General features: G+C 69.3%; 46 protein-coding genes and 15 pseudogenes (2 of these 61 running past the window's edge). 30 read left to right on the top strand and 31 right to left on the bottom strand.

Annotated features, from left to right (window positions below; all coding sequences use genetic code 11):
• On the top strand, positions 1–3 hold the end of the coding sequence (locus IE242_RS22780) for a phosphotransferase (RefSeq protein ID WP_229859302.1). Its footprint begins 816 nt before the window's first position; the window shows 3 of its 819 coding nt (coding positions 817–819); the start codon falls outside the window, past its left edge; its stop codon occupies positions 1–3.
• Positions 1–476: the 3' portion of an NUDIX domain-containing protein gene (locus IE242_RS22775; protein WP_229859300.1), read on the top strand. 1 nt of this gene lie to the left of the window's left edge; the window shows 476 of its 477 coding nt (coding positions 2–477); its start codon straddles the left edge of the window (only 2 of its three bases are visible, at positions 1–2); its stop codon occupies positions 474–476. The genes IE242_RS22780 and IE242_RS22775 overlap by 4 nt, the downstream gene beginning before the upstream one ends.
• A 202-nt stretch (positions 477–678) precedes the next feature.
• Positions 679–1,254 (top strand): class I SAM-dependent methyltransferase, encoded by a 576-nt coding sequence (locus IE242_RS22770; RefSeq protein ID WP_189862099.1) that lies wholly within the window; start codon positions 679–681, stop codon positions 1,252–1,254.
• 31 nt (positions 1,255–1,285) lie between these two features.
• A complete protein-coding gene (locus IE242_RS22765) occupies positions 1,286–2,035 on the top strand; it encodes a class I SAM-dependent methyltransferase (RefSeq protein WP_229859298.1) in 750 nt (249 codons plus the stop codon).
• Entirely contained in the window at positions 2,032–2,355 is a 324-nt protein-coding gene (locus IE242_RS37920) for an NUDIX domain-containing protein (protein WP_308436776.1), read from the top strand. Before IE242_RS22765 ends, IE242_RS37920 begins: the two co-directional genes overlap by 4 nt.
• Before the next feature lie 120 nt (positions 2,356–2,475).
• Positions 2,476–3,324 (top strand): PIG-L deacetylase family protein, encoded by an 849-nt coding sequence (locus IE242_RS22760; RefSeq protein ID WP_229859294.1) that lies wholly within the window; start codon positions 2,476–2,478, stop codon positions 3,322–3,324.
• Positions 3,321–3,683, top strand: a complete 363-nt coding sequence (locus IE242_RS22755) for a MazG-like family protein (protein WP_229859292.1) — start codon at positions 3,321–3,323, stop codon at positions 3,681–3,683. The genes IE242_RS22760 and IE242_RS22755 overlap by 4 nt, the downstream gene beginning before the upstream one ends.
• A gap of 231 nt (positions 3,684–3,914) precedes the next feature.
• Here the strand turns inward: IE242_RS22755 and IE242_RS22750 are convergent.
• Positions 3,915–4,759 (bottom strand): annotated as a pseudogene (locus IE242_RS22750) (IS701 family transposase); the annotation flags it as partial.
• Positions 4,760–4,825: 66 nt separating this feature from the next.
• On the opposite strand from IE242_RS22750, the pseudogene IE242_RS22745 reads away from it, so the two are divergent.
• Positions 4,826–6,522, top strand: a pseudogene (locus tag IE242_RS22745) (ISAzo13 family transposase); the annotation flags it as partial.
• Here the strand turns inward: IE242_RS22745 and IE242_RS22740 are convergent.
• A pseudogene (locus tag IE242_RS22740) lies at positions 6,522–6,893 on the bottom strand (transposase); the annotation flags it as partial. The pseudogenes IE242_RS22745 and IE242_RS22740 sit on opposite strands and share 1 nt — an antisense overlap.
• A 505-nt stretch (positions 6,894–7,398) precedes the next feature.
• Between IE242_RS22740 and IE242_RS22735 the strand changes: the two are divergent.
• The 4 genes from IE242_RS22735 (at position 7,399) to IE242_RS22720 (ending at position 10,495) form a co-directional block, all read left to right on the top strand.
• Positions 7,399–7,812, top strand: a complete 414-nt coding sequence (locus IE242_RS22735) for an STAS domain-containing protein (RefSeq protein WP_189862095.1) — start codon at positions 7,399–7,401, stop codon at positions 7,810–7,812.
• Positions 7,813–8,199: 387 nt separating this feature from the next.
• Positions 8,200–8,544 carry an STAS domain-containing protein gene (locus IE242_RS22730; protein ID WP_189862093.1) on the top strand — a complete coding sequence of 115 codons (345 nt, stop codon included), beginning with the start codon at positions 8,200–8,202 and terminating at the stop codon, positions 8,542–8,544.
• A complete protein-coding gene (locus IE242_RS22725; RefSeq protein WP_189862091.1) occupies positions 8,537–9,511 on the top strand; it encodes an anti-sigma factor RsbA family regulatory protein in 975 nt (324 codons plus the stop codon). The genes IE242_RS22730 and IE242_RS22725 overlap by 8 nt, the downstream gene beginning before the upstream one ends.
• 249 nt (positions 9,512–9,760) lie before the next feature.
• The gene (locus IE242_RS22720; protein WP_189862089.1) at positions 9,761–10,495 is read left to right on the top strand and encodes an ANTAR domain-containing protein; all 735 of its coding nucleotides are present in this window, start codon (positions 9,761–9,763) and stop codon (positions 10,493–10,495) included.
• Positions 10,496–10,661: 166 nt separating this feature from the next.
• Here the strand turns inward: IE242_RS22720 and IE242_RS22715 are convergent, their stop codons facing one another.
• Positions 10,662–11,000 carry an esterase/lipase family protein gene (locus tag IE242_RS22715; protein ID WP_308436775.1) on the bottom strand — a complete coding sequence of 113 codons (339 nt, stop codon included), beginning with the start codon at positions 10,998–11,000 and terminating at the stop codon, positions 10,662–10,664.
• 836 nt (positions 11,001–11,836) lie between these two features.
• Between IE242_RS22715 and IE242_RS22710 the strand changes: the two genes are divergently transcribed.
• Positions 11,837–12,169, top strand: a complete 333-nt coding sequence (locus tag IE242_RS22710) for a hypothetical protein (protein ID WP_189862088.1) — start codon at positions 11,837–11,839, stop codon at positions 12,167–12,169.
• A 37-nt stretch (positions 12,170–12,206) separates the two neighbouring features.
• On the opposite strand, the gene IE242_RS22705 is transcribed toward IE242_RS22710, so the two are convergent.
• The gene (locus IE242_RS22705; RefSeq protein ID WP_229859288.1) at positions 12,207–12,491 is read right to left on the bottom strand and encodes a fatty acid desaturase family protein; all 285 of its coding nucleotides are present in this window, start codon (positions 12,489–12,491) and stop codon (positions 12,207–12,209) included.
• Between IE242_RS22705 and IE242_RS22700 the strand changes: the two genes are divergently transcribed.
• Positions 12,469–13,080: a hypothetical protein gene (locus IE242_RS22700; protein WP_189862086.1), complete on the top strand. Its 612-nt coding sequence runs from the start codon at positions 12,469–12,471 to the stop codon at positions 13,078–13,080. The genes IE242_RS22705 and IE242_RS22700 overlap by 23 nt on opposite strands.
• Before the next feature lie 939 nt (positions 13,081–14,019).
• On the opposite strand, the gene IE242_RS22695 is transcribed toward IE242_RS22700, so the two are convergent.
• Positions 14,020–14,834 (bottom strand): IS5 family transposase gene (locus IE242_RS22695; RefSeq protein WP_444545843.1). Its coding sequence is split into 2 segments (ribosomal slippage): positions 14,020–14,505 and positions 14,508–14,834, totalling 813 coding nucleotides; the frame shifts between segments, so codons are not numbered across the junction.
• A gap of 71 nt (positions 14,835–14,905) precedes the next feature.
• Between IE242_RS22695 and IE242_RS22690 the strand changes: the two are divergent.
• From IE242_RS22690 to IE242_RS22670, 5 genes and pseudogenes are all read left to right on the top strand, one after another.
• Positions 14,906–15,169 (top strand): annotated as a pseudogene (locus IE242_RS22690) (transposase); the annotation flags it as partial.
• Positions 15,166–15,726, top strand: a pseudogene (locus tag IE242_RS22685) (IS3 family transposase); the annotation flags it as partial. The pseudogenes IE242_RS22690 and IE242_RS22685, both read left to right, overlap by 4 nt.
• A 111-nt stretch (positions 15,727–15,837) precedes the next feature.
• Positions 15,838–17,490, top strand: coding sequence for an ISL3 family transposase (locus IE242_RS22680; RefSeq protein ID WP_229859287.1), 1,653 nt, complete (start codon positions 15,838–15,840; stop codon positions 17,488–17,490).
• Positions 17,456–17,851 carry an SMI1/KNR4 family protein gene (locus tag IE242_RS22675; protein ID WP_189862080.1) on the top strand — a complete coding sequence of 132 codons (396 nt, stop codon included), beginning with the start codon at positions 17,456–17,458 and terminating at the stop codon, positions 17,849–17,851. Before IE242_RS22680 ends, IE242_RS22675 begins: the two co-directional genes overlap by 35 nt.
• 59 nt (positions 17,852–17,910) lie before the next feature.
• Positions 17,911–18,222, top strand: a pseudogene (locus IE242_RS22670) (integrase core domain-containing protein); the annotation flags it as partial.
• Positions 18,223–18,307: 85 nt separating this feature from the next.
• Here IE242_RS22670 and IE242_RS22665 read toward each other — a convergent pair.
• The 5 genes and pseudogenes from IE242_RS22665 to IE242_RS38865 form a co-directional block, all read right to left on the bottom strand.
• Positions 18,308–18,805 carry a hypothetical protein gene (locus IE242_RS22665; RefSeq protein ID WP_189862076.1) on the bottom strand — a complete coding sequence of 166 codons (498 nt, stop codon included), beginning with the start codon at positions 18,803–18,805 and terminating at the stop codon, positions 18,308–18,310.
• A 24-nt stretch (positions 18,806–18,829) separates the two neighbouring features.
• On the bottom strand, positions 18,830–19,528 hold the full coding sequence (locus IE242_RS22660) for a hypothetical protein (RefSeq protein ID WP_189862074.1): 699 nt from the start codon (positions 19,526–19,528) through the stop codon (positions 18,830–18,832).
• 18 nt (positions 19,529–19,546) lie between these two features.
• The gene (locus IE242_RS22655; RefSeq protein ID WP_189862194.1) at positions 19,547–20,047 is read right to left on the bottom strand and encodes a hypothetical protein; all 501 of its coding nucleotides are present in this window, start codon (positions 20,045–20,047) and stop codon (positions 19,547–19,549) included.
• A gap of 460 nt (positions 20,048–20,507) precedes the next feature.
• Positions 20,508–21,077, bottom strand: a pseudogene (locus tag IE242_RS22650) (IS5 family transposase); the annotation flags it as partial.
• A 27-nt stretch (positions 21,078–21,104) separates the two neighbouring features.
• A pseudogene (locus IE242_RS38865) lies at positions 21,105–21,191 on the bottom strand (IS5 family transposase); the annotation flags it as partial.
• Between IE242_RS38865 and IE242_RS37910 the strand changes: the two are divergent.
• Positions 21,179–21,693 (top strand): annotated as a pseudogene (locus tag IE242_RS37910) (relaxase/mobilization nuclease domain-containing protein); the annotation flags it as partial. The pseudogenes IE242_RS38865 and IE242_RS37910 sit on opposite strands and share 13 nt — an antisense overlap.
• A gap of 410 nt (positions 21,694–22,103) precedes the next feature.
• Positions 22,104–22,550, top strand: a complete 447-nt coding sequence (locus IE242_RS22640; RefSeq protein WP_229859285.1) for an Lrp/AsnC family transcriptional regulator — start codon at positions 22,104–22,106, stop codon at positions 22,548–22,550.
• Between the two features lie 334 nt (positions 22,551–22,884).
• Here the strand turns inward: IE242_RS22640 and IE242_RS22635 are convergent.
• From IE242_RS22635 to IE242_RS38615, 3 genes and pseudogenes are all read right to left on the bottom strand, one after another.
• Positions 22,885–23,428: pseudogene (locus tag IE242_RS22635) on the bottom strand (hypothetical protein).
• Between the two features lie 36 nt (positions 23,429–23,464).
• Positions 23,465–23,904 (bottom strand): annotated as a pseudogene (locus IE242_RS22630) (class I SAM-dependent methyltransferase); the annotation flags it as partial.
• 649 nt (positions 23,905–24,553) lie between these two features.
• Complete coding sequence (locus tag IE242_RS38615; protein ID WP_189862068.1) at positions 24,554–27,280, bottom strand: helix-turn-helix transcriptional regulator; 2,727 nt, start codon at positions 27,278–27,280, stop codon at positions 24,554–24,556.
• A 180-nt stretch (positions 27,281–27,460) separates the two neighbouring features.
• On the opposite strand from IE242_RS38615, the gene IE242_RS22620 reads away from it, so the two are divergent.
• Positions 27,461–29,611, top strand: a complete 2,151-nt coding sequence (locus tag IE242_RS22620) for a M4 family metallopeptidase (RefSeq protein WP_189862066.1) — start codon at positions 27,461–27,463, stop codon at positions 29,609–29,611.
• A gap of 234 nt (positions 29,612–29,845) precedes the next feature.
• Here IE242_RS22620 and IE242_RS22615 read toward each other — a convergent pair.
• Positions 29,846–30,118 (bottom strand): annotated as a pseudogene (locus IE242_RS22615) (helix-turn-helix domain-containing protein); the annotation flags it as partial.
• A 679-nt stretch (positions 30,119–30,797) separates the two neighbouring features.
• Between IE242_RS22615 and IE242_RS22610 the strand changes: the two are divergent.
• Entirely contained in the window at positions 30,798–31,868 is a 1,071-nt protein-coding gene (locus IE242_RS22610) for an endonuclease/exonuclease/phosphatase family protein (protein WP_189862064.1), read from the top strand.
• Between the two features lie 426 nt (positions 31,869–32,294).
• On the opposite strand, the gene IE242_RS22605 is transcribed toward IE242_RS22610, so the two are convergent.
• Positions 32,295–32,462, bottom strand: a complete 168-nt coding sequence (locus tag IE242_RS22605; protein WP_189862062.1) for a hypothetical protein — start codon at positions 32,460–32,462, stop codon at positions 32,295–32,297.
• Positions 32,463–32,701: 239 nt separating this feature from the next.
• Here IE242_RS22605 and IE242_RS22600 point away from each other — a divergent pair, with 239 nt between their 5' ends.
• Both IE242_RS22600 and IE242_RS22595 read left to right on the top strand, forming a co-directional pair.
• The gene (locus IE242_RS22600) at positions 32,702–33,979 is read left to right on the top strand and encodes a hypothetical protein (protein ID WP_189862061.1); all 1,278 of its coding nucleotides are present in this window, start codon (positions 32,702–32,704) and stop codon (positions 33,977–33,979) included.
• A gap of 142 nt (positions 33,980–34,121) precedes the next feature.
• A pseudogene (locus IE242_RS22595) lies at positions 34,122–34,890 on the top strand (transposase family protein).
• A gap of 88 nt (positions 34,891–34,978) precedes the next feature.
• Here the strand turns inward: IE242_RS22595 and IE242_RS22590 are convergent.
• The 7 genes from IE242_RS22590 to IE242_RS22565 all read right to left on the bottom strand — a co-directional run bounded on the left by IE242_RS22590 (position 34,979) and on the right by IE242_RS22565 (position 40,495).
• Positions 34,979–35,167 carry a hypothetical protein gene (locus IE242_RS22590; RefSeq protein WP_189862060.1) on the bottom strand — a complete coding sequence of 63 codons (189 nt, stop codon included), beginning with the start codon at positions 35,165–35,167 and terminating at the stop codon, positions 34,979–34,981.
• Positions 35,168–35,596: 429 nt separating this feature from the next.
• Positions 35,597–36,280 (bottom strand): pyridoxamine 5'-phosphate oxidase family protein, encoded by a 684-nt coding sequence (locus tag IE242_RS22585; RefSeq protein ID WP_189862058.1) that lies wholly within the window; start codon positions 36,278–36,280, stop codon positions 35,597–35,599.
• Between the two features lie 17 nt (positions 36,281–36,297).
• Complete coding sequence (locus tag IE242_RS22580) at positions 36,298–37,368, bottom strand: zinc-dependent alcohol dehydrogenase family protein (RefSeq protein WP_189862056.1); 1,071 nt, start codon at positions 37,366–37,368, stop codon at positions 36,298–36,300.
• 567 nt (positions 37,369–37,935) lie between these two features.
• Positions 37,936–38,085, bottom strand: a complete 150-nt coding sequence (locus IE242_RS38860) for a universal stress protein (protein ID WP_308436774.1) — start codon at positions 38,083–38,085, stop codon at positions 37,936–37,938.
• Positions 38,049–38,297, bottom strand: coding sequence for a hypothetical protein (locus tag IE242_RS38855; protein ID WP_308436777.1), 249 nt, complete (start codon positions 38,295–38,297; stop codon positions 38,049–38,051). Before IE242_RS38855 ends, IE242_RS38860 begins: the two co-directional genes overlap by 37 nt.
• A gap of 271 nt (positions 38,298–38,568) precedes the next feature.
• Positions 38,569–39,312 (bottom strand): HAD family hydrolase, encoded by a 744-nt coding sequence (locus tag IE242_RS22570; RefSeq protein WP_189862054.1) that lies wholly within the window; start codon positions 39,310–39,312, stop codon positions 38,569–38,571.
• 928 nt (positions 39,313–40,240) lie between these two features.
• Positions 40,241–40,495, bottom strand: a complete 255-nt coding sequence (locus tag IE242_RS22565; RefSeq protein ID WP_189862052.1) for a hypothetical protein — start codon at positions 40,493–40,495, stop codon at positions 40,241–40,243.
• A gap of 1,631 nt (positions 40,496–42,126) precedes the next feature.
• Between IE242_RS22565 and IE242_RS22560 the strand changes: the two are divergent.
• From IE242_RS22560 to IE242_RS22550, 3 genes and pseudogenes are all read left to right on the top strand, one after another.
• Positions 42,127–42,383 (top strand): annotated as a pseudogene (locus IE242_RS22560) (HypC/HybG/HupF family hydrogenase formation chaperone).
• Between the two features lie 110 nt (positions 42,384–42,493).
• Positions 42,494–43,021 carry a BON domain-containing protein gene (locus IE242_RS38850; protein WP_308436773.1) on the top strand — a complete coding sequence of 176 codons (528 nt, stop codon included), beginning with the start codon at positions 42,494–42,496 and terminating at the stop codon, positions 43,019–43,021.
• A gap of 15 nt (positions 43,022–43,036) precedes the next feature.
• Complete coding sequence (locus tag IE242_RS22550; protein ID WP_189862050.1) at positions 43,037–43,576, top strand: flavodoxin domain-containing protein; 540 nt, start codon at positions 43,037–43,039, stop codon at positions 43,574–43,576.
• A gap of 426 nt (positions 43,577–44,002) precedes the next feature.
• On the opposite strand, the gene IE242_RS22545 is transcribed toward IE242_RS22550, so the two are convergent.
• The 4 genes from IE242_RS22545 to IE242_RS37890 all read right to left on the bottom strand — a co-directional run bounded on the left by IE242_RS22545 (position 44,003) and on the right by IE242_RS37890 (position 46,684).
• Complete coding sequence (locus tag IE242_RS22545) at positions 44,003–44,269, bottom strand: SHOCT domain-containing protein (protein ID WP_229859280.1); 267 nt, start codon at positions 44,267–44,269, stop codon at positions 44,003–44,005.
• A gap of 22 nt (positions 44,270–44,291) precedes the next feature.
• Positions 44,292–45,167: a universal stress protein gene (locus tag IE242_RS22540; protein ID WP_189862048.1), complete on the bottom strand. Its 876-nt coding sequence runs from the start codon at positions 45,165–45,167 to the stop codon at positions 44,292–44,294.
• Between the two features lie 348 nt (positions 45,168–45,515).
• On the bottom strand, positions 45,516–46,094 hold the full coding sequence (locus tag IE242_RS22535) for a restriction endonuclease (RefSeq protein ID WP_189862046.1): 579 nt from the start codon (positions 46,092–46,094) through the stop codon (positions 45,516–45,518).
• A 194-nt stretch (positions 46,095–46,288) separates the two neighbouring features.
• Positions 46,289–46,684 carry a hypothetical protein gene (locus IE242_RS37890; protein ID WP_229859278.1) on the bottom strand — a complete coding sequence of 132 codons (396 nt, stop codon included), beginning with the start codon at positions 46,682–46,684 and terminating at the stop codon, positions 46,289–46,291.
• Between the two features lie 358 nt (positions 46,685–47,042).
• On the opposite strand from IE242_RS37890, the gene IE242_RS22525 reads away from it, so the two are divergent.
• Together IE242_RS22525 and IE242_RS22520 are read left to right on the top strand one after the other, a co-directional pair.
• The gene (locus IE242_RS22525; RefSeq protein ID WP_189862044.1) at positions 47,043–47,243 is read left to right on the top strand and encodes a hypothetical protein; all 201 of its coding nucleotides are present in this window, start codon (positions 47,043–47,045) and stop codon (positions 47,241–47,243) included.
• Between the two features lie 1,280 nt (positions 47,244–48,523).
• Positions 48,524–49,420 (top strand): universal stress protein, encoded by an 897-nt coding sequence (locus tag IE242_RS22520; protein WP_189862042.1) that lies wholly within the window; start codon positions 48,524–48,526, stop codon positions 49,418–49,420.
• A 466-nt stretch (positions 49,421–49,886) separates the two neighbouring features.
• On the opposite strand, the gene IE242_RS22515 is transcribed toward IE242_RS22520, so the two are convergent.
• The 5 genes and pseudogenes from IE242_RS22515 to IE242_RS22495 form a co-directional block, all read right to left on the bottom strand.
• Positions 49,887–50,579: a response regulator gene (locus IE242_RS22515; protein ID WP_189862040.1), complete on the bottom strand. Its 693-nt coding sequence runs from the start codon at positions 50,577–50,579 to the stop codon at positions 49,887–49,889.
• 852 nt (positions 50,580–51,431) lie between these two features.
• A pseudogene (locus IE242_RS22510) lies at positions 51,432–53,128 on the bottom strand (sensor histidine kinase).
• Between the two features lie 743 nt (positions 53,129–53,871).
• Positions 53,872–54,738, bottom strand: a complete 867-nt coding sequence (locus IE242_RS22505) for a universal stress protein (RefSeq protein WP_189862190.1) — start codon at positions 54,736–54,738, stop codon at positions 53,872–53,874.
• Between the two features lie 8 nt (positions 54,739–54,746).
• The gene (locus tag IE242_RS22500) at positions 54,747–55,769 is read right to left on the bottom strand and encodes a zinc-dependent alcohol dehydrogenase (RefSeq protein WP_189862038.1); all 1,023 of its coding nucleotides are present in this window, start codon (positions 55,767–55,769) and stop codon (positions 54,747–54,749) included.
• A gap of 43 nt (positions 55,770–55,812) precedes the next feature.
• Positions 55,813–56,718, bottom strand: coding sequence for a universal stress protein (locus tag IE242_RS22495; RefSeq protein ID WP_189862037.1), 906 nt, complete (start codon positions 56,716–56,718; stop codon positions 55,813–55,815).
• Between the last annotated feature and the right edge of the window lie 23 nt (positions 56,719–56,741).

The following is a 56,741-nucleotide window of genomic DNA, read 5'->3' as shown; positions in this document are numbered from 1 at the left end:
TGAGCGACGTCCACCGGAGCATCGCCCACGTCATGGTGCTGCTCCAGCGTCCCGGTGACGGGCGGGTGCTCACGGTCCGACACCAGCAGCATTCATGGCACTCCCCCGGCCTGCTGACCATCATCGGCGGCCGACTCGAAGCCGGTGAGTTCCTCGACGAAGGCGCGGCGCGCGAGCTCGCCGAGGAAGTCGGCATCCGCATCACCCCCAACCGGCTCGACTTCTGCCAGCTCACCCACCTCCACGCCGCGGACGGAGAACGAGTGGTGGGCGCCGTGTTCCTCGCCCGAAGCTGGGAGGGCGAGCCGTACAACCGGGAACCGGGCACCCACACCGAGCTGGCCTGGATCGATCCCACCAGCCCGCCGGAGGACTGCCACCTCTTCACCCACGAGATCCTGCGCCACTTCGCCGCCGGGCACCGGTACGCCAATGTCGTCGCCCCGGAACTGGCGGCCGGGGGTGAGGCCCGGTGACGGTCGCCGTCCTGGCCCCGCGGGCTACCGCCCGGACGATCCCCGCCTACCGGTACCTGCTCGGCAGCGAGGCCGCGAGTGACCACCGGGGGTCGTACCCGTCGTCCTGCTACTGGCTTCCCCGTCCGCGCTCTGCGGGACACGCCCACTCCGCCCGCCCGCGCGGCCGCGCAACCGTGCCGCCCGCTCGTGAAGGAGCTTCATGACCACCGAGTCCCCCGCAGCCGCGGCCTACTGGGAGCGGCTCTGGGCCGACGGCCGCCGCTACCGGCAGCTCGACGACACCGAGATCCGGCTATTGGAGGATCATCTCCGCCCTGGCCGCGCCCGCCCCGCCCTCGACCTCGGCTGCGGCGACGGCGCTCTGGCCCGACGCCTGGAACAGCTCGGCTACCGCACGACCGGCATCGACTGCTCCCCCAGCGCCGTCGCGCTCGCCGCCGCCCAGGACAGCGGGCCCGGCCCGGTCTGGCGGTGCATGGACATCACCACCGATGACCTCAACGCCCTGCCGGACCGGGCGTACGCGGTCATCACCTGCCGCCTGGTCTACCGGTGGATCGACGACCAAGCGGCCTTCCTCGACCGCGTCCGCCGCCTCCTCGCACCAGGCGGGATCTTCTGGGTGGCCACCGAGATCTCCGGCCGCCGCGCCGACACCGACCCCCGGCAACACCTCGGAATCACCCCCGCCGAAGCCGAGATCCTCACCGCGGGCTGGTCCGTCGTCCACACCGTCGACCTCGACGTCCTCCGCTGCTACGCCCTGCGCCCCTGACCCCCGCCCCGGCCACCCGATGGAGAACCTGGTGAACACCGAGACGCACACCATCGAAACCTGGAACATCTACGGCGCCCACCAGCTGGCCCGGAAGCTACAGCTGCCGGAGCTGGACCGGTGGAACTGGGGCATCCCGGACACCGGCCCCGGCTTCGAAGCCCTCGGTGACGTGAAAGGGCTGCGCGTGCTCGACGTCGGCAGCGGCCTCGGCCGGCACGCCGCCCACCTGGCCGCCCTGGGCGCCGAGGTCACCGCCGTGGACGCCTCCCCCACCCAGCACCAGCGCGCCCTCGCCCGCTACCCGGACACCCCGGGCCTGCACCTGGTGTGCGCCGACGCCGTGGCCCACCTGCGCGATATCGACCCGTACGACCTGATCTACTCCATCGGCTCGATGCCGTACCTGAACCCGGACCGACTTCTGCCCGCCCTGGCCAACGGCCTCAAACCGGGCGGTCGGCTGGTCTTCACCGCGCTGCACACCAACTCCCACGGCACAGGACCCTCAACCGAGGTCACCCGGCGGCCCGAGATCCTGCGGCTGCCCGGCACCACCGAAGACCACCCGGTAGACATGTGGGTCCTTACGCCGCAACTGTGGGCGGGCCTCCTGCTCCAGCACGGCCTCACCATGGACTCGGTCACGGCGATCGACTCCCCGAAGCCGGACAACCACCTCTCCTACCGGCTGTACGCGGCCCGCCGCCCGCAGCACGTACCGAGCGGCCCCCGCATCAGCGCGCCGCCTCCGCCGAACACGGCGCTGGGATCGACGTGATCGTGCACGGCTCGGACGGAGTCCTGCTCGGGTGGCACCGTCACCGTATGTGGAAGCTCGCCGGCGGGACCGTCGAGCTGGGCAGGACCTTCGCCCAGGCCGCCATCCGCGAACTCCGGGAAAATACAGGTCTCGTGGCGAGCCCGGCGACGTACACGCTCCTGAACCGGGTGGGCGACGTCGTCCGGGTCACAGTGCCCGTCCTGGTCGCCCGATGGGCCGACGTCCCGACGCAGCGCGAGGAAGCCATCGGCTCCTGGCGCTTCTGGTCCCTGAACGCGCTGACCAACCTGCTGTTCGTACCGACGCCCAGTACCTGACCGCCTGAGACCCTCTGCCACTCGACCACCCGCCCGCCGACTTCCATGCCTACCGCTCCCCCGGCCGCGCCTAGCCCGGAGGCCACGCCCCACCGGATTCGACAGAAAGGCACCACCGCCGTGACCCCATCCCCTCCTGCTGCTCCCCGCCCGTCCCTTCTGGGCATCTTCGGCCACCCGGACGACGAATCCCTTCTGGCCGGCGGCGTACTCGCACAGCACGCCGCCGCCGACGCGGCAACCGCCGTGGTCACCACCACCTGGGCCCCCGACACCCACCGAGCCGGTGAACTCGCGGACGCGCTCGCCGTCCTGGGGGCCGGAAAACCCCGGATGCTCGGCTACGCCGACGCCCGCGTGCCCCAATCCGCTCCAGGGATGCCCCGCCTGTGCGATGCACCCCTCGATGACGTGGTTGAGCTGCTCGTCGGGCACATCCGCGAGCTACGGCCGGACGTCATCGTCACGCACGACGCGTACGGCCAGCTGACGGGACACCCTGACCACATCCATACACACCGCGTGACCCTGCTCGCTGTACACGCCGCCGGGCTCCCCCATCTCTACCCGCAGGCCGGCCCGCCCTGGCAGCCCAGCGCCCTGTACCTGACAACGCATCCGGAGTCGGGCGTCGGCGAACTCGGCAGCCTCCTCAGCCGTGTCGGCAAGGCGGTCCGCAGCGCCCCCGACGAGCAGGTGACCGCGACCGTCGACGTGAGCGCTTGGGCGGAGACGAAGTGGCGCGCCATCCTTGCCCACAGAAGCCAAGTCGAGGGCCAGCGCCCCCTGCCGGCTCTCCTGTCCGGCCTCACCGCCGACGCCCGGCACCGGATTCTCGCCACCGAGTGGTACACGCGACTGGACACCAAACCCGTGCTGGGCCCCCTGCGGAACCTGTCCCCTGATCCCCTCCCGCGGCCAACAACGGCCGGCACCTTCTTCGCTGACGTACCAAGGAGCGCACATTGAACACACACGCACCGGACCCACCGCTGTGGGACGTGATCGGCCAGCTCGCCAACCTCTTCACCAGCCTGGACTCGGAGCGCGGGATGCCCCTGGAACAGCAGTGGACGCTGCAGGTCCTCAAGCTCTCCGAGGAGGTCGGCGAGTCCGCGCAGGCCGTGGTCGGCGCCTGGGGCACCAACCCCAGAAAGGGCCAAAGTCACACATGGCGCGATGTTCAGGAGGAAGTCGCCGATACCGCGATCACCAGCTTGGTCGCCCTGCACCGGATGCTCGGCGACGAGGCGCCCGCTTTCCTGGCCGACGTACTCGCCCAGAAGTCCGCGAAGTTCCTCCCCCAGGGCTCCGTGGAAGAGGTGTGAGCGGCATGTGAATACCCACAGAGGAGCACGACTAGTACTCCAGTGGGACTTCACCATTCCCGCTGGTCAGGCGCGGTCTTTCGAGCCTAGCGAGCGGACGGTGCACCACGGGCCGGTTTCGGGGAGCCGCCTCAGCCGCGGGCGCGTCTGCGGTAGTGGCAGGCGCGGGCGATGGCCTGGTGGCGTCTGCGCCAGCGGGACCAGGTCAGTGCGCCGACACCGCGGTGCGCCGGCCGGGGCGGACAGCAGCCAGCAGCCGCCGGACCTCTGCCACGGTGAGCGGGGCCAGGCCGGTTGGGCTGTTTCGGCCGCCCCGTTTTTTGACCGCCGCCGCGGCCATGGCGGCGAGGAAGGCGTGCGCGAGCATGGCCAGGGTGATGTGCCGATACCAGCCCGGTAGCGGCGCACTTCGTACTGGTCCAGGCCGCACTGGCCCTTGGCGGCCTGGAAGGCCTTTCGATCGCCCAGCGGGAGCCGGCGACACCGACCAGCTGCTCAACGGCAGTGCACCCACGGGCGCGTAGGCCAGGTTGTAGGCGATCTCGTTGGGACGCTTGAGGCTGCGGCGGGCCAGCATCCACCGCTCGTGCGTGGGCGGATCAGGATCGAAGACGATATTGACGGGCAGCTTCGCCGCGGCCCAGTCGTAGACGCGCGGACCCTTGGCGCCGTCGCCGCAGGACAAGATCTGCCAGGCCTCGTCCGGCGCATCGGCAGTCAACTGGTCGATGCGCCAGATTCCGAACAGCGACTTGAGCTGCTGGGACTTGGGGACCGCGAGCACGTAGCCGACCTGGGCCTGCTCGAGCAGGTGACGAAAGCGCCACTCCTGCCCGTAGAGACTGTCGGCGGTCACCCAGGCGATCGGCAGCGACGAGGCCAGCGCGCAGGACCAGGGAGCGGGCCAGTTCCCCCTTGGTGGCGAAGCCGCGATCGGCCGGGATGCGAGCGGCCCGGCAGCGGCCCAGATCGTTCGTCCACGACTTGGGCAGATACAGCTCCCGGTCCACCAGCGCCCGCCCCCGACTGGAGGCGTAGGCGGCGAAAACGCCGATCTGGCAGTTCTCGGTCCGTCCGGGAGCTCGTTCATGAACAACTGTCAGAGTTGATCTGTGGGACGGTCGTCAGTGGGACGCTGTGACATGACCGTGCCTTCGCAAGTACGCGTTCCTGCTGCCGTGCTGCAGTACAAGTTCGAGCAGATCTTGCCGCATCTCGACGAGCGCCGTCGTCGGCTTTACCTCGCCAGCGAGGCCATATCGCTCGGGCATGGCGGAATCGCCCTGGTAGCCGACGTCTCCCGAACCAGTACCGCCACCATCTCGCGCGGGATCACCGAGCTGGAGGCGCACGCGGCGCCGACGCACCGTATCCGGGCTCCGGGAGGCGGGCGCAAGCCGTTGACGGCCACCGACACCGGCCTGCTGCCAGCTCTGGAGATGCTGATCGAGCCGCACACCCGTGGCGATCCCGTCTCCCCGCTCCGCTGGACCACCCTGTCGCTGCGAAGCCTGGCCAAGGCCCTGTCCGAGCAGGGGCATCCGGTCGGCGCTACGACCGTCAGACGTCTGCTGCACGCGATGGGCTACAGCCTGCAGGGCACGGCCAAAACCACAGAAGGCGCACGCCATCAGGACCGTGACGCCCAATTCGCGCACATCAACGCCACCGCCACCACGTTCCTGAACGGTGGCCAGCCAGTGATCAGCGTTGACACCAAGGCCAAGGAGTGGATCGGCAACCGCGACCGGCCCGGCCGTGTCTGGCGCCCCTGCAAGGATCCGATCAAGGTGGACTGTCACTCCCACCTCTTCGACGACGACCAGTCGGCGGCCATTCCCTACGGCATCTACGACCTGGCCACCAACACCGGCTGGGTCAACGTCGGGACCGATCATGACACCGCCGAGTTCGCGACGGAATCCATCCGCCGGTGGTGGCACCGCCACGGCCGAGCGGACCATCCGGACGCGGACCGACTGTTGATCACCGCGGATGCTGGCGGCTCGAACAATCCCCGCTACTGGACCTGGAGGAAACAGCTGCACACCTTCGCCTGGGAGAGCGGGCTGAAGATCACCGTATGCCATTTCCCGCCAGGCACTTCGAAGTGGAACAAGATCGAGCATCGGATGTTCTGCCACATCACCGCCAACTGGCGTGGACGGCCACTGACCAGCTACCAGGTCGTGCTCGAGACGATCGCCGCAACGACCACTGCGGCCGGACTGCGGATCGGCGCCGAACTGGACACCGGCGACTACCCTCTCGGCACCACCGTCACGGCCGCCGTTTTCCACGCCCTACCGATCACACCCGACGCATTCCACGGCGATGGGAACTACACCCTGGCCCCGGACCCTCCTGGCCTCTCCACGGAACCGGCTACTCGTCGGCCGATCGATCCCGCCGTGACGTCACTGCTTTCCGATCCGACGCTGACCGGCCTGGCACGGTCGGAGTTCGCGCATCTCGTGGCGGTCTCGGAGCCGTACTGGGACGCCCTGGCCGAGGCAGCCTTCCAGCGTCGCTTCCACCGACCCCGGAGCTACCTTCATCCGCAGACCAGCAGCCTGGACCACTTCCACCGCCTACTCGCCGCGCTCCTGCACCGCCGCAGGGCCGCGACCAGCACCCTGATGGCGCAGATGCTGAGCGTCACACGCACCAACCTGTCCAACCAGTTCCAAGACGGACACCGAATCCTCGACCTGCACGGCATCGCCGTCACACCGATACCTGGCTCACCTGCACGCACGCTCCAACAACTGCGAGCTCGTCTCGCGTCCGCAGAGGACACCCCTACAGATCAACTCTGACAGTTATTTATGAACGAGCCCCGGCCGTGCCGGAGTACTGCCGCTGCACCCCGGCCGAGACGGTGCCCTTCTTCATGAACCCGGTGTCGTCGACGATCAGGACGCCGTCCGCGGTGCCGAGCTTCTCGGCACCGTATCTCTGCACGTCATCGCGCAGCTCGTCGGGGTCCCACCGGCTCCACGACAGCAGGTGCTGCAGGCCGTAGGGGCCGTTGTGACCGGCGTACTCGGCGAGTTGCCAGCTGTTCTTGCGGCCGACCGGGCCCAGCAGGCCCCGGACGTAGTCCCGCATTCGACGCCGCACCTCGACCCGGCCGAACCTTCCGCTCACCCGCAAAAACAGGTCTTCGAGCTCGGCACTCCAGCGTCCCGTGACAAAGTCCGCCATCATGCCTTGAGCCTGCACGTCCCGGCCCGCCGTTCACGACGGCTCCCCGAAACCGGCCCGTGGTGCACCGTCCGCCCGCTAGGCTCGAAAAACCGCGCCTGACCAGCGGGAATGGTGAAGTCCCACTGGAGTACTAGGTCCGCACGGCTCTCCGGGCCGGGCCCATACGGGGCTCTTGTCCGCGGCCGGGTCGACGGGTGCCGGTTCGAGCATGGCCAGGGTGGTTTCGTAGGGGAGTCACGCCATGGGGTTGCCGCCGGCTCCGGGGGGCGACATCGCGGCCTGAAGGCTGGTGTTGCCCCGTTCCGACGGCAGCTGAGGGCTTATGGTGGGACGATCGGTGTGCTCGTCCTCTGGGGGCCCGGATGCGCATATCGGTGAGCACGGCCGAGTTGTACGCGGCGATCCGCCGTGATCATCGCGCCGGTTCAAAGACCGGCGCTGCGTTCTACCGGCACGCCCACGCCAAGGCTCTGGCCGAACGTGCCGCCAGGCAGGGGTGACCGAAATGAGCACCGACCCGAACCAGCGGGGCAGGGGCTTGCGGATGACCCTGGAACGCACCCCCATCATTCCTGACTACTTCATGACGCTGGCCCTGACCGGCGAGCTCGATACGGGCAGCATTCCCGCGCTCTGCGAACTCACCTCCAAGGTCCTGGCCGAGGGCAGCCGACACTTGACCATGGACCTGTCCGAGGTGACCCGTTGCGACGGCGCCAGCTTCTTCACGCTCCTCGGCATCCGCCAGGCCATCCACCACGCCGACGGCAGCCTCAGCCTGGCCAACCCCAGCCGATGCGTTCAGTTCGCACTGGCCCACACCGTCCTGCGGAACCGGCTGCCGCTCCACGACATCCTCGCCGAAGAGGCACCGCCCGACCGCGGCCGGCCCGACAGCTACCCGGACAGCCCGCAGTGACGCGCCCGGCGTCGATCAGGGCGTCAGCCCCGAGCACCTCCCGAAACCGGCGACCGCGCGGCCGAGACGCCGACGCGCAGGCGGTGTCCACGGCAGCGCACAATGTCCGGGCGGCCCATGTCCGCTTTGTGATGCCGGATGGGCGTAGTCTCAAAGTGCTTCCGTGGATGCCTCCACCGGTGTGAGACCCATTTCGATGCCGGCATTCGGCGGCCCCGTCGAGGGGAGGCCCCATGCCGCCAGCGGACATTCCCCCGGCCCTCTGCGACCGGTCGAGAGCCACACCGTGGGACGGCTCAGAATGCCGGACGGTCACCGACAGTCGTGGCAGGCGCCGATCAGAGCGTCCCGGAGCCCATCACGGTGTGCGCAGGGAGAAGGTCCCTTGTGCCCCCGCTGTACACCGACGCGCTGCTGCGGATCTGGCATACCGCCGATCCGCCTGGCCTGCGGCTCGCCGGCCAGGTCGACATGACCAACCAGTCCGCCCTGATGCACCATCTGCTCGCCGTGGACGCACCTCCCGATGACATCACGCTGGACCTGACCGAGGTGACGTTCTTCAGTTTCGCCTCACTGCACGCGCTGGCCGCCTTCGCCCAAGCGCTGGGACCCGTCCAGCGCCTGATCCTGCACACCAGGACCCCAGTCATCGCGGACATGCTGCTCGCTTGCGGCTGGAACCGGCCCGAGCTGCCGCTGACCCTCCTGGAGGAGATCCCCGATGACTGAGCCGCGCTTACCGTCCCCGCCGGGAGGAGCACCCCCCGCGCACCACCTGCTGCTGTACGGCAGCGACGAGCAGTTCCTGGCCGCCGCGGTGCCCTTCGCCCGCGACGGACTGACCGCCGGCGAACCCGTCTTCATCGCCACCACGCCGCACAACACCGCCCTGCTGCAAGACCATCTGGGAGCGCGGGCCGAGGAGGCCGCCTTCGCCCCCGCCCACTGGTACCGCACCCCCGCCCAGGCGCTGCTGGCCTTCCACGACCAGGCCCACGGCATCGCAGGTCCGACCAGGGTCCTGGGCGAGACGCCCTGGGCCGGACTCACCGGTGACCAGGCCCGCGAGTGGACCCGCTACGAGTCCCTGCTCACTCTCGCCCTGGCCTCGACCGGCGCCTGGCACCTGTGCCCCTACGACACCCGCGTCCTGCCCGCCGGAGTCCTCCGCACCGCCCAGCTCACCCACCCCACCCTGACCAGCGGCGCCGACCACCGGCCCAACCCGGCCCACGTCAGCCCAGAGGATTTCAGCGCGGCCTGCGACACCGTGCCGCTGCCCGAGCCGCCCCGACGCTGCAAGGAGTTCCGCTTCAGCGGCCCCGGACAGATCGCCGAGCTCCGTGCGTTCGCCGCCCGGCTCGCCCGCGGCGCGGGGCTGCCCGCAGACCGGATCGACCGCCTGCTGATCTGTGTGGACGAGGCCGCCGCCAACGCCATACGGCACGGCGGCGGAGCCGGCAGCTGCCGCATCTGGACCACCGCCGGCAAAGTGTTCTGCGAGATCACCGACCCGGAGGGCACCCAGAACACCGCCCTGGCCGGATACCTGCCACCCAACACCGCCGATCTCGACGGCCGGGGACTGTGGATCATCCGGCAGCTCAGCGACGCTGCCGACATGCGCACCACCCACCACGGCACGACCATCCGCATCAGCATCAGCACAAGCCGCTCGGCGCCCCCCGGCCCGTAGCCTGACGCCCGCCTGTCGACCGGCGGACAAGGCCCGGCCGGGGCCCGTAACAGATCGTGGCCGGGCTGGCTCACGGCAGGTGGTTCAGGCATGAGGTGAGGGCAGGCCGCCCGCGCACACCACCGCCTTCTCAGCGCTTGACGACACTGACATTGGCTTCCGGTCGGGATGGCACCGGCGGTGAATGCCGGAGACCGGAGCCCGCACCATGACCCCTGCCACCCTGCCCTGTTCGGTTCTGAGCCCCCCGTGACGGGCCCGCGGCCCAAGGCCGCGCAGCTGGCCGACCACCTGCTCCGCCATCACCACGGTCCCGGCTCCCTCGCCACCATCTGCCGGGCGGCGCTGCAAACGCCGTGCTCGGTCGGGCTGGCCCTGGCCGCGGACGCCGCCCTGGCCCGCCGAATCTCGCTGTGCGGCGACGGCCCGCTGGCCGACGCGGGCGAGACCCTGCAGATCAACCTGGGCGAGGGCCCGTGCGTGCAAGCCCTGCAGCAGCGAGCGACGGTTCTCGCCGACGACCTGGCCGATCCCGGCGTCGTACGGCTCTTTCCCCTCTTCGCCCACCAGGCCCGAGCCCGCGGCATCCGCGCGGTCCTCGCCCTACCCGCCCCGCCCCGCTCCCGCGCCCCGGAACGCGGAGGCCTCGTCCTGTGCCTCTACCGCGACCGGCCCGGCCCGCTGCCCCTCGCCGACCGGCACACCGCCGCCGATCACCTCGGTGCCGCGCTCCTGCTTCTGCAGGCCGCCTGCACTGCCGAGGGCCGCCCGCCGCCGGTCCGCCTCCCGGAGCCCCAGGCCCTCCTCCACCAAGCCGTCGGCGTCATCTGCTACCACCACGCCGTCTCTGTCGACCAGGCACTGGACCTGCTGCGCTCCCATGCCTTCAGCCACGGCATGGACCTCGGCGACCTCGCCCGCGCCGTCGTCCGCGACGACCTGCGGCTTCCCGGCGAGACCGGCACGGAACCGACACAACCGTGAGCCCTCGCCGCCGTTCCGGCGGACAGCAGCCACCCGCCTTGCGCCGTACGCCGCCGGGAGTCGGCGCCTGGCCGCGCGGCGGTCGTGCGCAACCTCTACATCCAGGACCGTGCCCGCTCGACCTCTCCGGCCACCTCGCCACCGCCGCGATGCACCGCATCACCCACTACGAGATCACCAACATCCTCGACCCCGCCCACGCCACACCCATTACCTGCGCCTCCGCCTCCCTCCTGTGGAACTTCAGGCAGTAGCGGGGCATCAGGTCGCCCTGCGAGGCGACGACCAGGTCGACCTTGCGGGTACCGGTCGCGGCGCGGACCCGGTCGACGTAGTCGTCGAGATGCCGGGCGGAGTCCTCGATCGGGCCCAGCCCGTGGATCAGGGGCGGCCCGGTCCGGCCGTACTCCAGGGCGAACACGCAGTAGCCGCGCCGCACCAGATGCGGGGCGAGCAGGCCCCAGTTGAGGACCGCACTGGAGCCGGTGCCGTGGACCAGGACCACCGGCCGCGGATGGGCGGTGGTCGGCCGGCAGGTGCAGTCGTTGGAGCCGCTGCTCGAGCGCGGCGGCGGGACGGCGCGGGCGGTACCGGTGGGACAGGCACCGGTGAGCAGGGCGGGGCCAGCGGTAAGCGCAGGGCGCGAAGGCAGGCGCGCGGGGTGCGACGGGTCATCCGACGTTCCTCGGCACGTGCGGCGTAGGGGTGGTGCGCCGCACGTCGGCCACAGGAAAACGGACCAGCGCGAGCGGTTGCGGCCTGTCCAACGGGTGTGCCGGGCCGCCGGTCACTGCCCTTGAGATCGATCCGTCCCCCGACCGGGGGACGGCAGACCGCAACTCACGTAAGCGACATGTCGTCCCCCAGGGGACGATCAGAGCCCTTCCTCGCCCGCTGATCCATGCACCACCGTGACGGCTCCGCACTGACCGCAGACAGGGCGCGCCTCGCCCTTGGGGCGGTCGTGTCCGTCGAGGCCAGGGTGCGGGTGGTGTCGATGAACTCACTCTTCGACGCCCTGTCCATCAGAAGCTTCATCGCAGGCTTGCCGACCGGCTTCCGGGTACGGCACGGCCGTACCCGCCCGCCCCTGAACGGGCTGTCAGCACCGGGGATCGGGCGGTAGGCTGCTGGTAGTCCGTGAACTGTCGGCCGTCCGTTGCTACGGCGCCGTGGTCCGGCGATCGCTCGGGGTCCAGGGAGTACCCCTACGTCAGCGGCTGTGTCTGCGGGATCTGAGCCCGCCATTTCGGCATCGCACGAGGAACCGCCGCGACTCGGCCCGCGAACTCCCCGACCGCCTCTGTTCCCCGGCGGTGCATAGCTTTGGGGACTCCAGCCATGTCCGACCACTTCATCGACGATCTCATGTTCATCACGCCCCTGGGCCACCCGCCGGGCATCAGGCTCGTCGGCCAGGTCATAGGCGTCCACAAGATCCCTCTGGCCCTGGCCCTAAGGTCCTGTCGCCGGCAGAACGGGGACGTGACCGTCGACCTCACCGGCGTCCACTGCCTCTCCCGAAGCTCCCTGGAGACCCTGGTCGACGCCGCCCGCACCCTGCCACCTCCCCTGCGTCTGATCCTGCGCGCACGCCCCGCACTCGGCCTCCAAGAACGGCTCGCAGCCCGCGGCTGGCACCAGCTGGAAAGCCTTCAGCTGAGCGAAGCCTGAGGGGCACCCGGCACTCCGAAGAGCGTTCGCACTGCCCTCAGGCGGCATCTTCGCCTCGTGGCCGGGCGGGTGCCGTCCGTTGGAGGTTCGGCAGGGCCATGCGGCAGATGCGGGCCCAGGTGGAGGCGTACTGCTTCAGCAGGGGGCCCGTGGTGTACGGGATGCCGTGGGCGGTGAGGACGTCGTGGACGCGGGGAGCGATCTCGGCGTAGCGGTTGCTGGGCAGGTCGGGGAAGAGGTGGTGTTCGATCTGGTGGCTGAGGTTGCCGGTGAGGACATGGAGGACGGTGCCGCCCTGGATGTTGGCCGAGGAGTTCCTCAACGGTGTCAGTCAGGGCTACCTGGCCGCTCTGGGAATCGAAGATATCCAGGCATGCACAGACAAGCCGGATGTCACGAACGAGTCGTGTCAAGCAATTGCTCTCGCTGCTGCCGCACCGCTCGGGCGTGCGAAGAAACTCAAGGACGCTATCGACGCGGTCGATAAAGCAGCTCAGGCATCAAAGGTTTTCCGTCCGGTTGTCACGTTCGGTGACGACTACGTGGAGTTCCTCAAAAAGCACCGAAGTGGCGGCGAACGCGTCGATGAATACAAGGGGATATTCGAAGGAAAGTACGTGAAGGGAGAGGCCAGGCTCCAGGCACGCCTCCAGGATGCGGTGAACAGAGGTACGCCACGGCGCAACTGGGGCACCAACCCGGATGGCTCGAAGCGTGACGGGTGGGTCTACGACTGGGACTTCGGCGAACCGAACTACGTAGGAAAGCTCTCGGAGTACGAGGTCAAAAAGTACGGACTAACCGGGGACCAAACTCGGACCACTATGCTGCGTGTCATCCTCAACGAGGACGGCAGTTTGCGAACGGCTCATCCGCTTCGTAAGATGGGAAGTGAAATCCTCCCTGAATAGGGGCACTTCGATATTCGATCTGCACTGCGGGGCGTCAATACTGCCCCGCAGTGCAGTTCATCAGCACAGGGAAGAAATGACAGACTTCAATAGCACTGGCTGGATTGCCCTCTTCGAGAATCACCAAGCCGATGTCGAGGGCTGGGACCTCGTAACACACGCAGCTCTCGTCGTTGACCCCGATCGTGGCGTAATGCGGCCGGTGACCGAGTATCCCGACTTCCGTCGACTGATCATGACCCGCAAAATCGCCGGGATGATGCCTTGTCGGGCGGGGTACCGTGCGTACTGGGAGAACAGGCCCGGAGATCCAATCATCGAGGAAATTGTTGGATGGATAGTGTCAGTGCGTGGCGACGTTATCCCATTCACTCCGGATGGCACAGCGCATGATGCCACAATCCTCGAGCCCGGCCAAGATTTGCCGCCCGCGACGTAATGCTACAAGCTACCGCGCTCCTCAGTCCTCCACGATTGGCCTCGATCTTTCGTGACGGTCCGCCGACGGAGTCGGCGGACCGTTTCGCTTTATGTGGCCGGTGACGAGTAGGTCGGAGTCCTAGTGTCACATTCGCCTGATTCCACGTTCCGGAAGCAGGCCGGTGCTCGCAGGGGTGGGGCAGGAACTGATCAGCAGGAATTCGGTGCACAACCGCCCGAACGGCCATGGCTTCTGCGGCCGTTCCCCCTACTCCCGCCTGAACGCCAAGACCGAAGACCCGAGCCGGGTACCGCACTCCGATCGCGAGCCGCCCCCTGTTACCGTCTTCGTTGGCTCCGCAATGGGGCCTCCGGCCTTCGGGTCCGGCATGACTTCCCCTCCGGTTGTTGATGATCCGGGGGGTGGTGTCACCGGGCCCTCCACCTTGATCGTGGACACCTCGACACTGGATCTTGAGTCCAGGGAGAGGAGTCCCAGGTGGGGACCTATAAAAGGCCCTAACAAAGCCGTTGCACGTGTCGGTGAGTGATGAGGCATACGGCAAGCCCGAGGAAGGCTTCGTGGATGTCGTCGCGTCGCTCCCAGCGGATGCGCAGGCGACGGAAGCCATGCAGCCAGGAGGTCGTGCGCTCGACGACATAGTGGAAGATGCCCAGGCCGGAGCCGTGTGGCTGGCCCCGCTCGGCGATCACGGGGCGGATACCGCGCTGCCAGAGCAGGCGGCGATAGCAGGCGTAGTCGTAGCCCCGGTCGGCCAGCAGCGCGTCGGGCCGGTGCCGGGGCCGGCCGACGAGCCCGGCAACTGCCGGAACCTTGTCCAGCAAGGGCAACAGCTGGGTGACGTCGTGGCGGTTGCCGCCGGTCAGCAACACCGCGAGCGGGATCCCCTGGCCGTCGGTGAGAACGTGGTGCTTGCTGCCCGGCCGTGCCCGGTCGACCGGGCTGGGCCCGCTTTTGGGCCCCGCCGCGCGGCCCGCACGTGCGAGGAGTCGATCACCGCCCGGGACCAGTCAAGCTGGTTCTTCGACCGCAGCTTCTCCAGCAGCACATGCAATTGGTCCCACACGCCCGCCTCGTTCCACGCGGCCAGGCGGCGCCAGCAGGTCATGCCCGAGCCGAAGCCCAGCTCCTGCGGCAGGTACTCCCACTGAATCCCGGTGTGCAGCACGAACAGGATCCCGCACAGGGCCTGCCGGTCCGGCACCCGCGGCCGCCCCTCCACCAGCTTCGGCGCCGGCTCGGGCAGCAACGGCTCGATCAACGCCCACAGTTCATCCGACACGACCCACGGCCGCGACTGACGTTTCCCCACGACCAGACCAACGAGCGATCAAGTACTCAGTCACATGATCAAAAGCTTTTGTTAGAGCCAGTAAGTACTCGGCGGAGTTCCGAGCCGACGCGGTGGCACTGGCCCGTTCGTCGGGCCGGCCCGTCTCGCGCGTTGCCGCCGAGCTGGGCGTGAACCACGAGACGCTGCGACAGTGGATCAAGACAGCGGAGCATGCCGAGCGGCCCGAGGCGGTCGCGCAGTCCACGAAGGACGCGGAGATCGCCGCCTTGCGCAAGCAGGTCCACGAGCTGGAGATGGAACGCGACATCCTGCGCCGGGCGGCCAAATATTTTGCGGGCCAGACGAACTGGTGAGCCGCTTCGAGTTCGTTGCCGACCACCGCGGCGCCTTCGGCATGAAGCGGCTGTGCACCGTGCTGAACCTGTCGAGGTCCGGGTTCTACCGGTGGCTGAGGACCGCCCCGGCCCGGGCCGCGAAGAAGGCCGCGGACGCCGCGCTCACCCGGCGGATACGCACGGTCCACACGGAGTCCGGGAAGACGTACGGAGCCAAGCGGATCACCGCCGAACTCCGCGCAGGCGGCGTGATGGTGAACCGCAAGTGCATCGAGCGGCTCATGTGCCAACACGGCATTCAGGGACGGAGGTTGAAACGGCGACACCGCACTACGATCCCGGGCCCCGCCGCCCAGGCGGTGCCCGATCTGCTGCGGCGGAACTTCACCGCACCCGTCCCCGACCGGGCCTCGGTCGGTGACATCACCTACCTGCCCCTCGCCGGCGGGAGATTCCTGTATCTGGCCACCGTCATCGACGTGTTCTCCCACCGCCTGCTGGGCTGGTCGATGGCCGATCACATGCGGGCCGAGCTCGTCACCGACGCGCTCAACGCGGCCATCCGCACCCGTGGCTTTATTCGGCAGTAGTAGTGGGATCAGGCACACATTTCGTGAGGACGATCACCGGGTTCTTCGATCGGTACCGCTGCGTCATCTGGGATCGTGGCGCGGTGTGACGAGCTGGTGAGCGTGCTGTTCCCGTACCTCGATCTCGTGCTCGTAGAGGCCATCTTTCCAGCGGACGACACGGTTCACGTTGTGGCCAGAACCCGGGATGTCATCGTCAGATGTCCCGATTGCGCGACGCCGTCCGAACGGGTGCACAGCACCTACGAGCGGCATCTGGCTGATGGTCCCGTGGGGGAACAACCAGTCCAGATCGATCTGTCCGTCCGGCGGTTGTACTGCGAGAACGCCGCGTGTCCACGTCGCACGTTCGCCGAGCAGGTCGACGGACTCACCGTACGGTACGCCCGGCGGACTCCGGCTTTCCACCGAGTGCTGGAAACCGTGGCTGTCGCTCTCGCGGGCCGGTCAGGGGCACGTTTCGCGAAGGCTCTGCACAGCTTCGTGAGCCGCATGACGCTGTTAAGGTTAGTGATGGCTATGCCTGATCCGGCCTGGGCTGTCCCGAGGGTGCTGGGCGTGGACGACTTCGCCACCCGCCGAGGGCAGCACTACGGCACCGTCCTCATCGACTGCGAGACCGGTCAGCCCCTGGACCTGCTGCCAGGCCGCGACGCCGGGACCCTGGCTGCCTGGCTGCGGGCCCATCCGGGCTCTGAGATCATTTGCAGGGACCGGGCCGGTTCCTACGCCGACGGCGCCCGCACCGGAGCACCCCAGGCGGTCCAGGTCGCAGACCCCTTCCACTTGTTGCAGAACCTCGGCACCGCAGTGGAACGCTGCGTCCGCCGGCATAACGCCTGCCTCAAACCGCCCGACGCCGACGCGAACGGCATCGTGCACATCTCCTCCGCCGACTTGGAGAACGCGACGAAGGAGATGTCGCCCATCGAGGCGCGGCTGCGGGAACGCCACGCGATCGTCCACTCTCTCCTTGACCAAGGACACGGCATCCGGGAGATCGCCCGGGAACTGCACATGGGCGGCAACACCGTCCGCCGGGCCGCATGCGCTCATACACCCGAGCAGATGCTCAACGGCCGTCACCAGCCCCGGCCCAGCCAACTCGACCCCTTCAAGCCACACCTGGACCGGCGCTGGGCAGAGGGCCACACCAACGCCATCCGCCTGCACGCCGAACTCACGGAACTCGGCTATCAGGGCAGTTACCAGATCATCAGCGACTACCTGCGGCCCCGCCGGCGTCAGCGCATTCGCATCGTCGGCCCGGCGCCGCCGGGCGTCCGCCAGGTGACCGGCTGGATGATGCGGCACCCAGACCATCTGCGGAACGCGGACCGGGAGCAATTCGCTGACATCCTCAGTCGCTGCCCCGAACTGGCCGCGGCCGAACAACTCGTCCGGGCCTTCGTCGAAATCCTCACCACCCGCTCCGGCCAGCACCTCAAGGACTGGGTCAGCGCTGCCCAGGCCGAGGACCTCCCCGCACTCCATACCTTCGCGAACGGCCTGGAGAAAGACTGGGACGCCGTGCTGAAGGGACTGACCACCCGCTGGAACTCCGGACCCGTCGAAGGCCGCGTCAACCACATCAAGATGATCAAGAGGCAGATGTTCGGGCGAGCGAAACTTCCCCTCCTCCGCAAGCGCATGCTCCTCACCGCTGCCCAGGGCCGTGCTGCTCGGCAGGACGCCGCCTTGATAGAACAGCGTCATGAGCTCGAACGAGGACCGGATCACGCAGGCTGAGCAGCACTTCGGAGTCCGGCTTCCCCAGGACTACCGGCACTTCCTGACCACACAGGGCAGCATGAGTCAGTTCGTCCTTCCGGCCGACGACTTCCTAATGATCAATGAGATCGCGGAGCTTATCGAGGTCAATAAGGCTGGCGAGTTCCAGGAACGATTCCCCGGGAGCCTCGTCATTGGTGGGGACGGGAGCCGCGAACTGCTCACCTATGACTTCCGGCAAGACCCGCCGCCTCTGGTTCTGCTCGACGTATCCGCACCGGACTGGTCATCCGCCATCCACCAGGCGTCTTCGCTCGCGTCCTTCATCCTTGAGGAATTCCCCCAGAGCGGCTGGAAGTGGGACGAGCCCGAACCTTGATCGCCCTCACGAAATGTGTGCCTGATCCCACTACACATCGACGAAGCCACACCCGCGGCGGACAGGTGAACGGCGTGATTTTTCACAGCGATCACGGGGCTCAGTACGGGTCGAAGGCGTTCGCCGACGCCTGCTACCGCGCCGGAATCCGCCGGTCCATGGGAGCGGTCGGCACCTCGGCGGACAACGCCGCCGCGGAGTCGTTCTTCGCCTCGCTCAAACGGGAAATCCTGCCCGGCCGGCGCGGCTGGCCGACCGCACGAGTCGCCCGGCTCGGCTTCTACAACCACCGGCGCAGGCACTCCACGATCGGCTACCTCGCACCGGTCGCCTTCGAACAGAGATCAACTACGCTGGCCATCGCTGCATGACAACCGGTGTCCACGATGAAAATGGAAGCCCTATCATCGCGCACCCCTGAATCAGCGACAGAGACCACGAAGTGGACCAGAGCCCTCAGACAGTGACACAGCCAGCACGAAGGACCACGACGGTGACCGCATTGCCGGGGTCGTCGTCGGTGTAGCTGTGCAGGAGGGCGAAGTTGTCCCCGTCGCTCCTGGGCCATTGCTCCAGCGCCCGGGTCGACTCGTCCGCCGGCGCGGTCCCCATGCCGGGCAGCAGGCCGATGGCGCCAGGAGGGCATCCGCGGTGGATGAGCCACGACTGCGCCATCGCGGGCAGGGGCAGTTCCGCGTGATCGAAACGGAACGTCTTGGTCGGGGGGTCGCGCCGCAGGTGGAGGGCGACGAACTGTGGCTCGCCGGGGATGCCCCAGGTGACGGCACCGTTGTGCAGCACGAAATAGCTGTGGAGTCCGTCTGGGGTGTGGTGTTCGGCGAGCACGGTGAGCATGTCCTGCTCGATCCCGATCGCGTGCCAGAACGCCTCGTCGGTTCGCTCGTCAGCGGCCTCGAAGCCGTGCAGGCGCAGGTCCATTTCGGGGGAAGGCATGGATCCCTTCGGTGGGCGGCAGGGTCAGCGGCGGGGCCGTGCGGCAGCGGGCCAGGCGCCGGGCCGAACGGTGGCCGGGGAGGCAGCCGTACTCGCCTGGCGGCTGCCGGTGAGGGCGGCACGGCCAACGTCGGTCAGGGCGACCGGCTGTCCGACGTGCAGCGGATGGCTGGTGTCCCGGGAGACGAGGCCGGAGGACTCGAGCTGCTGGAATCGTGCGTACGGGATCCGGGTGCCGGAGGCGGTGACCACCGACAGGCGTCCCGTCAGGAGGTGTTCATGCAGCTTGGCGCCGCCGGCGATGGCCAGCAGGGCGGCGTGGTCGGCGGGCGGCAGTGGCTTCCGTTGACCGTGGCGTGTGCTGCGGTTGGCTGTCTCGATCGGCTCCAGGGCCGTGATGACGCGGGCCGCGGCGGCGTCGCGTTCACCGGCGGCTTCCTGCATCTGGACGACGGTGCGGTCGATCCGCTCGAGCAGGGCCGCATCGGTGGGGAACTCGCCGCTGCTGAGCCGGTGCAGGAGGGTGCGGTAGAAGGTCACGCCGGTTTCGGCCCTGGCCAGCTCGCGGTGCAGGTCCACCAGGCGGGCGTGCGGCTCGTCGAGGACGCCTCGGTCCCGGTGCGCCCACAGCGTGTCGACATCGTGGCCGGTCGCCGCCTCGATGCGGTGGTCGAGATCCGAAACAGCTCGGCGAACGAGCGCCGGAACCGGATCAGAGGGCATAGGCAGGTGCTCCTTGTGTCAGCGAGCGTGGTGGTGTGCTGGGCTGTGGGCTGGTCGGGGCAGGCCCGGCATCGCGGAAGGCAGCGGTCCGGGCTTCGGCATCGGGCCGCGTGCCATGAGCTGCGGGGAGCGGGCGCGGGCGGCATGCGTGCGAGCGCTCAACGGTCGGCGGGTCATCCCCAAACGGCGGCCCACCTCGTCGTAGACGTCGTTGTTCGCCCGCGGCCGCATGGCGACCACGTGGATCTCCCGCTGATAGGCGGAGGTCTCGGGGGCTGGGCGCACGCCGTACACGACGCGCCAGTCTTTGCGGGCATCCACGAACAGCTTGCGGTAGCCCTCCAGGTCGCCGGTGAGTTTGATCCCGAACCGCTCCGCGTTCACCACTTCCTGCAGGCAGGCGAGGGTGAGGTCGCGGATGTCGCTCGGGGCCTGCAGGAGGTCGGTCAGAGCCCGGGGGTCGAAGCTGAGGCCGAAGGCCGGCTGCCCGGCGGAGTGGGCCCGTGACGAAGACCGCATCTTGTTGGGCCATGTCTGGGGCAACCACGACGGCACGGTCTCCATCTGGGGGACCGGTGTGGTGAACTGACCGTGCCGTGCCGACGGTAGCGCTACTCAAGGGTGATGCAACAGTCCGGGATCCAGCCGCCCACATACCCCTCCAGGAACGGTCCCAGATCCGCGGTGCCCATATCCGCGACACTCGCGGCGACTTGGGTGTGAGGGACCCAGGTCATAGGGGCGGCGATGTCGTCCGAGCCGCCTTCGCAGGTAAGGTGCCCGGTGAAGAGGCGGCGCTCGCCGGGTCGCTGGGCCGGGGTGTCCACGGCTGCGGGCCGGATCCGGCCGAGGCCAGCATGCGGGCCAGGCGCCGCACGGCCCGGCTGTGGGACTCGCCCTGGTGCCGCTGTACGGCCGACAGCGCCCACGGGTGGCCGGCGCCCGGCGGACCGGGCCGGACCAGGGCGATCCGATGCTAGCGCCGCGCGCGTCCAGGCGGGCAGACGTCGGCCGGAGGTTGCCAAGGGACGTCCATCACGGTTCCCGCCGGTCAGGGACACCGCCAGGGGTGTCCCGTTCCGGTCAGTGATCAGGTGGTGCTTGCTTCCCGGGCGGGCGCGGTCGACCGGCGAAGGTCCGGTGTGAGCCCCCCTTTGAGGGCCCGGACATGTGAGCCGTCGATCGCCGCGTCGTCCATCTCCAGCAGCCCCGCCTTGCGCAGATCGGCCGGCAAGACCTCGTGCAGACGGGGCCAGACTCCGGCTTCGGTCCAGTCGCGCAGCCGCCGCCAGGCCGTCACCCCGCTGCAGCCGACGCGTTCAGCCGGCACATCGGCCCAGCTCACCCCCTTGCCCAGCGCGTAGACGATTCCGCGAAGGGCGGCCCGGTCGTCAACCGGCAGCCGCCCCGGATACCGGCGACGACGCGGTGGACGAGGAGGGAGCAACGGCGCTACGCGCTCCCACAAGTCATCAGGCACAAGATCATCCGATACCCGCAGAAGTCTGCCGCCGGCCCCGCGCACAGCCAAGCCCTGCACCGAACTCATCTTGAAATGATCAATAAGGCCCGACGGCTATGAATCCTTCCAGTTGGGAGTCGACTCTCGGGTGAGCCTGCGACTCATCAGGTCGATCATCGCGAGGGGGATCATCGCTTCGGCTGGCCCGCGCCGCCGCCAAGTGGCACGAACAGCGCGACCACGAACAGCAGGCCGCAGCGGCCGAAGAAGCCTTCCGCCACCTCCAGGCGGGCTACCAGCAGGCCGCCACACCCGCCTTGGCGGACTTGGCCCGCCGCGCACCACGAGCCGCAACCGCCCGCCGCTACAAACAGGACGTTCGCGTGGCCCTCCCCGACCACGGTGACCGGATCCTCGCCGACCCCACTTGGACCCCGCCCTGACCACCACCCTCGCCCAGGCCGAGACCGCCGGCCACAATCCCCGACGTCTCCTGGCCGAGGTGAGCGCCCAGCGGGAGCTCGACAGCGCCGAGCACCCCGCCGAGGTCCTCAACTGGCGCATCGCCGCTCAACCGAACAGGCGGAAGCAAACGACTCGCAGCCGAAGCACCACCAGCGGCACCTCGGCCATGTCCGCCGCGCCACACCCTCCGGCCACGCCAGTGGCCACGGGGCCCGAAGAGCGCAGTCGACACCGCTGACGCCCCGCTCCGATGCTCGCCATGCGTCGTGGCGGGGCCACGGATCGGGTTCAACGGCACAGCTTCATGATCATGTCGTCGAAGTCAGCTCTTGTGTGACCTGCGCGATGATCGCTGCTGGTGGACCTGATTCGGTACCCGGCCGGCCCCAGGATGTGGGGCCGGCCGCGGGGTGCCGGGGATACCCGCGCACCTGTCACCTGGTCGGAGTCCGCGCCGTAGGGGTTGGCCGGTGCGAGCCTCCTGCCGGGGATCACCCGGACACCATGACGATGACAGGACGGCGGTCCCCAGGCGACAGGCCGGGCATCATCACGCACATGTTGAGCGTGGTTCACTCGATCTGTAAGGAGCAATGGAGCTTTTGGCGCGCGACTTATGCGTGGCGCGCATGATTCGGGGAGTTGGCCGTGGACACGATCGACCGCCACATACTGAACATCCTCCGCAAGGACGGGCGAGCGCCCGTGTCGGAGATCGCACGTGCTGTGGGACTCTCAGCGGCTCCGTGCGCCCGCCGCATAGAGCGCATGGAGAGGGCGGGTGTGATCCGCGGCTACACCGCGGTCATCGAGGACAGCCGGGCGGGCATGCTTCAGGCGTTCATCGAGATCCGCCTGCTCGGCGCGACCGACAGCGACGAGATCCAGGGCATCTCCGAGAGCATCCCGGAGATCGAGGAGAGCCACAGCATCGCCGGCACCTCCGACGCCCTGCTCAAGCTCCGGGTCCGGGACGTGCACCATCTTCAGCAGGTGATCAACGCCGTACGCCGGACCGGCAAGGTGGAGGGCACCAAGACCTTCATCATCATGAACACCTGGACCCGCGCGACCGAGCAAGCCGGTACCCCGTAACCCCGAAACGGCATCACGCCCGAGACTCGGGGGCCATCCGCCTGCCGGCGGCAGGCTTGTTCAGCCGAACAGGGTTCCGTCGCCCCGCCTCGGGTCCGGGGCGGAGTGGCAGGTCGCCCGGGCAGCTCTGTCAGTGTCGGCATGGCTTCAGGGACAGGTCGGCCGGCCAGGGGTTCTGCCACCGTCAAATGATCGACGCTGTCCGCTACACCGCCGACGACGGCGTCAAGTGGTTGAATCCGCTGAAGGACTTGCCGTCATGTCGGCGGGTGCACGGCTCTGCACGCCGCTGGCCGGTGACGGACGTGCGCCCGTGTCGGCGAGGGCATCAGCCTCAGGCGGCGCGGGCAGTGGGTAACCGCGAAGCCCACGTCGTGACTTCGGTCAGGTGCTCGGGCTGTAGACCGAGGTGTGGGTCGGGCTGAATGAGGAGGGTCGCCGTTCCTTTCGCAGTGCGCTCCGCCGCCCATTCATGATCGAGGCCGGGGAAGTCGTCGTCGATCCAGACGGCGGGAGCGTCGCCCAGCCAGGCGCCGACGTGGTCGCGCTTCCACAGGCAGCCGTTGGGGTGGCTGGTGGTGATCTGCGGACGCGGGAGATCGACGTACGACAGGGGCTGAAGGCCGAGGAGCGGGCCGATGAGGGTGCTGGCGTCCTGGCGCCAGATGGTGCACCAGACCGGGGTGACCAGGCCAGCGCGGATCACGTCCATGAGCAGACGGCCGTGGTCGGGGCGGAGCCAGACGGTGACTGGGTTGTCGGCGCTCCGGCCGATGGGGACGACGTCGTGGCGGGCGTGGGTGGCTGGGGTCGAGCCGTCCGCGGTGGGGAAGGGTATGAGGACCGTCGATGTCGAGGAGCAGGTAGGGCGGACGCATCGGTTCCTCCGGGGAAAAGCCGGGGCGAATGGCTGGTCAGAGCTTGCGGGCGCGGATCAGCAGGGTGGTGGGCCAGTGGCCCATGCGGGGGTCGTAGAACTCCTGGGCCGAGGTGAGCCAGAAGCCCGCCTGGCTGAGGTTCCCCTCCCAACGGTTGGTATCGAACTCCCATCGGGCGATGGGGAGCCGGGTGCGGTCGGGCAGGGTGACGTAGTCGCGGCGGGGCCGGTCGTCGCCGGAGGGGCTTCGGCCGCCGCGTTGCGGGTGGGGGATGGAGAAGGCCAGCACTCGCCCGGGCGTGAGGCCCTGGGCGATGGCCGGTAGCAGGAACTCGGGGGCGACGAGACCGACGGCTCCGAAGACGGAGTAGATCGCGTCGAACTGCTCGTCGGAGGCGTCCAGGTAGTGCAGGGCGTGGCCGGCGACGAAGGTGAGGTTGTTCAGCCGTCCGTACCTGATCTTGAACGTCGGAGCTGCTGGTCAGCTGATGAACAAGGGCGAGAGGACCTCAGGTCGGGTGGGACCATTCCTGTATGTGCCTGGTAACCGACGGAACCACGGCGACCTCGCGGTTGGTACTGGCGATCTCGCACCCTCCAGCGCCGCCGCTTTCACCGCACCGTTTTCGAAATGCGCAGCCCGGCCCGGCAGGCGACCTAGCGGCCGTGATGTAGTGCCCGGGGTGTGTGCCACGCCGACATGGCACAGACCCCGGCCCTGCCCAGCCCAAAAGAGGACGCAGAATAAATCGTGGATGCCCGTACCGGACGCTGGCGTGCCTGAAGGCAGTACGAGGCCAGATATACCAAGAAAGCACAGGGCCTGGGTGATCACAGGGCCCGGTGGCCGGCCGTGTGGTCGCTGGAGTCGCTGGAGTCGCTGGAGTCGCTGGAGTCGCTGGAGTCGCCGGAGTCGCCGGTGAGAAGTACCACAACAGTGATCCGCTGACCGACGGGTCCACGGCAGACCTCGGAACTGTCGCTGCGGGCTGTTACCACTTCCGAGCCCCCCGACACGTGCAGTCATGGAGTGGCGGGCAAGAGTTCTGACGATCCGTGGTGCAGGCCAGACGTCGTCGCCCGGTACACGACTGAACCCGGCGGCTACTGGAGCCGTACGGGCGGGTCACTCACGTGCTGGTGTGACGGTGTGCGCGAGTTGGAAGCGTGAGTGCAGGCCGAGTTTCCGGTAGACGCGGGTGAGGGTCGCTTCGACCGTTTTGACGCTGACGGTGAGGGTGGTGGCGATGTCGCGGTTACTCGCTCCGGCCGCGGCGAGTTCGGCGCAGCGTTGTTCGGCGGAGGTGAGGCGGGGGTGCGTGTGGCCGCCCGCGGGGACGGCTTCCAGCCGACTGAGCGTGTGCGCGGCGGTTTCCGCCCACGGGTGTGCCTGGTGGGCGGTGAAGAGGTCGGCGGCACTCTGCGCGGCGGCGCGGGCGCTGGCACGACGGCGCCCGCGCCGTTCGGTGTGGCTGAGCGCCAGCAGGGTCCTGCCGCGTTCGAGGGGGAGGCGGCGAAGGTGGTCGGCCGCTTCGGTGAGGCGCCGGGCCGCGGTGTCGTAGTCGCCACGGGCGGCATCCAGAAGCGCCTGGGTGCGTTCGAGCGGAGGAAGGACCGCGTCCCTGCCGAGGTCGGTCGCTGTGCGGCGGGTGTCGTCCAGGAGGCTCTGTGCCTGGTCGAGGTGGCCGAGGGCGACGAGGGTCTCGGCGAGTTCGGGATGCCAGCGCAGGACGGACGGGTCGTGGACCTGCTGGAGCTCCTCCAGTGCGCGGACCTCCTCCAGGGCCTCCAGGGCTTCCTTGAGGCGGCCGGTGGCCAGGAGGAGGTGACCGAGAGCGAAGAGGTTGCGGGAGAGGAAGATCTTGTTGTCTTCCTGCCGGGCGGTGTCGACTCCGCGGCGTGCGTGGACGAGGGCGAGGTCGGTGCGCCGGGCGGTGCCCTCGACGAGGGCGGAGGTGTAGCACGCCGGTGCGGGTGACAGAGCGGTTCCGTCGGTCAGCGCCTGGGCGCGGTGGGCGTGGTGGAGGGCTCTGGCGCACCGTCCGGCGCGGAGTTCGGCTTCGGCGAGGCTGCGCAGGATGTCCACGGTCGCCTCGGCGTCTCCGGTCCGCTCGGCTTCGACGAGCAGGGGAAGCAGCGCGGTGCGGGCCTCGTCCGGGTGGTCGTCGAAGAGGGCGTGCCGGGCGGCGAGGTGCTGGGGCGTGGCGTTGACCGGAAGGGGGGCGGTGCGTGGCAGGGACAGTGCGCGCTCGAGCGTGGTCTCGGCGCCGGGGTGACCGAGGACGCGTTGGAGGCGGGCCTGCATCGTGAGGGCCATGACGGCGGCGGTGGTGTCGCCGGCGGCTTCGGCGAGGGCGGTGGCCCGGCCGGCCAGGGCGCACGCCCGGTGGGGGTCGCCCTCGTTGACGTTGGCCCAGATGGATTGGCGGATGAGGATCTGCGCGGTGAGGTCGGGTCGTCCGGCCGCCGCGTGGAGTGCGGCGGCGAACAGCTCGTCCGCGCTGTGCAGGTGCTGGCCGCTCGCGTCGATCAGGGCGACGAGGGCGTCGACGCGTTGGGAGGGGGTGGTGTCGTGGCCCAGGACGAGGCGGGCGGCGGCCCGGCCGCGGGGGAGGTCGCCGTAGTGGGCGGCGTCGCGTACGGCGGTCAGGGCCCGTTCGGTGAGCAGTTCGCCGTCGTCGTGCGGGGTGCGCTGGGCGGCGAGGAGGGAGAGCTCTGCCGCGAGTGCGTGGTCGCCGCGCTGCCGGGCGCGGACGGCGGCGCGGGCGGCGCGGCGGGCCGTCCGCGGGTCGGCGCCATCGGCCGCCAGCGCGGTGTGCCGGTCGCGGCGGACGCTGTCACGGCTGGCCTCGGCCAGGCGTGCATGCAGGAGCCTGCGCGCGTGACCCGGCAGCCGGGCCACGAGTTCGGTGCCGATCGCGGAGGCGGTGAACCGTACGCTCCTGTCCGCCCGTCCGATGTCGAGCAGCCCCGCTGCCTCGGCCTGGGTGAGGAGGGCCTCGGCTGCCGGGCCGGCGAGGCGGCCGAGCAGTTCGAAGTCGGGCCGGTCGTCCAGTGCGGCGAACGTCAGCAGTTCCTGTACCTGGGCCGGTACCTCTTCCAGCCACTCGCCCACCAGTCGGCGGGCCGTCGGCGGCAGGGCCGACTCGCTTTCACCATCTAGGTCTGGGAGCGGGCGCGAGGCGTCGGCCAGCGCCAGGGCCAGTGCGGGGTTTCCTCCGCTGTGGGTGTGGATGCGCGTGACCTCGCGGGGGGCGAGCCGGTACGGGGACAGCAGCGTCGCGACCTGAGGGGCCGTCAGGGGTGGGATGCGCACCACGCATGTGTCCTCCCCGCACCAGTGGCCCGCGGCCCCCGGGCGCCAGGTGCGCTCGGCCGCGATGACGGGAAGGTCCGGGGTCAGGCGCAGTGCCCAGCCCAGGACGGCCGCGCTGGCCGGGTCCAGCCACTGGGCGTTGTCCACCACCAAAGTCATGGGTGGCGCCTCCCGCAGCACAGCGGCGGTCTGCCGGCGCAGCCGCAGGGCGGAACCGGCGCCGTCCGGCGAGCCCGGCCGGCCGGCGGCCTCGTCGAGTCGCGCCGTCAGCTCCCGCGCGGCAGGCAGCGCCGGGAGGGCCAGCGCGAGTTCGAGGAGCCCTGCGCAGGGAACCTGGGCGTCCTGCGGCCGCGGGGCCAGCCGCACGACGGGCGGCAGGCCCAGTCGTCGCCCCAGGGCCCCGGCCGCGGTGGTCTTGCCGCTTCCGGGCGGCCCGAACAGGACCACCCGGCGGGTGTCGTGCACGTCTTCCGGTACCACCGGCAGCACGGGACCGGCCTCGTGGGACGCGTTCATCCACATCGCAGAGTCTGGCATCGGGCCATGGTGCGCCCGCCGGTCCTCCCCGGTCCAGGTCAAGGGGTTGCCCTGATGTCGGCCGGGCCCCGCGTCCCTAGCCTCATGGCCACAGCCGAGCCAACCGCTGCTGAACGCCCCCCGCACCCCAGATGACGTTCTGCGGCCAACTCCCCGACAAGGCCCGGCGGAAGGATTGCGATGAACCGCAAGAACGCCCTGGCGGCCGGTGTCGCGGCAGCCCTCGCATTGGGCTCCGTGACCGTGGTGGTCACCCAGTCCACCGCGGCTTCCCGGCCCACCGCGGCCGCCGACACCTCTGCCGCCCGACCTGGCGCAGGGTTCCAGGCGATGACGGCCGACGCGCGCGGCGAGGCGATACGCACGGCCGGCCGGAACGCGGCCGCGACCGCCCGCGCGCTCGGCCTGGGCCCCGACGAGCGCCTGGTGGCCAAGGACGTGCTGATCGACGCCGACGGCACCCGGCACGTGCGCTACGACCGCACCTACAGAGGCCTGCCGGTGATCGGCGGCGACCTGGTGGTGCACCTCGCCGAAGACGGCACGATCACCGGCTCGGACCTGGCGCACCAGGGCGCGATCCGGATCCCCGGCACCACCCCGAAGCTGACGGCGGCCGACGCCTCTGCCAAGGCAGTGAAGCACGCCAAGCACGTGAAGCACGCCAAGGCCGGAAGCAAGGACAGCACCCTGGTGGTATACGCGGTCGGCAAGATCCCCGCCCTCGCCTACCGCTCGACCGTCACCGGCGAGGGCGAGACCGGCCCCGCCTCGCGGGAGGCGGTGATCGTCGACGCGACCAGCGGCGTGCCGCTGGACCAGTACGAACTGCACCAGAGCATCACGGGCACCGGCAACGGCGTCACCGTCGGCCAGGTCTCCATCGAGACCACCCAGACCGGCAGCGGCTACACCCTCACCGACGCCGCGCACGGCGGCACGATCGTCTACGACTCGTACAACAGCCCGCAGTCGAACCCGAAGCAGAACGCCCGGCCCTTCTCCAAGACCACCAACTCCTGGGGCAACGGCACCAACTCCAGCCGCGAGAGCGCCGCCGTGGACGCCTCCTACGGCCTGGCGAAGACCTGGGACTACTACAAGAACTCCTTCAACCGCTCCGGCATCCGCAATGACGGCCGCGGCGCCCCCGCCTACGTCCACGTCGACACCAGCCTGCTGAACGCCTTCTACGACGACAACTGCTTCTGCATGTACTTCGGCGACGGCTCCTCGCAGAACAGCAACACCCCGCTGGCCACGCTCGACGTCGCCGGCCACGAGATGAGCCACGGCGTCACCGCCGCCACCGCCAACCTCACCTACTCCGGCGAGTCCGGCGGCCTCAACGAGGCCACCAGCGACATCTTCGGCACCATGGTCGAGTTCTACGCCAACAACGCCGGCGACCCGGGCGACTACTACATCGGCGAGAAGCTCAACATGCCGGCCGGTTACATGCGCCGGATGGACAACCCCGCCGCCGACGGCAAATCGCTGTCCTGCTGGACCTCCAGCGCCGGCTCGGCGGACGTCCACTACTCCTCCGGCATCGGCAACCACTTCTTCTACCTGGCGGCCGAGGGCACCGGCGCGAAGACCATCGGCGGACGCTCGCACACCGGCACCACCTGCAACAACGACACTTTCGCGGGCATCGGCAAGGAGAAGGCCGCCGCCGTCTGGTACCGGGCACTGTCCACCTACATGACCTCCACCACCAACTACGCCGGCGCCCGCACCGCCACCCTGCAGGCCGCCGCCGACCTGTACGGCACCAACTCCCAGGAGCGGTACCTCGTCTCCAAGGCGTGGGCAGCCGTCAGCGTCGGCACCGCCCTGCCCGACCCCGGCACCGGCACCCCCACCCCCTCTCCGACCACGCCCCCCAGCGGGAACGCACTGACCAACGGCAGCTTCGAGCAGGGCACCAGCGGCTGGACCCAGAGCGACAGCATCATCACCAACTCGGCCCTGCAGGCCGCACGTGACGGGTCCTGGTACGCCTGGATGATGGGCTACGGCGCCGACGCCGTCGAGTCCCTGTCCCAGTCGAACATCGCGGTGCCCTCCACCGGCACCCCGAAGCTCACCTTCTGGCTGAAGGTCACCACCCAGGAGTCCGGCTCCGCGGCCTACGACACCCTCAAGGTCAAGGTCAACGGCACCGCACTGGCCACCTACTCCAACGCCAACGCGAGCTCCGGATACGTCCAGAAGACCGTCGACCTGTCCGCCTACAAGGGCCAGACGGTGAAGCTGGAGTTCGCCGGCACCGAAGACACCTACCTGTCGACCGTCTTCCTGGTCGACGGCATCGCCATCGGCTGACCGGTCCCGCTCACCACCAGTGCTCCTGCGGCCGGGGCCCCTGCTCGGGTGCTCCGGCCGCAGGAGCTGCCGCGCGCGTGCGGAGCCGGTAAAAGCGGCCCAGTCCTCACTCCGCGGGTTTCGCGATGTGTTCAACCGCCGTCCACTATTCAGTCGTGTACATGACAGTTTTGAACGTAAATATCTTCCCTATCAGGGCAAAACCCCTCATACAGCCCTTATCCGATCCGGCACCATCGCCTCATCAAGCGTCGGCCTGAGCACGGCCAGGACATCGATCGCCTCACGGATGTACCGGTACACGGTGGCGATCCCGATGCCGAATGCGGCCGCGAGCTGCGCGTACGTGTCGCCGCACCTCAGATGGGCCAGGACAAGCAGGGCCTGGCGTCCAGGAGTCAGCCGCCGCCACCGACTTCCTATCTCCCGGCGTTGTGCCGCCAACTCCCGGCTCAGGTGGCGCAGGTGCGCAGTGGACAGAGCAATCGCCGACGGGTAGACAAGCACACGGAGCTCCTGGAACGACGGTTGATCTTGGTCGACAATCCGTCTACCAGGAGCTTCGTCGTTCCGCAGATCCGTCCAACCCGCAGTCACCTTCGCGAGGTTGGAAGAACCTCGCTCGCTGCAACCGTGACCGGCCCCCACCCTACCTGGGCCGACGTATACGCCACGGCGGCGGTCGTCCTGGGCCCCGAGGCGTAGCGATGGATTGCCCAAATTCCGGGCTACAGCATGCTCACCGCTAGCTACGACAGCTGCGCTCCAGCAAGGCGAACAGCAAGGTCGGCCGGAGAGCGTTCACGGCAGCGTGCTGACTCCAGAGCCACTGAGCACATCGACGTGATTCCTGTTGTCGGCGAACCAGACTCTGCTGCAACCAGTAGCTCCTTTGGGCACGTGGCATGTCAACTTCCTCATTAATTGCTGACATGAATTGGGTCCTCGCGAGCCGAGTCGAAGAGCAAGCGAAGATGCTCTCGAAGGTGTCGCACCGGCTGACCCGCCGGTCAATCGACGTTTGCTCGCCCTGTTGACTTCGCCGGATCGGAGTAGCAGCCTTCTGCTTACGGCGTTGCTGCCCTTGATGACGAATGCGTAGTGACCTCTTAACCGCAGCGATAAATCTCACGTGCATAACTGCAAGTGACGAATCCGATGTGGCGCACAAAGAGAGGGCTGCTTCATGCCCGACAAGCTCGGCAAGCTGAGTGTGCTCAGCGTAAACGTCGCAGGTATCGGCGACACTCCACCCGGGATCTCCTGGGAAACTCGGGCAGATCGTATCGCCCGCTGGGCGCAGCAGCACACGCCCCCTGACATTGTCGCATTACAGGAAGTCTATGGATGGCTTTTCACGCCCCCCATTCGAAGCTGCGGGCGAGGATTCGGCGTCAGCGCGGGGGACTACGATCAGATTGACATCCTGCTTGCCGCATTCAGGAATGCTACGGGCGTCACCTATCGAGTCGCCTACCTCACCGGCAGCGAGCTTTCCTTCGGCGTGATCCCGTGTCAGATATATCACGCGCAGTCAGTTCTCTATAACCCAGGACGACTCGTGAACCGATCCGATGATGCAACCGGATCTTTCGCGCACGATGCAGACGTGCGCGGGCCGCACCGTCGTCGTAGTTTACCTCTCTGTAACCGCGGCACTCGACTCATGCCACTTGAGACATTGATTGATGGACCCTTGCAAACGGATAAGTGTGGACGGGGTACCCCCAGTGGCCCGGCTACAGTAGTAATTCCCGAAAATGGACACATCGCCGGATCGTTCGTCCGGCTTGCGTTCACCAGCGACCCGACTAAAGTGATCAACTTTTTCAATATTCACTTCAACGCCGGGAAAGCGGAAAGGGATCTGCCTGTCGTGAGGGAGCTGATCAGGCACGTAGGCCCGATCGGCCATGACGCTTCGTCGCTCTACTACCCGCCTTTGCTTGCGGGGGATCTGAATGAACTGAGTCTTGCGCAGGCATTTCCCGACTTCAAGATGGCGCACAAGCCTGAAGATCCTGAAGAGGTGGTCATGATCGGGATCGGTGCCACGGAGAGTGTGCCAGCAGCACGGTACCGCGCCCGCGTAACGCAGACCGCAACTATTCCGGACTTGCCGCAAGGTGTCTCATGCCCGGGGAAGCCGGAAACTCTGATAAGTGACCATTGTGGCGTATTCGTAGGCATTGCACGCTTCCCCGGTGAGACGGGAGTGGCTACTGCCATAAGTGCTATATCCGGGCTTCTGCGCTAGTTGCACCCGTCCGCCTCACTGAATCTCGAGACGAGATTATACAGTATTCACCGCCCCCTTCGAGATGGAGGTCTAATGGCGGAAAAGACGTACGACTGCCGAGTTAATGGGGCGGGTCCCCACAACGATACCGTAGCGATAAATCTGACAGATATGGCAGATTCGCCGGCATTCAAATTGACTTGGTTCCGGGCAGTTGCTGGTGCTGAGGATCGTCTCCTGGCGGCCGCGCTCGTTGCCATAACGTCAGACGCTACAGTGGCCACTACGATCGACTTGGATACGCAGGTAGTATCCAGGCTACTCGTCCTTCATTTCTAAGGTCACTTACTCCTCGCCGCCTGCTCCCCTTTCCCGCCAGCTGAGCATTGCCCGTCGCGGTCAGGGCGAGGCCGGGGTGGGCGAGGACCAGGCGGAGCGACCGGATCAGCGGTTGAGCTGCCGGTTGTTGTCGTCCGGAGCGGGGGCGTCGGGCTGAACGAGGACGGGGACGTACACCTGGGGCTGGACGGTGACCTGCGGGGCGCCGGTGTGGACGGAGGCGAAAACCCGCGGGCGCAGGTTGAGGCCGCGCAGGGCGAAGGCGGAGGCCATCGTCCAGGCGAGGGCGGTGGCGACGGTGCGCGCGGGGTCCGGGGCGGTCTGCTGGTGAAGAGGCGGTATTCGAGACGTGCGCTATTCGGCCGGGTGCGGGGCCCTGCATGGGGCGTGGCACACCAGGGAAACCTGATGGCGGTCATCGGTGGGCCGTTCGCCGGAGTCCCGCGAGTTTGAATGTCCAGCCGCCGTCTTCTCGCTACTGTCTGCAAGGACCGATGGCCGATGGGCGGACCATGAACCTTGTGCTTAGGCTGATCCTGCTCTTATACGGGCTGGTCTTGGGCGCATTTGCTGCCCTGGACCTCTTCCTTGCCGACGACTTAGATATCAAGTTGGCCGGGGCCTGGTTCGGGTTTGCCGCGCTGGTCATTGTCGTCGGATGCGGTGCCTCGTTCACGGCCCGCAGTGAAGCGCGGCCTCGGATCTACCTGCTCCTCGCCTCCGATGTCGCGACGGTTGTGGTAGGTCTCGCACTGGTACTGCGCATCCGGTCGAACTTCGTTCCGCAACCGCAGCTGTTGACGAGTCTCGTCGTTACTGCCATCGCCATCCTGGCCGCAGCCGCCCTGGGCCTACTGGACCTCAGGACAGCGCGCCGGGCCGCGCCCACCAACCGGGATCGGCAGTCGCCGGAGAGGGCGACCGTGGTCGGCGGGGTGCTAGGAGCCATGGGCGCACTCGTGGCCGCCAGCCTGGCCCTTCCCCAGTTCTGGTACACCACACGCTACGCGCCCTCAACCGATGTCCCGGTCGTCATGGTCAGCAACGACATCATGCAGGTCAGCAACCGTGACGGCCAGCTGGAGGTACGAGCGGCCGTCACCATCGAGAACACCGGAAAGACTGCGATCAGGGTCCTCACCTCCCTGTACGAGATCACTGGTACGGAAGTTGAGGTCACGCACTCTCCTGACTCGGGCGTGGACCGGAAGAAGGTGGGCGCTGCCCTGGAAGGCAACTACGGGCCGGCTGCCCGCTACAACACCTACGCCACCTATCACCCACCGCAGCAGATCCAGTTCGGTCCCATCACGGTGGATCAGGCGTGGCTGGGACCGGGCGAGAAAACCAGGGCGACCTTGGAGGCCCATGCTTTCCGGGGGAAGCTCAAACTGCTACGGCTCACTGCGGATGTCGCGGTCGCGCGGGCCGACCGGGTCAAAGTTGACGAGTCCCGGCCTCCCGTCAAGCGCCCCTTGATCGACTGCCCTGCCCCAACGCCGAGTTCCGCCAGCACGAAGATCATGGAAACCCGACGGCCGTTGAAGCACGCCGGCATGCTCGACTGGTTGACCGAGAGCAACCGGGAGTTGGTCACAATCTGGGCGGTCAGCGGAGCGCAGGGCGATGTTTCCCCTTGGTGGCCACCGTTCCCCTGGATCAATGCCTCCCTCCAGCACACCGGGCATGACTGCGAACGTGCTCTGAGAAGCGATGACGACGGTCTGGAACAGCGAGCCATGGTTGGTTGGGCAGGCACGGTGGCCGAGGCGCCCGTGCCCGATTCCTGAGCTTGCAGCGTTTTGACGTCAAGCAGCCACTGCGCGTGCGCCAACTTGTTCTGTGAACTGGTCAGTTGGTTCGACAGATAGGTGAAGCCCCTCGTAGACGGGTTCACGACCAAGATCACCCGGTACCCACCAGAGGCTTCGCGTGCTTGTTTACCCGTGCGGGCTGGACGTGTCCAGTCGGTCGCTGTCCTTCCTCGCCGCTCGCCTGCGCGAACGCCGCCGTCGGATCAAGAGCCGCTGGCGCCGGCTCCTGGTCGGGTGTCAAGCCCTGCTGGTGTTGGCGCATCTACGGAACAGAACCACATACGCCCAGCTCGCAGCGGGTTTCGGGATCGGAACGAGTACGGTCTACCGCTACATTAGCGAGGCCGTCGACCTCCTGGCCGCACTCGCGCCCACCCTCGAGGAGGCCGTCAAGGCCGCTTCGACGAAGGCATACGTCCTGCTCGACGGGACGCTCCTGCGCATCGACCGGATCGCCGCCGACCGGCCCTTCTACTCCGGGAAGCACAAGAAGCACGGCATGAACGTGCAGGTCATCACCGATCCGTTCGGCCGGCTGCTGTGGGCCTCGCCCGCACTGCCGGGGGCCGTTCACAACGTTCGCGCGGCCCGTGAACACGGCATCATCAACGCCCTCGGCCAGGCCCGAATACCTTGCTGGGCGGATTGGGCTACCAAGGTGCCCGTGGCACGGTCCGAGTTCCATTCCGCGGCCGGTAAGAAAGCTTTCCACAGGTCAGCAGGCCGTGAACCGATCCCAAACCAAGATCCGAGCCCTCGTCGAACAAGCCATGGCCACCCTCAAGAACTGGCGGCTCCTTCGCAAACTCCGCTGCTCGACCACCCGCATCACCGGCCTCGTCCAGGCCGTCCTCACCCTGCATCACGCCAGCTCAACCGAAGGTTGAAAAGGCCTCAGTGATCAATGGGTAGCTCAAGGGGCCTGGATGCTCTGTTGGACTTCGCGGGCCACTGGGCGGCGTCGGCACTGTCCGCCTAGGCTGTCGCCATCTCTGGTCCGCCACACACCAGGTCTGCCGGAGCCCAGTGGTTTCCGATCCGGCCGACGCCCGTACGGAACGGCGCGCTGGTCGTGTCGACGCCCTCGCAGCCGCCGCGCAGGTGCGGGAGGCCGGTGGACGGCGTGGTGGCTCGGGTGCTGGCGGCCGGGGCTGGATCAGCCATGGGACGGGCGTCCGCAGCAGGCGGGTGTCATCGGCGGTCGCGGGGAACAGGTGGCCGTACGCCGAGCCACTCATTCCATGGCATTCCTCGCTCGGCAGCAGCCGCGCCGTACCTGGTTGGCCAGGAGGCCGGTGAACGTCCCGTGCCGGCCATGAGGAGGTTGCCGCCATCCGACCTCGGCCGAAGCGTTCAGGTAAGACCCCACCGCTGTGAGCAGTGAAAGCGCCGCCGCACGGTGGGCGGAACGGTATCCCCATACCGACCGAGCCGCCCTGCGCTGCGGTACGGGGGCTGACGAACACCCGAGCCAGTGGCTCCAGGCGGCGCGTGGGCAGCGGGGGACGAGGCGCCCGTGAGTTTCTCCGGCAGCACCGGGAGCGGCGTCCCGCTCCCGGTCGGGCAGTCGACGTCAGGCCCGGTCCAGCCTGGTCACACCGTGATACGGCGCCCGGTGACCAGGTCGGGGTCGATACACACCCACATGTCCCGCTTCCCTCCGGCCCATGGCCTGCTGTACGCCTCCTCCTCGAGCCTGCGTACGGCATCCGGATCGGTCACGGCTCGGGCCCGTCCGCGCACGAGCACGCTCCAACCTTGACTGAGGGCGTCATCGATCCGGTCGACCTCGAAGGCGACCTGGTGGCCGGGGGCCTGGGCCGGTGCCGTGCCGGGAGCCGTCCGGAAGACGATCGCGTCCTCGACGACGCTGTAGTTGACCGGCACGACGACCAGGCCGGAGCAGGTGGACAGCGCCAGCCTGCCCACCCCGTGCGTCGCCAGCAGTTCCCAGCACTCCTTGGTGCCCACATCGGTGAACACCGGTCGGGGAGCGGCCTGTTCGGTGCCCGGCGGCAGGTCGGCGTCGCCCCCGGCGAGTTCCGACACGGTGGTCCCAAGGGCACCCGCCAGCCTGAGGAGGACGCCCTGGCCCGGCGCGGCCCCGGGATGCTCCTCCAGGTACCGCAGGTAGCCGGGGGCCATACCCGCGCGGAGGGCCGTCTCCTCCCGGGTCAGCCCGAGCTGCTTCCGCCGCCGGGCGATGCGGCGCCCCAGGTCGCCGCGCGGGGAGGCGCCGGCAGTGTTCTCCGTCGATGGCGGCGTCGGATCGGTCATGGCCGACGCTCCTTCCGTCACACTGCGCCCGCGGGGACGACCTCGTGCCGCTGCCCGCCGAGTACGACCTTGAGTGCGCCGGTATCGGCCGCCCGGGAGAAGACCTCGTAGGCCTCCTCCATACGCTCCAGCGGGAAGGTATGGGTGATCAGTTGTGGGGTCGGGAGCCGGCCGGCGGCGACCATCCGCAGCAGGGTCGGCGTGGAGTGGGTGTCCACCAAACCCGTGGTGATGGTGATGTTTCTGCTCCACAGGTCTTCCAGGTGCAGGGCCGCGGGCCTGCCGTGTACGCCCACGTTGGCCACGCGCCCGCCGGGCCGTACCATGCGCGTGCACAGCTCAAAGCTCTCCGGCACGCCGACCGCCTCGATCACGACGTCCGCGCCGAGGCCTCCGGTGAGGTCGCCGATCAGCTGCTCGGGTGCTTCCCGGGCATCGGCCACGGCGTCGGCGCCCAGCCGCCGGGCGGCTTCGAGACGTGGAGCGGCCAGGTCGACGGCGACGATCCGCTCCGGCGCGAACAGCCGGGCGGTGGCGATCGCCGCCAGGCCGATGGGGCCAGCCCCGACGACGGCGACGGTGTCCCCGGGGCGTACCCGCCCTTTGAGAACGCCCACCTCGTAGGCGGTCGGCAGGATGTCCGCCAGCAGCACGGCGTCCTCACTGCTGACCGTGCCGGGCAGCAGGTGCACGGACAAATCGGCGTACGGCACCCGGACGTACTCGGCCTGGGTACCGTCGATCAGGTGCCCGAGGATCCAGCCACCGCCGCCACGGCACTGCCCGTACATCCCCTCCCGGCAGTAGCGGCACCGGCCGCAGGCGCTGATGCAGGAGACCAGCACCCGGTCGCCGGGCCGTACGGTGCGCACGGCGCCACCGACCTCTACGACCTCACCGACCGCCTCGTGCCCCAGCACCCTGCCTGGGCGCACCTCGGGCACGTCACCCTGCAGGATGTGTAGATCCGTACCGCAGATGGTCACGGCACCGACCCGCACGATCGCGTCGGTGGCCTCCTGGACGCCCGGGTCAGGGACGTCCTCCCAGGCGGACCGCCCGGGTCCGTGGAAGACCAGACCCTTCATGACGGAACCCTCCTCCCTCGATCGCCGCGAGTCTCCGTCTTGGCGGTGCGCCGGGGGACCGACCGGACTGCGAGCCGGTGCGCTGCCCGGAGTCCCCACAGTTCCAGGGTGTCCCCTCTCGGCCTGCTCCGCATGGGCCGGTCGGCCCCTTCCGGGCGTATCGTCCGAAACAGTGAGGGCGGCACCACAGCGGCGCAGCTGCCGCCCGAGACATACGGCCCGCACTGGTGGCTGGCGCGTTCGCAGACGAAGTCGGTGGAACCCCGGAAATGGGTATTCCGTGACCCGCGCGATGGCGCCGCCCTTGTGCCGCGTCCCTGCATGTGAGTCCGCGCGTCACGCGGACCGTGACCTGCCCGGGCCGGCCGAGGCGCGAGTGCATCCGGCGGTACTTCCAACGGTCTGTCGAGCACCTGCCAGCGGAAGGAACGGCTTCGGCGCCGGCTGGACGACCCAGTGCGGCGCTCGAAACTGTCGCCTACGGTTCCGGTTCTGCCGTAGCAGGAGGTGGCGCCGCCCGTGCTGGACCCGCCGGAGCGCTCGCCGTCCACCGGCTGTCGGGTGCGGTCACTCGCGCTCGGGGACGACCGCGACCGGGCAGGCGGCCTGGTGCAGGATCGTGTGGGCGACCCGGCCAAGCTGCAGTCTGCATCGGTCCTTGGGGCGGCGGGCACCGACGATCAGCAGGTCGAAGTCGTGCGAGGCGGCCTGGAGCACCTCGCGGGCGGGGCCCCGGCGGTGCGGAGGTGCAGGTCCACGTCGGGCACTCCAGGCGCGGACGGCCGCTGAGGGCCCTCGTGCTCGCCGACGCCCAGCACGACGGGTCCGTGCCGCCCGGGCGTCGCCAGGGCGTTGTGGCCGCCACGGAGCACGATCACCGGCCAGTCGGCGTGAGCTGCCACAGTCAGGCTCACGGAACCGAGCAGCATCTCCGCGGTCCCGCTGCTCCCGCGCGAGGTGTCCTGGCTGGCCTGCTCACTGTCCATCATCGATGTTTCCTAGTGATATGTTCCGTCACCACGGGAACTTCCCCTGACAGGTGCGCATGCCCCCTGCCCATGCCGAACGGCAGCAGGGCCGATCGTTCCCTGTTTGGGCATGCCGTCCAGCAGGGTGATGCTGCCTACAGCCGCCGACATGGCCTTCACCACGTAGGAAATGTCTGAGCCCCGCGCAAGCCCATCCAGCAGTCCGCGTGTCTCACACGAGCAGTTCCGCGAGATCCCGTACGACGATGTCGGCACCGTGCCGCAGCAGCCTCTGCCCGGCGTCCGGACCCGGGTCGCGGGCCACGCCGACGACGAGGGCGAAGCCACCGTTCCGGCCCGCCTCCACGCCCGCCACCGCGTCCTCGACGACGGCAGCACGGTCGACCGGGACGTCCAGCCTGCGGGCCGCTTCGAGGAAGAGGTCGGGCCGCGGCTTGCCCGGCAGGCCCAGCTGCGCCGCCTCCACCCCGTCGACCAGCACGTCGAACAGGTCGAGGACCGCCGCCCGGTCGAGCAGCTCCCGGGCGTGGCGGGACGCGGACACCGCCGCACACCGGATGCCCGCCCGGCGCAGGGCGCGCACCAGCCGCACGGTGCCCGGATAGGCGTCCATGCCCTGCTCCCGCAGCCGCGCGGCGAACAGCCGCTCCTTGGCCTCGGCGACGGCCCGCACCGTCGCGGGCGGCGGGTGCAGGCCGCGCGAGGCGAGGAAGGCGGCGGCGCCGTCGAGCCGGGACCGGCCGTCCACGTACCGCAGGTAGTCCTCCCGGACGTCGAAGGGACGGCGCTGTCCGGGGGTCGGCGGCGGGTGCTCGGCCAGGTAGGCGTCGAAGGCGGTCTTCCACGCGGCGGCGTGCGCCCGGGCCGAGTCGGTGATCACCCCGTCGGTGTCGAACACGACGGCCCGCACGTCACCCAGCGTGGCAACGAGCCTTTGACGGGACTGAACTGTCATGAGCGCTCCTTCTGCAGACGGCGGCGATGCCCCTGCGGGACCGTGGGTACGTCCCTGCCGTTGAATGCCCGCCGATCGCACGATGAGATCGGGCCGAGTTCCACCATCACGGTGGCACCGGCGGGCCGACGGCAGAAGAGTCGCTTCGGCCCCTGTCCCGTCCATTCGGCCGGTGAGCTGCGCGCGCCGACCTCTGTGCGGTGAAGGGCGTGACAGGGAATGTGCACAGCTCGGCCCTCCTTACCGCCGCCGCCGACTGCCGCCCTCCCCGCCTCCGGAGGCGGCACGGCCCACCCGGTCCCGGACCGACGCCCGGCCGACGGCCTGGGAGTCACCGGCCCGGGTGGTGGCAAAGCCACGCCGCGAACGGTGCCGATCTTCGAAGTGCGATCCCCTCCGCCCGTGCCCTTGACCGGGACGGCCAGAGCGGTACCGTCGCCGCGAGCTGACCACGGCGGTGCTGCGACCGCAGCCGACCGGGGCCCGGTCGCCTCCCGTTCGGCCCCGTCCGGCCGGGAGGAGGCTTCAGTTCGGGCACAGCGGAGGCCGACGTGCCCGACATCCGGCTGTACGGAAGGCCGACGACATGAGGCCGGCGCACCTGGAACAACAGCGGGCCGAGGGCCGATCGGCCCTCGGCCGACCCGGACAGCCCAGGGGACGCGCGGGTACGGGGCATTCCTCCCACCATGACGGCCGCAGGGTGCAGTCGCTCGGTGGCCCGAAGACCTCGCCCGGCGTCAGGACAAGCAGCCGGTCCGCCACGACCCGTTGGCCGACGTGGCGGAGTTACCTGGGCGGGCACGCACGGGCCGAAGGCGCGCCTTGTCGACCCCGAACGGTCCAGACGACGCCTCGACCCGGCCTGATATTTCCAGCCAGGGCGATGGTGACGGGCATGGCGTCGTCCTTCTCGAGCGCGGCTCGGCTACAGGCCCCGGACCAGGAGGATGTCATGGGCCAAGCGGGCGGCGCGAACGGCACGGCCGCCATCGACCGGCCCGTTCCCGACCAGGCCTTCGAGGCCCTGGACGAGCGCTTGCACGGCAAGTGTCAGGGTATCCACCTGCTTCTCCAGGTTCCGCAGCCGCTGTCCCAACTCCTGCTCCACGTCCGTGCCGTGTCCGGTCGAGGCCGTGTCACCGATGTTCACGGCAGGCGCAGGCTCGTGCGGATACTGCATGGTTGCCTCCCGAAAGCCAGCAGCGCTCGGCTTCGTGGCCCGACCATACCGACGATTTCAGTGTCACCTTCGCCGAGCAGCGGAAGAAGGGCCGAAAGGGGCGCCACTGACAGCGTTCGGCCCTTGCCTGCCTCCAACTCTCGCCGAGACCGCTATGGAGTCACCCGCCGTGAATCGCGGAGCGCCAGGGCCCTAGGGAGGCTGAGTGGTCATCACCTCCGCTACCGGCGAACAGGAACTTACGCTCGACGGCGACGAGCGGTTCCGATCGCGCGGCATCAGCGGCCGCCGTACGGGCCGAGGCGAACAGCCGACTCGGTGCGGTCCGGTGTGGGATCGAGCAGGCGGGTGGTCACCGGCAGTCCTCTCTGGCGCGTTCGAGCCTTCAGGGCATCGCTCAAGGACCGCTTCACGAGGTCGAGAAAACGCCGGACTGAAGTCCCTCTTCGGTCCACTGAACCGGCGGTCCTGAGGCTGGTGGGGCATCGGCTCCATCACCGCGCGGGCATCCGGCGATCCCTCAGCAGGAACGCGAAGTGGCGCGAGACATGAATCAAGCACAGGCCCTTTGGTCCATTCCCCGAGTTCGGATGGCCCTGTCCTGCCCGGTCGGAGATGGAAACGATGTAAGTGGAGACTTCGGGTCGGCAGATGCAGCACGGCAGTAACCCTCGGCCGACTGCCGTGCGGGGTCATCTGCCGGGGCGGCCCGGTAGGGTCGGTGCTGCCGAGCCGTGGTCGGAAGTACGCGGGACTACGGCCGACCAGGTGTTCGCGCGCCGGGGCGGTCGCGCGCCGGGGCGGTCGCGCGAGCACCCCGTGAATGAACGGGTCACCGCAAACGGACGCCAGCGTCTGACAGATGCGGCTTGACCTGGCTGACGACACATCAATACGTCCGGTTCCGTCACTGTGGGCGAGCTACATCCGGGTAATCAGCGCCATCGCAGGAGCTGCGGTCGCAGGCGCCCCATTACGCCGAGCCGAGAACGTAGAAGCCAGCCAAGTCGGGCAAATCGCACGGTCGGGACGTCTTGTGCGCATTCTCTGGCGTCGGAGTCGAGCTTCTTGGGCCCACGAGCGCTCTGTCCGGCTTCTGCCGCTGTCTGCCTCTCGGTTGCGTGCGTCTCCGGACGGGCGAACTGCCTCCCCGGTAGGCTCACATCACGCGCGCCTGCCGCTTGGGCTCGGTGACCGTACAGTTCTCACCGGTGTTCACAGCGGTGCTCCGCTCGCTCGGATCCGAGGTGGCCGTACCGCCGCCTCATGGATGACGGTGCGTTCATCGTCGTCGAAGAAGAACCTCGCCTTGAGCAGGTCAACGAACCGCCCGTCCGCCATGACGCGCGTGGAAGGCACCGACGAGGTCCTGGACCCGGCCGACGGATCAGGCGGACCCGTGATGATGCGATCAGGCGGCGCGGGTCTTCGGTGAGGGCCTATTGGCCTCTGGCAGCGTGTCGAGTACGGCGCACCGTGGGAGGCATGGCAACGCGTGCGTGGATCGCCGTCGTCGGAGTCGGAAACGAGTTCCGGTGCTGGTGGGCGGCGAGGTGCCGGTCGGGGACGGCGGCATCAGTTACGGCCAGGCCGCGGTGGCCGCCGCCCGGCTGGCCGAGGAGGTGAGGCGTATGTGCCTGGGCATCCCCGGTGAGTCCTGGAGGTCCACGACGACGCCGGACTGCGCATGGCCACCGTCGACTTCGGTGGCGTACGGCGGGAGGTCTGCCTCGACTACACGCCCGGGGCCGACGTCGGGACGTACGTCGTCGTGCACGTCGGGTTCGCGATCACCGAGGTCGACGAGGCCGAGGCACAGCGCACCCTCGACGTCCTGCGGGCGATGGCGGACGCTGTCGGGACGGAACTGGGCGAACCATTGCCGTGACGGCCGGCTGCCCGGGCCGTCCGGCCCTGCGCCGTGCCCGGCCGGCCCCTCGGGGTCAAGGCTTCCGAAGCGGATGCTGACACTGTCAACCTGCCGACGAAAGGCACACGATGACCGCCAATCCCGCCCATCCCGTATCCGGCGGCGAGCGGGTACACGCCCTCCTCACCGACGGCACGACCGTGTGCATACGGCCCGCAGGCACGGGCGACCAGGAGGCCGTCCTCCGGCTGTACCGGCGGATGTCGGACGCGAACCTGCGCCTGCGGTTCTTCACCGTCAGCCGGCGCTCCGCGGAGCAGGCCGCCACCCGGATCGCCGGGCCCGCGAAGTCCGGCCACCGGGCGCTCGTCGCCACGCACGGCAGGGACCGGATCATCGGTATCGCCGAGTACGAGACGACCGCCCTGTGGCTGACGCCACATGCCGTCGACGTGGATGTGCACGAGGGCGTGGTGACGCTGACCGGCCGGCTGGAGCGGCGCAGCGACGTCACCGCGGCCGTGCACCTGTGCCGCGGGACGGACGGCGTGGTCGCGGTCGTCGACCACCTCACGTACCGCTTCGACGACTCCCGTCTGCGGCCCGAGGAACCGCACGTGCACGGCGTCACCGACGACTGGCTGCGCAAGCTGTGAGGAGGTGTGCCGGTCATGACGGGAACGGTCCTGGTCGCCTACGGGTCGAAGCACGGATCGACCGCGGACATCGCACGACGCATCGGGGAGGTCCTGGCGAAGGAGGGGTTGGCCGTGGACGTCCGCTCGGCGGCGGACGTCGGGGACGTGGGCCGGTACGACGTGGTGGTCCTCGGGGGCGGGCTGTACGCCGGCCGCTGGCACCGTGACACCCGCCGTTTCGCCCGCCGCAACCGCAGGGCCCTGACACGGCGTCCGGTCTGGCTGTTCAGCAGCGGCCCGCTGGACGCCTCCGCGTCCGAACGGGACATCCCTCCCGCACCCGGCGTGCGGCGCCTCGCCCGCCGCATCGCGGCGCGCGGCCATGCCACCTTCGGCGGTCGCCTGGAGGGATACGTCGAAGGGCGCGTGGCCCGAATGATCGTCGAATCCGGTAAGGGCGGCGACTTCCACGACTTCGAGCAGATCGCCGCCTGGGCGACGACGGTGGCCCGGGATCTGTCGAGCGAGTCTGACCGAAGTGATGAGCCACACCGTCATCGCCAGCAGCCGTAACACCCCCTTCGAAGCACAGTTGATCGACCGATGGGAACTGAGCGCCCTGCCAGTCATGGCGGGTGACGGCCGGGTGATCGGTGGGTGTCGGAGGCGGATCTCCTGCTGAAGGAGGAAGCACGGCACACCCACGACGGGACGGACGGAGGCACCGAGCCGTCCGAAGCGGGCGCGCTGACCGCGGGGAACCGATGACATCCCGGCCGTCACCGTGTACGTGGACGCGCGGACGCCACGATCGCCGAGGCGACCCGCATCATGGCGCGCCGTCGCGTCAAGCGGCTGTCGGTCGTCGATTCCGCGGGCCGCATCGAGCCGGCGTGCCTGTGACGCCGCACGAGGCGTCACGGGCGCACGCGATCCGCTGTGTCCGCCCACTGAGTGAGCAGAGCTGCGTCGGCCGATCGTCGGACGACCGTCGGTCGGTCAGTGTTTGGTCAGGCCGGAGCCGTTCCCGCGCAATACGGCCAAGCGCCGCTGGTACTCCTCCTCGTCGATCTCCCCGCGGGCGAACCGTTCGGCGAGCAACTGCTCGGGCGGCGTCGGGACCGAGGTGCGCGGTGCTCCGGACGCGCGGTTCAGGGTGCGGAAGATCAGAATTGCAATAGTGATGAGCAGAGCCCACAACACGACCGTACTGATCGACATCGTGAACCAGCCCCATCCGGTCATGCCATGGCCGTTCCAGTACATCGCGGGTCACTTCCTCGGAAGCTCAGATCTGCTGAGGCACGATCACCACCGGGCACCGAGCATGGTGCAGCAGCGTGTGTCCCACGCGGCCGAGCTGAAGGCCGTAGTGGCCGTGCCTGCGCCGGGCCCCGATGATCACAAGGTCCGCTGCGGCGGAGCGGTGCAGGAGCACCTTGCGCGTCGGCCCTTCGGCCGTGCTGCGATGGACCCGGACCTGCGGATGGTCGGCCACCGCGTCGCGGAGCAGGGCGTCGAGGTGGGCAGACGCCTGTTGTTCATGCTGGTGAGCAGGTTCTCCGGCCAGCAAGGGGTGATCGGCGGTCTCGTGCGCGGGACAGCGCCAGGCACGTACGACGTCGAGGGGGCACGCCCGCGTCTCGGCCTCGCGGAAGGCGAAGCGAACCGCGTCGCCGCTCGTCCCGGCCTCGCCCGCACCGAGCATGATCCGTTCATGTGTGCCGGCCAGGCCCGCCTCGTCGCCGCGGACCACGAACACCGGACAGCGGGCACGACCTGCCACGGCCAGGCCGACCGAACCGAGCAGCAGCCCCTTCAGCTCACCGCGGCCACGCGATCCCGTCACGAGAGCCGAGGCATTGCGGGCTTCGCGCAGCAGGGCGGACACCGCTTCCTCCGCCAGTACCTCGCCGGTCACCTTCACTTCCGGGTTGCGCCGTCGGGCGCGCTCCGTCGCGGCTCCGACGATGTTCTCCCTCATCACACGCTGAGGCGGACGCTCCACGCTGCCCGGCGACGACAGCCCTTCATAGCGTTCCCACCGCGAGGCGTACACCAGCCGCAGCGGCCATCCCCTCCGGGCGGCCTCGTCCACCGCCCAGTCGACCGCCACGAGGCTCGGTTCCGATCCGTCGACGCCCACGACCAGGGGCAGCTCCATCGTCCTCACCGCCTTCCGTCGGGCTGCTGCGACGACGCAGCCCGGGACTCCACTGTCACCGTCGCACCGTCGACCGGGCTGGGCGAGGGGCGATCAGGCCCTCGTGGGGGACGTTGGGCCCTGTCCGTCCGCACCGGGACGGCAGCAGACCGGTGGGGGCTTCGAACGTGGCGTCCTCGGAAGCCGCGGTGGCCGTGCCAGGGGCCGGCTGGCCCATGGCCACCGCGCCGGTTCGGGGCCGATGCTGGTATCAGTCGGCGGCGGGCCCGGTGCGGCCGGTGCCGCGCAGCCGTTGCGGTGCCGGGCCGCGCTCCCGTGATTGTGCCGTCCGCGAGGCCGAGAGCAGCTTCACTCGGGGTAGGGACGAAGCCTGCGGTTGGTACCGGAGCGGCTGATGTCCAGTTCCAGAAACGAAGTCAGCGGCGTCCCACTGTTCCAGAAGCCAAGCAGGTTGATGTCGATCAGGCACAGGCGGTGGCGCGCGGCGAAGTCACGGGCCGGTTTGGTGAAGACGCAGGAGGCGACGAAGAAGGGCACCTCGGCACCGTGTTCGGCGCGGGCCGTTCCGTTGAAGGTCTGGATGTCGCGGCTGCCGACCGTGCGGTGCTTGGCATAGCGCTTGCACTGGATGACGAACCGGCGGCCGTCCGGCAGCACTCCCGTCACGTCGGCTCCGAGGTCACCGGCGCCGCCCACACGTTCCACTTCGGTGCAGCCGTCCCGGCGGCACAGTTCGGCGACGAACATCTCGAACTGGCGATCGTCCATCGCCCACACCGTGTCCAGGGAGCGGCGGGCCTGTCGGCGGGCCTCCTCGGCCAGCCTCACCTTCTCCGCCTGCGCCTCGCGTCGGCCGGAACGCACCCGTCTCGCCGCAAATGCGCCGAGGACTATGACGGCCAGACCGACGAGCAGCACCGTACCCATGAGCTCAGTTCCCCCTTCTGCTGACGTGTCGTCCTGGTTTCTGCCCCGCGCTGCCGGCCCGTCCACCCGGCGCACATGGCTCGGTGCCTTACACCTCGCACTGCGAGGGGGGCGCGTGCGGCGGTCCGGCGTGTCCGGCCTTCTTCAGCTGGTTCTTGGTGGCCGAGCGGAGGCCCAATCTGCACGACCGTGACTTACCGCGTCTGGTGCCCGACCAGGATCGCGACAGTGACGCGTCCGCGGGCAAGGGTTCGCATGATCCCATCGCCCTCGCCGTACACCGCGCTGTACGCGAGCGGGTCGGCCAACGCGTCGACGAGGAGCAGGGCGACCTCCCGGCGGCCGTCCTCCGGCAGCGAGGCGAAGATCGCGTGGACAGCGGGATACAGGTGGAGCCGGTAGTTCACGCAGCGCCCCGGCGGGCCCTCCCGACGTCCGCGAGACTGTTCCGTCACGTCGATGCACGCGGCCTGGTAGTCGACGTGCAGCCGGCCGTGCTCCTTCACATACGCGCGCAACTGGTCGGCGTGCGGGGCGCCGACGTCCCACTCCTCGATGAAGCGAATCCAGGGGCGGACCTTGTCGGGCACCTGGTCGATGGGGATGGGGTAGACCTCCGCGAGGGACGTCTACCTGATCACGCGGGGGCGGGAAGGCGTGGGCGATGGCGTCGATGGTCCACTGCTACCCACTCATGATCTCCCTCCGCCCGGTCCCTCGTCCCCTGGTCCTGTCCGCCACGGCAGTGCAGCGGGTGATGGCGGGTGCGAGGCTTACTGAGGGCGCCTGTCCGGTGTGCAGGCGTGCTGATCAACTATGGGCGCTTTTCTTGGTACGAGCCAGCAGATCTGTCGGCGCGGGAATGCACGTTTGTCAACAAGACAGTGCCAGCACACGGATACGCGAAAACGCATCTCGGTTTTCACCGCCTGCTGCTACAACGTCGACATGAAGGATCTGTTGTACATTCTGGGTCTGTTCCTGGTCGGCATGGCCTTCGTAGCCATTCGCAGCGCCTGGCGGCACGACTATGACCCAATCGAACTGCTGACCGGTGCGGCGTTCTTCTGCGGCGCCATCGCCGCTTGGCGCAAGGCGGGTCGCATCATGAACAGTCAGAAGTCCTCGGCAAGCAGGCCGAAGACTTAAGGGCTTAGGTCTGCGAAGCTTGCCGCGCTCGGCGTGAACATCTCCCCTGTGTGGCCTCATGCAGGAACCAGGTCGTTGCGGAGGATTTCAGGGCATGCTTCGACCAACCGCTCGGGTGCTCCCGATGTCCGGCCGCTGGACGGCTGCTGGCTGACGCCCAGTTCGGCGGCAAGCAGAGGGCTGAGCGGTAACGATGCTGGTACAGGCAATAGCGGCCGGACCGAACGGTGCCGCGGCAGCGGCCCCACAGACTCTCGCGTCGTAGACCGCGCCTACCGGGCGCCCGGTGCCCGTCAGGGATGTCCTGCACAAATCTCGGTCAGGGCATGTCACGCGCTAGATCAAACCTCGTTCGTACAGGTCTCGTACGACACGGTCGCTGATATCGCGGATCTCCTCAGCTGTGATCCCCTTCGTCGTGGCGATGAGTACCAGCCGTACGACGTCACGCGCCTCCCCTTCGATGGCATCTCGTGAAACAGGCGACACCTGGGCGTTGAAGGACTCCGGGAATTTCGTCGACGCCGATCCAGGTATTGGGCTACGCCGCCGCCCGCTCTTTGTCGCCTGAAGACCCCTACCCCACTCCGCCGCAGTCGGGCGTCCTGCGTCCCGCGATCCACCATGACGGCCAGACGTCATCCAGTTCGCCGACCCGCACAAGGTACGGCACTTCGGCAGAACGGGACCGATGTCGCCGCTGCAACACTGCGTTCACGTGCGTGCGGGCACATGCTCTGGCTCATGTCTCATGCCGCTGCCGAATGCAGGGCACCTGTGATCGACCGCGGGTGACGGCAGTCAGGGCAGCAGGCGCATAGCCAGGACCGAGCCGTCCCGGTGTGTCGACATGAGTTCGCCCCAGTCTTCCTCCACAAGTGGCCGAAGAGATCGGCACAAACCTCGGAGAACGCCTGGCCGTTTGGGCGATAGCTGCGGTGAAGTGTTGGCTCCCCTGCCCGGTGGTGAGGTAGGGGCCAGTGGCGTCTCCGTCGCCGGCGAAGGCTGTCAGTCCAGCGGTGGCTGTGCGCGCGAGGCACCGCTGGAACCAGGCAGAGGCTTCCGGAGTCACGTGAATGCCGGGTTCGGCGGTCGGTCTCCGGTCCCCGACAGGAGATCAAGTCAAACCACCGCCTTCTGAGGCACCGATGGACCGCCTGATCATGAGGGCCGTATGCCGCCGCAACCTCGGCCACTCGGCCCTACTGCCACATCCGCCCCGGTGGCAATGTGACAACAGGCCAGTACAGGCCACCTCAAGCCTTCAGGAGGTCCTCGCCATGCCCCGTACCGTGACCGTCGGACTGGACGGCTCACCCGAAAGCCTGGCCGCGGCGGAATGGGCCGCAAGGGAAGCGGAACTCCGCGACCTGCCCCTGCACCTGGTGTACGCCTGGGACTGGCAGCCGTACATTCAGCCGGTGCCCTCTGATACGGCGCACCGGCAGTGGGGCGGGCGCGTGCTGCGCGAGGCGACCGAGCGACTGCACGACCGCCACCCCCGTCTGGACGTCACCTCGGAGCAGATACAGCGGCCTCCTGTGACGGCGCTGCTCACGGCGTCCGCCGAGGCCGACCCACTGGTCATCGGGTCCAGAAGGCTGAGCGCCGTTGCCGGGTTCCTGGCCGGTTCGGTGGGGCTTGCGGTCACGGCGCACACCGACCGGCCCGTCGTCCTCGTGCGCTCCGGGGCGAGTGCCGAGGACGAGCACCAGACGGACGCGGACGGCCGTCCGTCGACCGTCACGCCGTACCGGGATGTCGTCCTGGGCCTGGACCTCGAGCGCCCCAGCGACGCGGTCATCGCTTTCGCGTTCGAGGCCGCGGCACGTCGCGCGACCGGCCTTAGGGTCGTGCATGGCTGGAGCCTCCCGCCCGGCTCCGCCCACGGCCTCGCCGTGGATCAGGCACTCGACGACGAACTGGCCCGTCAGGAGACGAACGCGGTCAAGGAAGTCCTGGCACCATGGCGGGAGAAGTTCCCCGGCGTGGAGGTCGTCGACCAGATCGCCGTCGGGAACACCGGTGCCCACCTGGTGGACGCCGCGACCGACGCATCCCTGGTCGTTGTCGGACGACGCGTCCGGCATGCCCCGATCGGTGCCCGCATCGGGCACGTCGCGCATGCGGTGCTGCACCATGCCACGGCACCGGTCGCGGTGGTCCCGCACGACTGACCGGATACTCGGTCGACCGGAGGAGCCGGCGGGGCCGATGGCCCGCGGAGACAGTACCTCGATGCCCACCGCTGCGCTGCTTCACCCGCTGGTTCCCGCAGGCGCGTGGTACGACGCCATCTGTCTGCCGGTGCCGGGCGGGGAGGTGTCGCCCTCTAGTGAGCCTCGTTCCCGCGGCGCCGTGCGGCCCGGGAGACGGCCGCGCAGCGGCTGATGGGACGGAGACCGCCGGACAAGCGACGTGGCCATGTTCCGGGTACGGACGCATCCCTCGCACACGGTTGCCCTCGCCCGAGTGCGGCGGTCGCGGCTCGGCCGGAACCGACGTCCGGCCACCAGCCCCGGGAAGCGGCACGCGACGCCGCAGCGATGCCAGCTCCGTGGCTGCTGAGAGGGCGGGGCGTGAGCGGCACGAAGTCGAAGGGCGAACATCCTGCCCCGGCATGCCTTCCGCGGGTGGCGGGGCTCAGTTGTCCTGCTGGCGAAGCCGGTCCTGGGCCTGCGTGGCGATGACCGCGGCTTGGACGCGCCGCTCCACCCCGAGCTTGGCCAGCAGTCGGGAGATGTGGTTCTTCACCGTCTTCTCCGCGAGGTACAGGCGTTGGCCGATCTGCCGATTGGTCAGCCCTTCACCGATCAGGGCCAGGATTTCCCGCTCCCGGTCGGTCAGGCCGGGCAGTGCGTCCGGTTCTTCCTCCTTGTCCTGCTCGCTGCGCAGCCGGGCCATCAGCCTGGCGGTGGCGCTCGGGTCCAGCAGTGACTGGCCCTTGGCAACCGTGCGGACGGCCGACACCAGGTCTGAGCCCTGGATCTGCTTCAGGACATATCCGGAGGCACCCGCCATGATCGAGTCGAGCAGGGCCTCCTCGTCGTCGAACGACGTCAGCATCAGGCAGGCCAGCTCCGGCATCCGCGAACGCAGTTCCCGGCACACGGTGACCCCGTCGCCGTCCGGCAGGCGCACGTCCAGCACCGCGACCTGCGGACGCAGCGCGGGGACGCGTACCAGTGCCTGCTCCACGGTGCCCGCCTCACCGACCACGGTGATGTCCGGCTCGTCGTCGAGCAGGTCGTGCACCCCGCGCCGTACCACCTCGTGGTCGTCCAGCAGGAAGACCCGGATCGGGTCGCCGGGTCCGGGTCGTTCGCTGTCCGCCATCACATGTTCCTCCGCGTTCCGCGCTGCCTGCTCGTCCTCCGGCCCCACCCGCTGGGCGTAACCGGTCCTCTGCCTACCGGAGATCTTGGTCCATCACAGGCCGAAGCGCCAAGGCCCGGACATCGCGCTGCGCGACCGAGCTGCCTCTTCGGCGAGTCCAACTCCCGCCCCATGAAGAGTAGTTCGACCCGGGAAGGGCCGCACCGCATCGAACAGTCCCGTACTGCGCCACGCAGGGTGCCGACACTGTAGAAGCACTCGGTGACGGGGTGGCTGCTGGATGGCGGCCACGCCGAGAAGATGCTCGCTCCCGTCGACCTCGCCGCCCGGCCACCGGCAGGTTCGACCTCCGTGGCGGCGCTCCGCCGGTCTGCGCCGGCGTCACCACGTACAAGACGTCGGAGGTCACGGGCGTCCGGTCGGCGCGGCTCGTGGCGGTCTCCGGCATCGGCGGTCCTGGGCATCTCACCATGCGGCACGCCAAGGTCACCGGAGCCACCGTCGCCGCGGATGACGTCACCGACGACAAGCTGGGACTCGCCCGGAAGCTCGGCGCAGACCTACGGGTCGACGCCCGCAAGGAGCATCCGGCCAAGGTGCTCGAGCGGCACAGCGGCCCCCGTGCGGCAATCGCGGTGGCCTTCCACGAGCAGGCGTTCGCCGCCGTCCACGGCGCTCTGCGGCACTGCGGCAAGCCCGGTCATGGTGGCCCAGCCGACCGGCGGCACCATCCAGGTGCCCGTCCCGTCTGCGACCAAATTCCTTTCATGTCCGTGGACACCGGTGCGCAGTCGGCCCGCTCCTCGATGCGAACACCGACGGATCGGGCGCGGCTACGGGCCCTCGAAGGGATCAGTCGGCCGCCGCAAGAGCCGCGCTGCCGGCGGGCAGGGGCACTGTCCACTCCAGAAGGGTGCCGGTCGGGTCACGGCGGGCCAGCCGGAACGTGCCGCCGAGCTCCTCGGCGCGGCTGCGCTGGTTGGCCAGCCCGCTGCGGCGGGTGGCGGCCGGGTCGATACCGCGTCCGTTGTCCGTGACGGTCAGCCGCAGCGTCCGGTCGGCGGCTTCGACGGTGACGTCCACCGTGGTGGCCCGGGCGTGCCGGGCGGCGTTGGACAGGGCCTCGCGCAGGACGGCGAGGAGGTGGCCGGCGTGTGGGGCGGGCACGTCGGTGTCCAGCAGACCCGTCATACGCAGGGCCGGGGCGAAGCCGAGTGTCCGGGTGGCTTCGTCGGTCAGGGTCAGCAGGTCGGCGCGCAGTCCACCGGTCCGCTCCTGCCGGTCTCGGTACTGGAGGCCGAAGATGGTGGAGCGGATGATCTTTATGGTGTCGTCCAGGTCGTCCACGACCCGCTGGATGCGTTCGGCCGCTGTGGGCTGGTCGCGGACGCGGCCGAGTGCGGCCTGCAGGGTCAGCGCGTCGGCGAAGAGCCGCTGGATGACCTGGTCGTGCAGGTCGCGGGCGATACGGTCGCGGTCGCCGAGCAGGGCCAGCTGCTCGGCGTCCCTTCGGTGCTCGGCGATCTGAAGCGCCAGCGCGGCCTGGTCGGCGAAGGTGAGGACCATGTCGATGGCGGCGTCGGTGAACGGTGGCCTGCCGGGGGCATTGGCCACCTGCAACACTCCGCGTATCGCCTCGTTGTCGCCGACCGGTACGAAGAAGGCGGGCCCGAGCGGTACGACGGAGGCGCTGCCGCCCGAGGCACGGGGATCGGCGCTGAGGGCGTCGCTGGTGAGGGGTTCCCCGGTGGCGTACACCTTCGCGGCCAGGGTGGTGGCGGGCAGGGCGAGGCCCAGCACCTGGTCGGCCGCCTCACCGGCCGCGGCCTCCACGACCAGGTCGTCACCCTCGCCCAGCGGGCGGGCGAGGGTGACGAGGTCGCTGTCGGTCATCTCCCGGACGGTGTCGGCCAGCGACCGCAGGATCTCCTCCGGCGGCGCCCCCGACAGCAGGGCACGGGTCATCTCCGCGCTGGCCGCCAGGCGCCGCTCGCGGTGGCGGCTGTCGGCGTACAGGCGGGCGTTGTCGATCGCCACGCCCGCGGCGGTGGCCAGGCTGCGCAGCACCGCCTCGTCGTCGGCGTCGAAGGGCGTCCCACCGCGTTTGTCGGTCAGATAGAGATTGCCGAAGATCTTGTCCCGCACCTGTACGGGGGCGCCGAGGAACGTGCGCATGGGCGGGTGCCCCGGCGGAAAGCCCACCGCGTCCGGGTGCTCACCGAGCACCTCCAGGCGCAGGGGGTGCGGCTCGCGGACAACAGGCCCAGAATGCCGTGGCCTTCGGGATAGTGGCCGATCCGCCCGATCGTCCCCTGATCCATGCCGACCGTGATGAACTGCCGGATCGTACCCTCCTCCCCCAGCACGCCCAGCGCGCCGTACTCGGCGTCCACCAGGTCGACCGCGGACTGCACGATCCGTCGCAGCAGGTCCTCCAGATCGAGGTTGCTGCCGACCGCCAGCACCGCGTCCAGCAGCGTCTGCATGCGGTCCCGGCCGCCGCGCACCCGCTCGACATGCTCCTGCAGCTCGCTCAGCAGCGCATCCATCCGCAGCGGCGGGACCGGACCGGGACGCTGCGCTTCCGACCGGCCGTTCACCGCCGCGTTCTCGTCCTCCCGACTGACCATGTGATGCAGCATGCCCCAACGGCCCTACACGAGGACACCCCGGTCCTGCTACGGCAGGGCCCAGCCGCCGGCGCCTTGTCCACGCGTGAACGAGCACCACCCCTGGCATCGGCCGGCACCGAGCGGGACGGAAGTACGCTGCCCCTGCGGTGCGGTGACGATCCGAGTCGGGAGCTTGTGCCGCTGAACCGTGCGGCGAACCCTGCGGGCGGCGTACCCGCGAGTGGGAACGGGTCGTACGGGCACGGGCGTTCCGTGATCCCGGCGAGCCGCTCGGGGAAACGCAGCCGGTCCGCGGTCCGGGACCATCCACAGGATGCGGTCATGCAGGTCGACGCGGTGGCGTCTGCGGTACGGATCCGCTCAGCCCAGGGGGACGAAGCATCAGAGCGAAGTCGGTACAGCCGTCGCTCTCAAGCACGCTCCCGCACGGGAGCGTGTCGTCGCCGCTGCCGTCGTACTCGTCGCCGAGCGAGGTAAACGTCGGCACGCCGGTGCCGGAGCGGGACGGTCCGTCGATCGAGCAGAGCGATGCTGACGCCGCCGGAGTGCACGGCGGCCCCGGCGGCCCCATGGGCCGACCGGGGACGAGGGACGGCCGCTCGGCCCCGCCCCTGCCGATCGTCCCGCGTGTCCGCGCGGAAGTCGGCGGAAGTCCGTGCTCAGGACAGGTCGGGCACGACCGCGACCGGGCAGCCGGAGTGGTGCAGGACCGTGTGGGCGACCCGCCCGAGGTGGGGTCCGAGGTGCTGGGGGCGGCGCCGGCCGACGACCAGGAGGTCTGCCTCGTGCGAGACGGCGAGGAGCACCCGGCGGGCGGGGCCTTCGACGGTGCGCCGGTGCACCTTCACGTCGGGCGGGGTGTCCCGGAGGGCGGCCTCCAGTTCCCGTACGGCCCGTTCCTCGTGCAGTCGCTCCGGATGGCCCGCGAGCAGGGGGTGGTCGGCCGTGTCGTGCACGGGGCACCGCCAGGCCCGTACCGCCTCGAGCGGGACACCGCGCCGCCGCGCCTCCTCCTGGGCGAAGCGCACCGCCGCCGTCGGCGCGTCGCCGGCCACGCCGACGGCGATACGGCCGTGCCGTCCCGCCGCGGCCCGGTTGTCGTGGCTGCCGCGGAGTACGACGACCGGGCAGTGGGCGTGGGTGGCCACGGTCAGGCTGACGGAGCCCAGCAGCAGCTCGGTGAGGTCGCTGCGCCCGCGGTGGCCGACGATCACGGCGGTGGCGTTGCGGCTCTCGCGCATCAGGACGTATTCGGGTTCCTCGGGCACCACCGCGGTGGTCACGGACAGGTCGGTGTGGCGGCGCCGGGCCCGGCGGGCGGCGGCACCGAGGATGTCCTCGGCGGTCACGTGCCCAGATGGCTCGCCGATCTCCGGTGCGAGCGCGGCACCCTCGTACCGCTCCCACAGGGAGGCGTACACCACGCGCAGGGGCGCCCCGCGCAGGGCGGCCTCGTCTGCTGCCCAGTCGACGGCCCGCAGGCTGGGCTCGGAACCGTCGACGCCCACCACCAGGGGGAGGCTCACCATCGCCCTCACCGTCCTGTGCCGAGATCGAACACGATGCGGGCCTTGACCTGGCCGCGCAGCACCTCGTCGATCGACTCGTTGACGGCGGCCAGCGGACGGGTCTCGTGAACGACCCTCGTCCGGCCCGCCGCGTGCAGTCGGAAGACCTCGGCGAGGTCCTGTCGGGTACCGACGATCGAACCGACCACCGAGTTGCCGTTGAGTACGGTGTCGAAGATCGGGACCTGGATCGTGCCGTGTGCCGGCAGGGCCACCATGACCAGCTTGCCGCCGCGCCGCAGCCCGGAGTTGAGGGCTTCGAAGGCGGCCGGGTTCACGGCGAGCGCGAGGGCGGCGTGCGCGCCGCCGAGCCGCTTCAGCTCCGCGCCGACGTCCTGGGTGCGGGCGTCGATGACGAAGTCGGCACCGAGTTCCCGGGCGAGTTCCAGCTTGTCGTCGGTGACGTCGATGGCGGCCACCTGCGCCCCGGCGATCTTGGCGTACTGCACCGCGAGATGGCCGAGGCCGCCCACGCCGGAGACCGCGACGAGCTGCGTGGGCCGGACGCCGGCGACCTTGAGCGCCTTGTACGTCGTCACACCCGCGCAGGTCAACGGGGCGGCCTCGAGGGCGGAGATCCCTTCCGGCACGGTCTGGGCGAAGTCGGCCCAGGCCAGCATCTTCTCCGCGTACCCGCCGTCGCAGCCGTAGCCGGTGTTGATCTGCTGCTCGCACAGCGTCTCCCAGCCGGACAGGCAGTGCTCGCACCGCCCGCAGGCCCGGCCGAGCCACGGCACGGCGACCCGCCGACCCACGGTGAGATGGGTGACGCCCGCCCCGAGCTTCTCCACCAGGCCGACCCCCTCGTGCCCGGGTACGAACGGCGGGGTGGGCTTCACGGGCCAGTCGCCGTGCGCGGCGTGGATGTCGGTGTGGCACAGCCCGGACGCCTCCACGCGGATGCGGACCTGGCCGGGGCCGGGCTCGGGGTCGGGGCGCTCCTCGATGACCAAGGGCTCGCCGAACGCCCGTACGACCGCTGCCTTCATGACGGTTCCTCATTCCGTGGTCGACTTTCCGTGGTCGGCCGGGTCAGTCGTGCGCGACGACGGCGACGGGGGCGCTGGAGTGGTGCAGCACCGCGTGGGTGACCGAGCCGATGTGGACGCCGAAGGGGCTGCGGCGGATCCGCCGGCCGACCACGACGAGGGAGGCCTCGCGGGCGGCGTCGACGATGCGGGCGGCGGGACTGCCGGTGCGGGACACCTCCACGACCTCCACGTCCGGGTACTTCTGCCGCCAGGGCCGCAGTACGTCGGTCAGTTCGGCCGCCCACTGGCGGGCGGCCTCGGCGTGCAGGTCGACCCCGGCGGCCAGGCTGTAGACGGTGTACGGCGGCAGGTTCCAGACCTGGACGGCGTGCAGGGCGGTCCTGCGGCGCTGTGCCTCCTCGAAGGCGAAGGCGAGCACCGTGTCGTCGGGGTGGTCGGTGTCGAGGCCGAGGACGACGGGCCGGAACGCGGTGGCGGCCGACGGGATGCCGACGGGGTCCATGACGTGTTCCTCGGCGGCCTGTTCACCGGCGCGCACGAGGACCACCGGTGCCTCGGTGCGGGCGACCACGGCCTGTCCGACGGACCCGACCAGGAAGCCGCCGAGTCCGCTCAGCGCGCGGGAGCCGAGGACCAGCAGTTCCGCGTCGCGGGCGGCGTCCACCAGGACGTCGGCCGGCGTGCCCGGGCGCTGCTCGGTGCTCACCTCCACTCCGGGGTGACGCAGCCTCAGGCCCTCGGCGGCCTCCCGGGGGATGCGCTCGGTCCAGTGCTGGTGGGTCTCGGCGCCGAGGAGCGGGGCCTGGGCCATCGGCTCCGGCACCGGCTGCCACACGTGGACCAGCTTGACCGGCAGGTCGCGCAGCTTCGCCTCGCGGGCCGCCCACTCGGCGGCGGCCCGGCTCTCGGGCGAGCCGTCGAGTCCTACGGTGATGGTGCGGGGCATGGTGCCCTCCTCCTGTGTGGGGT

The organism is Streptomyces poonensis (genome assembly GCF_014650915.1).
In the GTDB taxonomy this organism is placed as follows: domain Bacteria; phylum Actinomycetota; class Actinomycetes; order Streptomycetales; family Streptomycetaceae; genus Streptomyces; species Streptomyces poonensis.
This window is presented reverse-complemented; position numbering and strand designations above follow the sequence as displayed.

What these genes read in the sequence shown, in the direction of transcription:
- IE242_RS22520 (WP_189862042.1), top strand. Translation starts at nt 48,524, where the DNA reads ATGCCCCGTACCGTGACCGTCGGACTGGACGGCTCACCCGAAAGCCTG.
- IE242_RS22540 (WP_189862048.1), bottom strand. Translation starts at nt 45,167, where the DNA reads ATGGAGCTGCCCCTGGTCGTGGGCGTCGACGGATCGGAACCGAGCCTC.
- IE242_RS22770 (WP_189862099.1), top strand. Translation starts at nt 679, where the DNA reads ATGACCACCGAGTCCCCCGCAGCCGCGGCCTACTGGGAGCGGCTCTGG.
- IE242_RS22545 (WP_229859280.1), bottom strand. Translation starts at nt 44,269, where the DNA reads ATGTACTGGAACGGCCATGGCATGACCGGATGGGGCTGGTTCACGATG.
- IE242_RS22610 (WP_189862064.1), top strand. Translation starts at nt 30,798, where the DNA reads ATGCCCGACAAGCTCGGCAAGCTGAGTGTGCTCAGCGTAAACGTCGCA.
- IE242_RS22535 (WP_189862046.1), bottom strand. Translation starts at nt 46,094, where the DNA reads ATGGGTACGGTGCTGCTCGTCGGTCTGGCCGTCATAGTCCTCGGCGCA.
- IE242_RS22495 (WP_189862037.1), bottom strand. Translation starts at nt 56,718, where the DNA reads ATGCCCCGCACCATCACCGTAGGACTCGACGGCTCGCCCGAGAGCCGG.
- IE242_RS22580 (WP_189862056.1), bottom strand. Translation starts at nt 37,368, where the DNA reads ATGAAGGGTCTGGTCTTCCACGGACCCGGGCGGTCCGCCTGGGAGGAC.
- IE242_RS22605 (WP_189862062.1), bottom strand. Translation starts at nt 32,462, where the DNA reads ATGGCCTCCGCCTTCGCCCTGCGCGGCCTCAACCTGCGCCCGCGGGTT.
- IE242_RS22550 (WP_189862050.1), top strand. Translation starts at nt 43,037, where the DNA reads ATGACGGGAACGGTCCTGGTCGCCTACGGGTCGAAGCACGGATCGACC.
- IE242_RS38615 (WP_189862068.1), bottom strand. Translation starts at nt 27,280, where the DNA reads ATGCCAGACTCTGCGATGTGGATGAACGCGTCCCACGAGGCCGGTCCC.
- IE242_RS22585 (WP_189862058.1), bottom strand. Translation starts at nt 36,280, where the DNA reads ATGACCGATCCGACGCCGCCATCGACGGAGAACACTGCCGGCGCCTCC.
- IE242_RS22700 (WP_189862086.1), top strand. Translation starts at nt 12,469, where the DNA reads ATGTTGGCCGAGGAGTTCCTCAACGGTGTCAGTCAGGGCTACCTGGCC.
- IE242_RS22735 (WP_189862095.1), top strand. Translation starts at nt 7,399, where the DNA reads ATGAGCACCGACCCGAACCAGCGGGGCAGGGGCTTGCGGATGACCCTG.
- IE242_RS38850 (WP_308436773.1), top strand. Translation starts at nt 42,494, where the DNA reads ATGACCGCCAATCCCGCCCATCCCGTATCCGGCGGCGAGCGGGTACAC.
- IE242_RS22655 (WP_189862194.1), bottom strand. Translation starts at nt 20,047, where the DNA reads ATGCGGTCTTCGTCACGGGCCCACTCCGCCGGGCAGCCGGCCTTCGGC.
- IE242_RS22570 (WP_189862054.1), bottom strand. Translation starts at nt 39,312, where the DNA reads ATGACAGTTCAGTCCCGTCAAAGGCTCGTTGCCACGCTGGGTGACGTG.
- IE242_RS22525 (WP_189862044.1), top strand. Translation starts at nt 47,043, where the DNA reads ATGAAGGATCTGTTGTACATTCTGGGTCTGTTCCTGGTCGGCATGGCC.
- IE242_RS22620 (WP_189862066.1), top strand. Translation starts at nt 27,461, where the DNA reads ATGAACCGCAAGAACGCCCTGGCGGCCGGTGTCGCGGCAGCCCTCGCA.
- IE242_RS38855 (WP_308436777.1), bottom strand. Translation starts at nt 38,297, where the DNA reads ATGCTGCTCGGTTCCGTGAGCCTGACTGTGGCAGCTCACGCCGACTGG.
- IE242_RS22725 (WP_189862091.1), top strand. Translation starts at nt 8,537, where the DNA reads ATGACTGAGCCGCGCTTACCGTCCCCGCCGGGAGGAGCACCCCCCGCG.
- IE242_RS22600 (WP_189862061.1), top strand. Translation starts at nt 32,702, where the DNA reads ATGAACCTTGTGCTTAGGCTGATCCTGCTCTTATACGGGCTGGTCTTG.
- IE242_RS22710 (WP_189862088.1), top strand. Translation starts at nt 11,837, where the DNA reads ATGTCCGACCACTTCATCGACGATCTCATGTTCATCACGCCCCTGGGC.
- IE242_RS22660 (WP_189862074.1), bottom strand. Translation starts at nt 19,528, where the DNA reads ATGCCCTCTGATCCGGTTCCGGCGCTCGTTCGCCGAGCTGTTTCGGAT.
- IE242_RS22590 (WP_189862060.1), bottom strand. Translation starts at nt 35,167, where the DNA reads ATGGCTGATCCAGCCCCGGCCGCCAGCACCCGAGCCACCACGCCGTCC.
- IE242_RS22565 (WP_189862052.1), bottom strand. Translation starts at nt 40,495, where the DNA reads ATGCAGTATCCGCACGAGCCTGCGCCTGCCGTGAACATCGGTGACACG.
- IE242_RS22665 (WP_189862076.1), bottom strand. Translation starts at nt 18,805, where the DNA reads ATGCCTTCCCCCGAAATGGACCTGCGCCTGCACGGCTTCGAGGCCGCT.
- IE242_RS22675 (WP_189862080.1), top strand. Translation starts at nt 17,456, where the DNA reads ATGAGCTCGAACGAGGACCGGATCACGCAGGCTGAGCAGCACTTCGGA.
- IE242_RS22515 (WP_189862040.1), bottom strand. Translation starts at nt 50,579, where the DNA reads ATGGCGGACAGCGAACGACCCGGACCCGGCGACCCGATCCGGGTCTTC.
- IE242_RS22500 (WP_189862038.1), bottom strand. Translation starts at nt 55,769, where the DNA reads ATGAAGGCAGCGGTCGTACGGGCGTTCGGCGAGCCCTTGGTCATCGAG.